Origin of the sequence: Citrobacter sp. KTE151, from assembly GCF_000398845.1 — a bacterium.
GTDB classification, from domain to species: Bacteria; Pseudomonadota; Gammaproteobacteria; order Enterobacterales; family Enterobacteriaceae; genus Citrobacter; species Citrobacter braakii.
Genome location: NZ_KB976067.1, coordinates 1 through 57,671, shown reverse-complemented (window position 1 = coordinate 57,671; position 57,671 = coordinate 1). Strand labels below are relative to the sequence as shown.

Genomic DNA, 57,671 nt, shown 5'->3' with positions numbered 1-57,671 from the left:
GTTTGCGATCGTAATTGCCACCGAAGGATTTCTGCATCGCTCGCGGTTTCAGCGCCACAATTCGCGGTACCGCAAGCTGTAGCGCAACATCACCACGCAGTACCGGACGCGCGGCTTCGGTTAGCTGTAACGCGGAGTGATGAGCAATATTCTGCGTCACCAGCCCAAGATGAATAAGCTGGCGGATAACGCTTACCCAATGTTCATGGCTTTGCTCACGACCAATGCCATAGACAGGCAGCTTGTCATGGGCCAGCTCGCGAATTCGCTGGTTATTCGCTCCGCGCAGAACCTCCACGACATAACCCATACCAAAGCGTTGATTAACACGGTAGATAGTCGACAGCGCTTTGCGCGCATCCATGAGTCCGTCGTACTGTTTTGGCGGGTCGAGACAGATGTCGCAGTTACCACACGGCTCCTGACGCCCCTCGCCAAAATAGTTCAACAGCACCAGACGACGACAGGTTTGCGCCTCGGCAAACGCCCCCATCGCATTGAGCTTATGCCGTTCGATATCCAGCAGTTGCCCGGCGGGTTTCTCTTCGAGGCAACGGCGCAGCCATGCCATATCAGCCGGATCGTAAAACAGCATTGCTTCCGCAGGCAGGCCGTCACGCCCGGCGCGGCCGGTTTCCTGGTAATAGGACTCAATGTTGCGCGGAATATCGAAATGCACCACGAAGCGTACGTTGGGTTTGTTGATTCCCATGCCAAACGCCACGGTCGCTACGACGATTTGCAGGTCATCACGCTGGAATTTCTCCTGCACTTCTGCACGTACAGCGTTTTCCAGCCCGGCATGATAAGCCCCGGCGCTAATGCCTCGGCTTTGCAGACGCGCGGCGGTGTCTTCTACTTTAGCGCGACTGTTACAGTAGATAATACCGGACTTACCGCGCTGCTCTTGCACGTAGCGCATCAGTTGATCGAGCGGCTTAAACTTCTCCATCAACATGTAGCGAATATTCGGGCGATCAAAGCTGCTGATCTGAATTAACGGGTCGTTGAGCCCCAGCAGACGCACAATATCCAGCCGGGTTGTCTCGTCCGCGGTCGCGGTCAGCGCGACAAACGGCAGAGTTGGGAAACGCTGACGCAACTGCCCCAGCGCGGCGTATTCCGGGCGGAAATCATGCCCCCACTGCGAAATACAGTGCGCTTCATCAACCGCCAGCAGCACCGGGTTCCAGTGCGCCAGATTTTCAAGGAAGTTATCCAGCATCAGGCGTTCGGGCGCAATGTACAGTAAGCGAATCTGCCCGCTACGACAGCCTGCCATCACCTCAAGCTGCTGCTCACGACTTTGGGTGGAGTTCAGACACGCGGCCGCCACGCCGTTGGCAAGCAGTTGATCGACCTGATCTTTCATCAGAGAAATCAGCGGAGAAACAACAACGGTGAGGCCGTTAAGCAATAATGCGGGAATTTGATAGCACAGGGATTTTCCGCCACCGGTCGGCATAACGACCAGGCAGTCGCGACCAGCGATCACGGTATCAATGATTTCTTCCTGACCAGGGCGAAACTGTTGGTAGCCAAAGGTTTCCTGCAAAACCTGTTTAGCGCCCATTTCCAGATTCAACACTTCCGCCTGCGCCACATTAACCCCATTAGCCTGAAATAAAAACAGGCGCTATTTTCAGCGCCTGAGAGAGAAACTGCAATGATTAAAATACTCTCAATACCTGTCAGAAGATATCGTTAAGCATTACACCCACGCCAACACGGGTCTGATTGAAGTTGTAGTCAATCAGTGATTCGCCGTAGCCGCTGTAGACCTGGGTATAAAGACGCACATGCTTGGTAATGGGATAACTGGCCCCCAGCTCTGCGCCGCCGTAGCCGGTACTCCAGTTGTACTGGCCTTTCACACTGATCACCGCGTCACCCAGGTGATAACCCATTTTCAACTGATAGTAGCCCATATATTTGGTGATATCAGGGTTATCGTCAGTGCTGCCGATAACGTACCACGGCTTAACTTCCACCAGCCAGTTACCGTTTTCAGCCATCAGCCGGGTGTAAAGGCGGTTCCAGCTACGTGAGGTGGGGTCGGATCGACCATTGGAGTCATGGTTATAGCCCATTTCAACATCGCGGAGCGTCCAACCGGCAAAGCGATAGTCGGTGGCGAAACCGAGGAACAATTGCGGTTCATAGTTGGTTTCGCGAAACGGCGCAGACTCTTCACTGTTCGAAAGCTGCCACCAGGACTTCTGGGTATAGGAACCGCCGAGTACCGAGTTCGGGCCTAATATTCCGCGCCAGAGCGGAAACGCCAGGCTTAGCTGAAACTTAACCTCATCTTTGCGCGCATTTTCTGACCAGCTATAGCTGCTGATCGCCTCTTTGTTCATGTCGCTGGTATTGGTGTAGATGAGATAGTTGGTCTCATAAGGATAAAGCGTGAAAGGGTTGTCATGCTCCTGCAGCATGTTGGCGATGATACTGCCGCGAACCGCCGGTGCATCATGAATCTCTTTCACTGTCGCTTCCTGCGCATACGCGGTCAACGGCAGCATGACTGCTGGTAGTAACCATCCCAGAATCGCCCGCATCGGTAATGTTCTCCTGAACCAAAATATTGATGAATTGTATAATTATCTGGCAAGTATTCTACATACTTAGCGAGTTCCTCGTTAGTTATCCCGTCCTAAAGTAGAAAACAACAAATAATAAGCATAATATCAACATTTCATTAACCATTGAGATGTAGGGATCGTATGTCTGCCGTACTTACTGCTGAGGAAGCGCTGAAGTTAGTGGGTGAAATGTTTGTCTATCACATGCCGTTTAACCGGGCGCTGGGTCTGGAGCTTGAACGCTATGAGAAAGAATTTGCGCAATTAGCCTTTAATAATCAACCGATGATGGTCGGCAACTGGGCGCAAAGCATTCTGCATGGCGGCGTGATCGCGTCGGCGCTGGACGTTGCCGCCGGGCTGGTGTGCGTTGGCAGTACGCTGACCCGCCATGAGACGATCAGCGAGGACGAACTGCGTCAGCGAATGTCACGTATGGGAACAATCGATTTGCGCGTTGATTACCTGCGCCCGGGGAGAGGAAATCGCTTTACCGCTACCAGCAGCCTGCTGCGGGCGGGGAATAAAGTCGCCGTTGCGCGCGTGGAACTGCATAACGAAGAACAGCTTTATATTGCCAGCGCAACCGCCACTTATATGGTGGGGTAAGTGCCCAAAAAAAGGTAAACTGCTGTTACATTTCTGAAATGAGTTTTCCCGATGGATGCTAAACAAACGCGGCAGGGCGTGTTACTCGCTCTTGCTGCTTATTTTATTTGGGGTATCGCTCCTGCCTACTTCAAGCTGATTTACTATGTCCCGGCGGATGAGATCCTGACGCACCGCGTCATCTGGTCATTTTTCTTTATGGTGGTACTGATGAGCATCAGCCGCCAGTGGTCGGGCATCAAAACGCTGCTACAAACGCCAAAGAAGATCTTCCTGCTGGCGCTCTCTGCAGTGCTCATCGGTGGAAACTGGCTACTGTTCATTTGGGCGGTCAATAATCATCATATGCTGGAAGCCAGCCTGGGCTATTTTATTAACCCGCTGGTGAATATTGTGCTGGGAATGCTTTTCCTCGGCGAGCGCTTTCGTCGCATGCAGTGGCTGGCGGTACTGTTAGCCGCCTGCGGCGTACTGGTACAGCTGTGGACCTTCGGATCGCTGCCAATCATCGCGTTGGGCCTGGCGTTCAGCTTTGCTTTCTATGGTCTGGTACGCAAGAAGATTGCCGTCGAAGCACAAACCGGCATGCTGATCGAAACCCTGTGGCTTTTACCTGTTGCGGCTATCTATCTGTTTGGCATCGCGGACAGCCCAACCAGCCATATGGGTCAAAACCCCATGTCACTCAATCTGCTGCTGATTGCTGCAGGTGTCGTGACCACCATTCCGCTGCTGTGCTTTACCGGCGCGGCGACCCGCCTGCGTCTGTCCACGCTGGGTTTCTTCCAGTATATCGGACCCACGCTAATGTTCCTGCTGGCCGTCACTTTCTACGGTGAAGTTCCGGGAGCGGATAAAATGGTCACGTTTGCGTTTATCTGGGTGGCGCTGGCAGTTTTCGTGATGGATGCGATTTATACGCAACGACGGGTACGTCGGAGCTGAAGAAGTGCCGGATAAGGCGTAACCGCCATCCGGCACAGCCATTACAGCCAGTTCTTGCGCTTAAAGTACAGATACGGTGCCAGACCCGCGAGCATCATAAAGACAATCGCCCCTGGGTAACCGAAGCTCCAGTGCAGTTCCGGCATGAACTCAAAGTTCATCCCGTAGCTGGAAGCCACCAGCGTCGGCGGCAGGAACACCACAGAGACCACCGAGAAGATCTTGATGATGCGGTTCTGCTCGATATTGATAAAGCCCATCGCCGCCTGCATCAGGAAGTTAACTTTCTGGAACAGTGATTCGTTGTGCGGCAGCAGGGATTCGATATCGCGCAGAATCTCGCGCGCCTGTTCCAGCTGACTCCCCGGCAAACGCGCTTTACGCACCAGGAAGTTCAGTGCGCGCTGGGTATCCATCAGACACAGGCGGACCTTCCAGCCAATATCTTCCAGTTCCGCCAGCGTCGAAAGCGCTTCGTCATATTCATCGCCCTGACGCCCTTCCATGATCACACGGCTGAGTTTTTCCAGGTCGCTGTAGATGTTTTCGATCTCATCCGCCAACTGTTCAATTTTAGTTTCAAACAGGTCGAGCAGCAGCTCGTAGGCATTGCCATCCACCATCGCCTGATTACGCGCACGCATGCGGTACAGGCGAAATGCCGGCAGCTCGCGCTCGCGTAGAGTAAACAGGCGACCTTCGCGAATGGTAAATGCGACGGTTGAGTTACCCGCGTGATCGTCGGCATCTTCATAGAAGAAGAAGGAGTGAATGTGCAGACCGTCTTCGTCTTCAAAAAATCGCGCAGATGCTTCGATGTCTTCCAGTTCAGGGCGCGTAGCCAGATTCTGGCCCAAGTCCTTTTGCACACGGTTTCGTTCTTCGTCATCCGGCTCGACTAAATCGACCCAAACCGAACTGGCCAGGTGCTCGATTTCGTCTGCCTCAAGGCGAGTTAAACGATTGTTTTCCAGTTGAAATGCGCTCAGCATGACCGGGACTCCCAATGCAAAAAATTATCGGACAGTTCGGAGGGCACACAGAAACAAATTGGGTTTCAGACCATTAAACAGCCTGACTCAGCGCGACGGGAAAAAACAGAAGGTCGCTGACAACCGCGAAGGCTATCAGCAAAAAGGGATAGCCTTAGGAGTTGATCCTGGATGACAGGATAATGAGCCAGTATCTACTGGGTGTGTCCAAGGCGAATGTCCTCTTAGCGTAATCGTGCGCGCATGTTACGCCAGCAAAATTTTGACGTCAACACGCAACAGATGGCGAAAAAGTAATAATTTCCCCTTATACAAAAAGGTTAGCAGAGGGGAATTATTTATCTATGATTTCAGAATATTAACCGACAGATAGCAGGATGGCGGCTTCGCCTTGTCCGGCCTGGAAATCAAAATGTTACCCGGTCTGTAGGCCGGATAAGACGCGCCAGCGTCGCCATCCGGCAAAGCCAAACCGATCAAACCGTTTCCAGTCTGGCGTAGGCTGCCACCAGCCATTTGATCCCTTGCCCCTGGAACGCGACCTGCAAACGACTGTGCTCACCGCTTCCTTCCAGATTGACGATGGTGCCCTCACCAAACTTAGCGTGGCGCACGCGCTGGCCGAGCTTGTAGCCGGTATCATTTTCCGCCATTGGCGTGCCCATCCGCTGATGGCTCACCGGGCGGCTAACCGTGGCGCGCAGGCGAACCTCTTCAACGCACGCTTCCGGCAGTTCGCCGATAAAGCGCGACGGACGGTGGTAAACCTCTTTGCCGTACAGACGACGCGTTTCGGCGTAGGTCAGCGTCAGCTTTTGCATCGCGCGAGTCACGCCTACGTAAGCCAGGCGGCGCTCTTCTTCGAGGCGCCCACCTTCGTCCAGCGACATCTGGCTGGGGAACATGCCTTCTTCCATACCCACGATAAATACCTGGGGGAACTCCAGACCTTTCGCCGAGTGCAGCGTCATCAGTTGTACCGCATCCTGCCAGGTATCCGCCTGCCCTTCGCCTGCTTCCAGCGCGGCGTGAGACAGGAACGCCTGTAGCGGCATTAAGTCTTCGTCTTCTTCGTTGTAGCTGAACTGGCGCGTTGCCGTCACCAGTTCGTCTAAGTTTTCGATACGCGTCTGACCCTTCTCGCCTTTTTCCTGCTCGTACATCATGCGCAGGCCGGAGTCTTTAATCACCCGGTCAGTCTGCACGTGCAGCGGCATATCGGCGGTCTCCTGCGCCAGCGCATCGATCAGCTCCATAAAACGCTGTAAGGCGCTGGCGGCGCGACCCGCGAGGGCTTTTTCCTGCAACAGCTCACGACAGGCCTGCCACAACGTAAGCTGGCGGTCACGGGAGGTCTGACGCACGACATCTAATGTACGATCGCCAATCCCGCGGGTTGGCGTATTCACCACCCGTTCAAATGCGGCGTCGTCATTGCGGTTAGCGATCAGGCGCAGGTAGGAGAGCGCATCTTTGATTTCCTGGCGTTCGAAGAAGCGCATCCCACCATAGATACGGTACGGCATGCTGGCTTGTAACAACGCCTCTTCCAGCACGCGCGACTGGGCGTTGCTGCGATAAAGAATGGCGCACTGTTCCAGCGCACCGCCGTTGTCCTGCCAGGTTTTGATACGATTGACCACAAAACGCGCTTCATCGAGTTCGTTGAACGCGCAGTACAGTGAGATTGGTTCGCCGTCGATGCCATCGGTCCACAGCTTTTTACCCAAACGCCCGTTGTTGTTTTCAATCAGGGCGTTGGCCGCACTGAGGATGTTGTTGGTCGAGCGGTAGTTCTGCTCCAGGCGAATGGTTTCTGCGCCCGGGAAATCCGTGAGGAAGCGCTGGATGTTTTCCACCTGCGCCCCGCGCCAGCCGTAGATCGACTGGTCATCATCGCCAACGATCATCACTTTGCCGGTATCGCCCGCCAGCAGGCGGATCCAGGCGTACTGAATGTTGTTGGTATCCTGGAATTCGTCCACCAGGATATTGGTAAAGCGTTCGCGGTAGTGCTGCAGGATATGCGGCTTGTTGAGCCACAGTTCATGGGCGCGCAGCAACAGCTCGGCGAAATCCACCAGCCCCGCGCGATCACACGCTTCCTGATAGGCCTGATACACTTTCTGCCAGGTTTGCTCAACTGGGTTGCCATAGCTCTGCAGATGGTGCGGGCGCAGCCCTTCGTCTTTCTGACTATTGATAAACCACATCGCCTGACGCGGCGGCCACTGCTTCTCATCAAGATTCATCGCCTTGATCAAACGCTTGAGCAAACGCAATTGGTCTTCGCTGTCGAGGATCTGGAAATCCTGCGGCAGGTTCGCATCCATATGGTGCGCGCGCAGCAGACGGTGCGCCAGGCCGTGGAATGTACCCACCCACATACCGCCCTGGCTGGTTCCCATGATCTGGCCAATACGGTGGCGCATTTCCGCCGCCGCTTTGTTGGTAAAGGTCACCGCCATAATGGAGTATGGCGAGTTGTTCTCTACCGTCAGTAACCAGGCGATACGGTGCACCAGCACGCGAGTTTTACCACTCCCCGCGCCGGCCAAAACCAGCATGTTGCTGCGTGGCGCGGCCACCGCTTCACGCTGTTTATCATTAAGGCTGTCGAGCAGGTAAGAAACGTCCATTGGCACCGCCGCGTAAAAGTAGGTAAGGCGGATAAGCGTAGCGCCATCCGCCAAAAAGCTGGGTATATATACAGAGTTCTGCTGGTGATTATATCAGCGAGGTCAGAGATGCCAACTGTGAAATTTCGATATGCGGCAGCAAACGGCTGTCTGCGGTTTGCATCAGGTCGGCATTTTCCGGTTTGATCCAGCAGGCCTGCATACCGCATCGGATGGCCCCCGCCACGTCTGTCGTCAGGTCATCGCCCACATGCAGAATCTCAGCCACAGGCATTTTCAGTTTATCTGCCGCCAGCGCGTACATGTCGCTGAACGGTTTTGATCGCCCGTCGGGACCGGCGCGCAGCACAAACTCAAAGTAATCGCCCAGGCCGAACAGTTCTGGCTGTGCGTTACCGTTGGTGATCGCCACCAGCGGCCATTTGCGGGCCAGCGCCTTCAGCGTGTCATGCGTCGCCTGCGGGACGTCAATGCGGCTACGCCATTTGGCGAAATTCATCATCGCCGCATTCGCCCCCATTCTGGCTTCTGCTTCTGACAATCCCGCCTCCAGCATAGCGCGCTCTACGGCGCGGTGACGCCATTGGGTAACGTCGTGGTAGATTTCCGGCTCGGCGTCGCGAACGGCCTGACGTAAGCGCTGTAGGTCGCTATTTTGCAGCGAATTCAGCGCCGGATGGTAATTCTGTACAAACGCGAGCGCTTCCTGCTCGGTGCGTGTGATAACGGGACGGTTATCGTAAAGGGTGTCATCAAGGTCAAAGGTGAGCGCAGAAATGCGCCCCAAAGGCCGGTAAAAACGCATTATTTCCCCCGTTTGGCGCGTGGATGCGCCGCATCGTACACTGAAGCCAGGTGTTGAAAATCAAGATGGGTATAGATTTGGGTAGTGGAGAGATTAGCATGCCCCAATAACTCCTGTACCCCGCGCAGATCGCCGCTCGACTCCAGCATATGCGTCGCAAAAGAGTGGCGCAATTTGTGGGGATGTACGTGGCTGTTCAGCCCCTGTTTGATCCCCCATTCCGCAAAGCGTTTTTGTACATTACGCGCAGAAATGCGTTTGCCCAGTTTTGACAGGAATAACGCATCGTCATCGCAGCCAAATAGCCCCCGCAGGTCCAGCCAGTGCTCAATCCACGCCACTGCATTGCGGCCAATTGGCAGGCGACGTTCTTTACTGCCCTTCCCCATCACCCATACTTCGCCGGTGTCGAGATCGAGATGTTTAATATCCAGCCCAACCAGTTCAGACAAACGCAGCCCTGCGCCGTACATCACTTCTAACATTGCCCGGTCGCGCACGGCGAGGGGATCGTTGAGGTCGATATCCAGCAGACGATTAACGTCGTCGACATCGATATTTTTAGGTAGATGACGCGGTGCTTTCGGCGCGGAAACACTTTTTGCGGGATTGGCTTTCAGCTCGCCCTGATTAACCAGCCAGTCAAAGAAACTGCGCAATGCGGAGAGACGCAGCGCCAGGCTCGCCGGCCCTAGCCCTTTACGACGGCTGCGCACGGCAAAACTGCGTACCATCGAAACGTCACATTGTTGCCAGCTTTGCAGACCGGTCTCTCCGGCTAACGCAATGATGGCATCAAGCTGACGCTGATAATTCAGCAATGTGATCGGGCTAAGCTGCCGCTCAACGCCCAGATAGCGTAAAAAGCGTGCCACATCCTGAGAAAGGGGTGAGTCGGTCATACGCGTTCAATCCAGCGCTCCAGCAGCTCCGGCAACATCAGCGAGATTTCCTGCAGTAATTGCGTACCTTGCCCCTGCTGGTAATGATTAACGTCGCGACTGCTGAACAGCATCACGCCCAGGGATCCATCTTGCCCCAACATCGACATCGCCACCGAGCCTATCGCTTTCGCTTCGGGCATCATGACCAGAAGTTCCGGGCCATTGAGCGGTCCAAGATAGTGATGTGACTGGCCCAGACGCTGAATACGCAGCGGTTCAAAAGCCTGACGGCTTAATGCCAGATGAGTGAATTTTGATGGCGCACCAAGTCGCCAGCGATCCGGGAACAGACGAACCGTCGCCCCAGCCAGCCCTAACTCACGCGCCCAGCGATGAAATCGCATCAGCATGTCGTCAAGACTGCTGGCCGATACCAGCCGTGCTTGCAGATTTAACAGACGATAGAACAGGCTTTCATTGGCGTTGGCTTGTTCCATCAACAACGCCATATTCTCTTCCAGCACGTTAATATGATTACGTGCCCGCGCCATATGCCATTCCACTAAAGAGACCGTGCCCCGCACCGGGTGTGGAACACGCATCGCTTCAACTGCCTGGGCATTACGGATAAAAAACTCAGGATTACGTTGCAGGTAATCGACGACCGCCCGGTCGTCCAGCTCCATGAGCGTTTCCTGTAGTTCTTCCCCTGGTTGCTTCATAAGTGAATAAATCCGTCGTAGACATGTGCCGCCGGGCCAGTCATATACAGCGGATGACCCGGACCTTTCCAGGCGATATCAAGTCGACCGCCCGGTAATTCCACCCTCACTTCTTCTGCCAGCAGGCCCTGCTGGATACCAACCGCAACAGCGGCGCACGCACCGCTGCCGCAGGCCTGCGTTTCACCCGCGCCGCGCTCATAGACGCGCAGCCGGATATGCTCGCGCTTTACCACTTGCATAAATCCGATATTGGCGCGTTCAGGAAAGCGTTCGTGACTTTCCAGAACCGGCCCCAACGTTTCTACCGTGGCCGTATCAACATCATCAACCTGAATTACGCAGTGCGGGTTCCCCATTGAAACCACGCCGCACAATACTGTCTGTTCAGCCACGCGCATAATATAGGTCTTCTCTGCTTTGTTGGCGCGAAACGGAACCTGCGCGGGTTCAAAATTGGGTTCACCCATATTCACCCGTACCAGCTCGTCGTCGGTTACGGTTAATACCATACGACCATTAGCGGTACTGACGCGAATATCACGCTTATTGGTCAGCCCTTTCAGGCGAACAAAGCGGGCAAAACAGCGGGCGCCATTGCCACACTGTGACACTTCACTACCGTCGGCATTAAAAATACGATAGTGGAAATCCAGCTCCGGATCATACGGAGGTTCAACCACCAACAGTTGATCAAATCCAACGCCGAGATGCCTGTCGGACAAGCGGCGGATCAGCTCTGGTGAGAAAAAGACATTCTGCGTTACCGCGTCGACGACCATAAAATCGTTGCCAAGGCCATGCATTTTAGAGAATTGCATCATTCACTCCGTTCACGCGGGTACAGAAATATACATCTATTCCTGCCGTCAGTAATTCACCTGAGAAGGCCCGTCACTAATCCCACGATCGTTTTTCTCTGGCGTGGTGGATTGCGATTGCGGCTGAACGCTCTTGGTCGGAGGCGGCGCGGTTTTATCTGCTGGCGGGAAATAGAGCGGGCCTTTTAGCCCACAGCCCGTCAGGCTGAACAGAGTAAAAATGACAGCGAGTGGCTTTAACACGTTTTTCATTATCGATTGCCTGTAAAGTTCATGCTTTCTGTTTTCTATCATCGCAGGAGAAGGCGTAAAAGCAAGAGTTAGCCTGTAATCTGCAACGCGTTTTGTTTCAGGTTATACTGCCGTCATCACGAAAAACAGGATAAGAAAATGAACGACAGTGAATTTCATCGCCTTGCTGACACCCTGTGGATGACCATTGAAGAGCGTCTGGATGACTGGGACGGCGACAGCGATATCGATTGTGAGATCAACGGCGGCGTGCTGACCATCAGCTTCGAAAACGGCAGCAAAATTATTATTAACCGTCAGGAGCCGCTGCATCAGGTGTGGCTGGCGACCAAACAGGGCGGCTACCACTTTGACCTGAAAGGCGACGAGTGGATCTGCGATCGTAGCGGCGAAACGTTCTGGGATCTGCTAGAAAAGGCGGCGACACAGCAGGCGGGTGAAAAGGTGAGCTTCCGTTAAGTTTTATTGCCGGATACGCTTCGCTTATCCGGCATCATGCTCACGAGAAATACTGCTGCAACAGCGGTGTGTCGTTTTCCTGACTGACAGGCGGCACGGCGCTAATCGGCTGGGTACGGAACGGGATCACCTGCGCGCGCCCGTCGGTTTTCACAATCTGATAGAACTGCGGCAGGTTAAAGTTGATGAAGCTGGAGCCGTAGGTAAAGCGATCGTGCGAAGACGAGTAGAAACGGCTGACATCGCGTACCAGCTCCTCTTTGCTACCTTCGCAGTGGTGATACACCTCAGCCCGATTACTCTCATCCAGAATGTAGATATTAAAGCCCTGCTCATCACCCGTTTCTTCGAAAAAGAACTGAATGATCCCTTCGCTGGCAAAACCGTCAACCACTGACGGAAGTTTCACATGATTGGTCTCAACCTGAACGGAAAGCCCGTGCAGTTTGTTATGTGAAATCGCGCCATAAAATTCAATCGCGTTTTCCAGCTTCTGTACCGAGACGTTCAGGCGCTCGAAGAACAGACCCCACGTCTGACCAGAAACGCGCAGCGCTTTGAAGCGTCCGGTTTCCTGACGGGTGCTGGAGAGGCGCAACTCGATGCACTCAGACACCAGTTGCTGCACGCGGGTGCGAATTAAACCGCGCAGATGCTGGCTATAGCAGAAGACCTCGACGCTATCCGGCGGCGCGGCATCCTGGTGCATTTTGCCGAGAATCGTTTTTAACGCTTCAATCATCGCCTGCTCACCATTGAAGTGCAGCGTACGCACTTCATTCCACGAGTTGCGGTACAACAGGTCGACGCTACCCACCAGGCAATTTTGTTCTTCACCAAAGCTGAAGACGTCCAGCTTACGGAAATCAAAATGTACCACCTGATTGCGAAATGCTGCCGTCGGGTCATATTCAAGGTTAACGATAATCGCCAGGTGGCGAATCTCGCACGGGCTATAGAGCGCTTTCGGCGTTGGCGCTGGCAGTCGCAGCGGGAAGTGATGCGACACGTCGGCGACCATTTCTTGCAGCTTCGGCAAATCAACAATGCCGTTGCCCTTAATAAATAAATGCGTACGCGAGGTCAGCAGGCCGTTGAACCAGGCCCACGCCACCAGTTTATTGAGGTAGCGGTTATATTCCAGCGGCTGATGGCTGATGATCGAGTCCATGTTAGGCGCGCGGTTATAGAGATACCAACCCGAACGGTTGGCACGGCCCGGCGGCACATGGATAAAGGTCAGATTCGGTTCCGAGAGATCCGGAGATATCTGCGGGTTCACCAGCGTTACTTTACCTGGTAATGCTTCAAACGCGGCATACAGCTTACGGGTCAGCACGCCGATATCCTGCGGGCTGGCGCTCACGCTGAGGTTATTTCGGCGGGCAAAACGGATCAGGTTACGATAGCTCTGCATCATCGCATCGAGCAGTTCGTTATGCGCTTCGCGTACCTGGTCAATCTTCCAGTTAGCGCGGTTATCCAGCATGGTCAGACGGGCGTCATCCCAGCCCCACTCTTTCACTAACTGACTTAATACTTCACGACGCCAGCCCACGCAGGCGCGCTCGCGGCTCAGTTTCTCACACACTTTTAAGTAGAAACATCGACGCACTAAATCCAAACGAGTCGGGTCTTCGATCGCCGTGAGGTACTCGGTAACGCGCTCCAGCATCATGCAGTAAGGGTCGAGACCAAAAGAGACGATCTCGCCATCGTGCAGGCGCTGTTTAATATCTTTCGCCAACAGGCGTGGATTAGGGTATTCCCAGGAATAAGCTTCCAGCAGCAGCGTTTTCAATACCGCTTTGTACGGGGAGTCGATACTCTTGTACAGCTGCCAGAGGCTGGCGCCAAAGTACTCTTCGGCGGAAAGCGAACTGAGTCCGCCGAGATCCAGCCATTCGTTTGGCGTTAACACCCCCTGTGCGTAAAGCGTCATGACGTAATCGTCGTAATGCTCTTCTTCGTCGCCCGGCACCATATTCCACAGAATACGTTTACCCGCGAGACGCACAGCGGTGCGATAGAATTCATCAAGCAGCAGGATATGCTGCGTCGAGCCACAGTCTTCACCACCCAAACTGCCGCTTTCATTGTGGCGGAAACGGTTTTCATCAATCAGGAAGAAGCTGACTTCCACGCCCAGCGAGGCGGCCCAGCTTTCCAGCAGGCTACATTTACGCTGCAGCAGTTGGCGCTCTTCGCTATCCAGCCAGGATTGATGGCAGACCCAAATATCAAGGTCAGAGGAACAGCTTTGCCCTACCGAAGAGGTGCTGCCCATTGAGTAAACGCCGGTGATAGGCAGTTCGCCCTTGGGAGGATCCTGCGGTGACATACCGCGGTACAGTTCCAGTTCGTTCAGGTAGTGGCGTTGGGTTTCATCAGGCGTGTAAAGGCATATGCCTTTGGGAACGTTACCATCAAGGTAACCCGGCATCAGCGGATGGTGGTAGTGCAATAATGTCGGCAGCAGACTGTATACCTGCTGGAAGGCAGGTCCCATGGCAGCAAGCGCGCGATCCACACGCAGTTGATTTATGGCATCCAGTCTCTGTTTCAGAGTCTCAATATAGAGGTACAAGACGTATCGCCTGATGTTGCTATCCGTCATGTTGTCGATTGCTGCGGCACAAGCGCTCACAATAATCGTCATCAATTCGGATAAACCGTATGTCAAAAATAACCGTTACCTGTTTTTTCGCCCATATTTTTTTATGCTGTACAGCCGAAAAAATGGTCTAAAACGTGATCAATTTAACACCTTGCTCATTGACCGTAAAGAAAGATGCGCTACATACAAGTGTAGCACCGTTCGTTACGTGTAAATTCCTTCATACGGTCGGGAGGTTTCTCGTCATTATTCACTGCCAGTGATGATGCAGCGCCTTTTCCTCTCACTCACGTTTGAGCGTAACGCTGACATCCCTTTGATAAGGATGTTAGGATGGTCAATGATTGATAATGACGGTAACAAGCATGTTAGACAATGTTTTGAGAATTGCCACACGCCAAAGCCCCCTTGCGCTCTGGCAGGCACATTATGTCAAAGACGCCTTAATGGCAAACCACCCCGATCTGATCGTGGAACTGGTTCCGATGGTAACCCGTGGCGATGTGATCCTTGATACCCCGCTGGCGAAAGTCGGGGGGAAAGGGTTGTTTGTTAAAGAGCTGGAAGTCGCGCTGCTGGAAAAACGCGCCGATATCGCCGTGCATTCCATGAAGGATGTGCCGGTTGAGTTCCCTGACGGTCTTGGACTGGTCACCATTTGCGAGCGAGAGGATCCGCGTGATGCTTTCGTCTCAAATAAGTACAACACGCTGGATGAACTCCCGGCAGGCAGTATCGTCGGGACATCCAGTTTGCGTCGCCAGTGCCAGTTGGCAAAGCGTCGCCCGGATCTCGTCATCCGTTCACTGCGCGGTAACGTAGGTACGCGTCTGAGCAAACTGGATAACGGCGATTATGACGCCATTATTCTGGCGGTCGCCGGATTAAAACGTTTAGGTCTTGAGTCGCGAGTCCGCACCGCTCTGCCGCCGGAAGTCTCTCTACCCGCTGTCGGGCAAGGCGCAGTTGGCATAGAATGTCGACTGGATGATATGCGCACTCAGGCGCTGTTAGCGCCGCTCAACCATGAAGAAACGGCGCTGCGCGTCAAAGCCGAACGCGCCATGAATACCCGCCTGGAAGGGGGATGTCAGGTCCCTATCGGCAGTTATGCAGAACTCATTAACGGTGAGATTTGGCTGCGGGCGCTGGTCGGCGCGCCTGACGGTTCGCAGATGGTATGCGGAGAACGTCGCGGCGCCGCGCAGGAAGCTGAACAGATGGGCATCTCTCTGGCTGAAGAGCTGCTGGAGAACGGTGCGCGCACCATTCTGGCTGAAGTTTACAACGGAGAAGCCCCCGCATGAGTATTCTGGTCACCCGCCCGTCTCCCGCAGGGGAAGAGTTAGTGAGCCGTCTGCGCACACTGGGGCAGGTGGCCTGGAGCTTTCCGCTCATCGAGTTTTCGCCCGGTCGGGAACTGGCAACGCTTGCTTCCCGACTGTCGGCGCTGACGGAAAACGATCTGGTCTTCGCCCTCTCGCAGCACGCCGTCACCTTTGCAGATGCCGAGCTTCAGCAACAAGGGAAAAGCTGGCCCTCCCTTCCGCGTTATTTTGCCATTGGTCGCACAACGGCGCTGGCGCTGCATACCGTTAGCGGTTTCAATATTCACTACCCTCTGGATCGGGAAATTAGCGAAGTCTTGCTACAATTACCTGAATTACAAAATATTGCGGGAAAACGCGCGCTGATATTACGCGGCAATGGTGGCCGTGAGCTGATAGGTGAAACCCTGACAGCACGCGGAGCTGATGTCGATTTTTGTGAATGTTATCAACGCAGTGCAAAATATTACGATGGTGCAGAAGAAGCGATGCGCTGGCAATCTCGTGGTGTGACCACGGTGGTTGTCACCAGCGGAGAGATGCTACAACAGCTCTGGTCGCTCATTCCGCAGTGGTATCGTGAGCACTGGTTACTACGCTGTCGGCTGCTGGTCGTCAGTGAGCGTCTGGCGCACCTCGCCCGGGAACTGGGCTGGCAAGATATTAAGGTCGCTGATAACGCCGACAACGATGCGCTACTACGCGCATTACAATAACTCTCATAATGGGATGCCATAATGACGGAACAAGAAAAATCCTCCGCCGTGGTTGAAGAGACCAGGGAGGCCGTGGAAACCACGTCACAGCCAGTCAATACTAAAAAAAAGAGTAAGAACAGCACGGCGCTGATTCTGAGCGCAGTGGCGATTGCTATTGCGCTGGCTGCAGGCGTTGGGCTGTACGGTTGGGGGAAACAGCAGGCAACAACGCAGACAGCAACCAGCGATGCGCTGGCGAACCAGCTTACGGCGTTGCAAAAAGCGCAAGAAAGCCAAAAAGCTGAGCTGGAAGGCATTATTAAGCAGCAGGCAACGCAGTTGGATGAAGCCGCTCGCCAGCAGGCCGCGCTGGTCAAACAGCTTGACGAAGTCCAGCAAAAAGTCGCCACTATCTCCGGCAGCGATGCCGGGACATGGCTGCTGGCGCAGGCTGATTTCCTGGTAAAATTGGCCGGTCGCAAATTATGGAGCGATCAGGACGTTACTACCGCCGCGGCGCTGCTGAAAAGCGCTGACGCCAGTCTGGCGGATATGAATGACCCAAGCCTGATTACCGCCCGTCGCGCGATTACCGACGATATCGCGAGCCTCTCTGCGGTGACTCAGGTCGACTATGACGGCATTATCCTGAAAGTGAATCAGCTCTCTAACCAGATTGATAACCTGCGTCTGGCCGACAACGATACCGACGATTCGCCGATGGATTCCGACAGCAGCGAGCTTTCCAGCTCGATCAGCGAATGGCGCGTCAATCTGCAAAAAAGCTGGCAGAACTTTATGGACAGCTTTATCACCGTTCGCCGTCGCGATGAAACCGCCGTCCCGCTGCTGGCACCGAACCAGGACGTTTACTTACGTGAAAACATCCGTTCTCGCCTGTTAGTGGCCGCCCAGGCCGTGCCGCGTCATCAGGAGGAAACATATCGCCAGGCGCTGGAAAACGTCTCCACCTGGGTGCGCGCCTACTACGACACCGACGATGCAGCCACCAAAGCTTTCCTTGAAGAGGTAGACCAACTGAGCCAACAAAGCATCAGCATGGACGTACCGGAAACGCTGCAGAGCCAGGCGCTTCTCGACAAGCTCATGCAGACCCGCGTACGTAATTTACTGGCACAGCCTGCCACAGCGCCGGTTGCAGCAGCTCCTGCGCCTTCAGCTGAAACTCCGGCAACTGCGCCGCAAGGAGAATAATGATGCTAAAAGTATTATTGCTCTTTGTGCTGTTGATCGCCGGGATCGTTGTCGGTCCAATGATTGCCGGTCATCAGGGCTACGTACTGATCCAGACGGATAATTACAATATCGAAACCAGCGTGACGGGCCTGGTGATCATTCTGATCGTCGCAATGGTCGTCCTGTTTGCGATTGAATGGCTGCTGCGCCGAATTTTCCGCACTGGCGCGCATACCCGCGGATGGTTTGTCGGTCGGAAGCGTCGTCGCGCCCGTAAGCAGACCGAGCAGGCGCTGCTCAAGCTGGCAGAAGGCGATTATCAGCAGGTTGAAAAGCTGATGTCGAAAAACGCCGATCATGCAGAACAGCCGGTAGTGAATTACCTGCTGGCGGCAGAAGCTGCTCAACAGCGCGGTGACGAAGCTCGTGCCAACCAACACCTTGAGCGTGCTGCCGAACTGGCCGGAAATGATACGATCCCGGTAGAAATCACTCGCGTTCGCCTGCAGTTGGCACGTAATGAAAATCACGCCGCACGCCACAGCGTAGATAAACTGCTGGAAGTGACGCCACGTCATCCGGAAGTGCTGCGTCTGGCTGAACAGGCCTACATTCGTACCGGTGCATGGAGTTCGTTACTGGATATCATTCCATCCATGGCAAAAGCGCACGTGGGTGATGACGAGCACCGCGCGATGCTGGAACAGCAGGCATGGGTTGGTCTGATGGATCAGGTTCGCGCCGATCAGGGCAGCGAGGGGCTACGTGCATGGTGGAAAAACCAGAACCGTAAAACCCGTCACCAGGTTGCCCTGCAGGTGGCAATGGCTGAACATCTGATTGAGTGTGACGATCACGATACGGCACAGCAGGTCATCATTGATGGTCTTAAACGCCAGTATGACGACCGCCTGGTGCTGCCGATCCCGCGTCTGAAAACCAACAACCCGGAACAGATAGAAAAAGTGTTGCGCCAGCAGATTAAAGCCGTCGGCGATCGCCCATTACTGTGGAGCACGCTGGGCCAGTCGCTAATGAAGCACGGCGAATGGCAGGAAGCCACGTTCGCCTTCCGTGCCGCTCTCAAACAGCGCCCAGATGCCTATGACTACGCCTGGCTTGCTGACGCGCTGGACAGACTGCATCAGCCGGAAGAAGCCGCCACCATGCGTCGTGATGGCCTGATGTTGACGCTGCAGAACAACAATCCCCCGCAGTAATTCCCTCTTGCCCGGTGACGCTTCGCTTACCGGGCCTACCGTTATTTCATATACACCAAATCATTCGAGATGCTTCGAGGCGACTTGAAGGATGAGGTGTATATGCATAAAAAAACGCCCGCTCTTTTGGAGCAGGCGTTAAACAGGTCTGTATGACAACATAAATGGGTGCTTCACTCAACGTTATGTCCATGGTGTTTGATGAGGCCAGAGCGACATCTATCTGTGGACGATAAGCACCGTAAACGGCTCTGCATCATTCCTGAGTTTATGAGGCCAGATGGCGAACATAAGAGATGGAATGAGCATCTACCCGTATATTATTGCACAAGGCATGCCACGATTGCACTGCAAAAACAATGGAACCGGACTTTTTAAGACATCATGAAATTCGGGGAAATAAAGGCTGAGAAGGGAAAATCAGAAAACAAAAAACCCCGCCGAAGCGGGGTTCAAAATTGGTCGGCGAGAGAGGATTCGAACCTCCGACCCACTGGTCCCAAACCAGTTGCGCTACCAAGCTGCGCTACTCGCCGTTTTACTGCTTTTTGAATTTTTAGTTCAATTCTTTAAGTCGTGGTGCGAGGGGGGGGACTCGAACCCCCACATCCTAAGGACACTAACACCTGAAGCTAGCGCGTCTACCAATTCCGCCACCTTCGCATTTCACAACTTTAAATTAATGGGGTGGCTAATGGGATTCGAACCCACGACAACTGGAATCACAATCCAGGGCTCTACCAACTGAGCTATAGCCACCACTGCAAATCTTTTACGCGGTATTAAAACCACCGCAGCTCCGGCACCTTACTAAATGGTGCGCCCGACAGGATTCGAACCTGAGACCTCTGCCTCCGGAGGGCAGCGCTCTATCCAGCTGAGCTACGGGCGCTTAGCGCCGTTGCGGGGCTGGATATTACGGAGGTCTCGGTCTGCTGTCTAGTGCTTTTTTAAAATAAATTATCGTTTGGTCATGGTTTGTGCGTTTTGTCGCTTATTCCTGCAATTTTTGGGCTGTGCCATGACGATTCAAGCCAAAAACCTTATAAATGAGCGTCACGGCCAGTAAGAAGATAATGCCAACAAACAGCGACATTCGGGTATCTTCATTAAAGTACATGCCGATTAATACGCAAATCAGGAACGCCATCGTCAAATAGTTCGCCCACGGGAACAGAATCGAGCGGAAAGGATGACTGGCGATCGCCGCTTTATGCGCCTGACGGAAACGTATCTGGCTTATCAGGATCACAAACCACGGCACCATCCCCGGCAGCACGCTGGCGCTATAGACATAAACGAACACACGCTGCGGGTTGGGAATGATGTAGTTCAGGCACGAACCAACCAGCAGGATCGCGATAGAAATAGCCACGCCGGCAACCGGCACGCCCTGGCGCGAAACTTTTCCAACAGCGGCAGGTAGCTGGCGATTCTTTGCCAGCGCGTAAAGCATACGCCCACAGCTGTACATCCCACTGTTACAGCCCGACAGCGCCGCCGTCAGGACCACAAAGTTAATAATCCCTGCCGCGGCGGTAATACCAATCTTGGCAAAGGTGAGAACAAAGGGGCTACCGTTACTGCCAATCTCATTCCACGGGAAAATAGTGACGATAACAAAAATCGCACCGACGTAGAAAATCAGAATACGCCACAGCACTTTCCCTACTGCACTCCGCAGCGTGACCTGCGGATTCTTCGCTTCACCCGCAGTAATGCCGATCAGCTCCACGCCCTGGTAAGAAGCCACGACAATACACAATGCCGTCAGGAAGCCCTTCCAACCACCAGCAAAGAAGCCGCCGTGCTCGGTCAGGTTGCCAAAGCCGATCGCCTGACCGCCATTACCAAAACCGAAGAAAATCACCCCTAATCCAATGACGATCATCACAATGATGGTGGTCACTTTAATCATGGCAAACCAGAACTCAATTTCACCATACAGGCGAACCGCGGCGAGATTTGCCAACGCAACCAGTCCGACAGCTATCAGTGCGGGTATCCATTGTGCCATTTCCGGGAACCAGAACTGGACGTACACCCCGATGGCGGTAATCTCCGATATCCCCACCGCCATCCACATAAACCAGTATGACCAGGCAGTGAGATAACCAAAGAAGGGGCTCATATATCGATGAGCGTAAACAGCAAATGAACCGGCAACCGGCTCGAGGAATAACATCTCCCCCATAGAACGCATAATGAAAAAGACGAACAGCCCGGCAACGATGTATGCCAGCAGAACCGAAGGTCCCGCCCATTTCAGGGTACTGGCGGCCCCCATAAATAGCCCGACGCCAATAGTCCCCCCAAGGGCAATTAATTCGATGTGACGAGCCTCCAGCCCACGCTGTAGCTCAGGTTTGTTCTCGGCCATAAATCCTCTTGTTGTGTTTGCATACTGTCCGGTATTACCGGTTCTCGTTATGGGTACATCTTGTTATGCCATAACAGGCCATACGGCACCGACCGCTTAACGGTTGGCGTCAAAAACACCACGGCACTGCAATGATTGTTGCGAATGGTTTCCTAAAATCGCTTAAATGGCAATTAAAGCATTCAAAAAATAAATAGATTGTGCGAGAAAGCAGCGATTATGTTGTGAATAAGTAGCGTAATTAGCAGATCACGCTACTTATCAAAGGAGGGAGGGCGTCAGAGGTTGCCGGTATAGTGCCAGCGGAGATAGCGTAATAAGCGAAGTTGACGAGTGATACGGCTTGGCTGCGACAATAAGCGATACAGCCACTCCAGCCCCAGAGTCTGCCAGATTCGCGGCGCACGCTTAACGTGACCGGTAAAGACGTCGTAGGTCCCACCGACGCCCATATACAGCGCTTCAGGGTGAATCTTCCGGCAGTCACGCATAAAGATCTCTTGTTTCGGCGAGCCCATCGCCACCGTCACAATCTGCGCACCGCTGTCGTGGATACGTTCAAACAACGCCTGACGCTGGTCCGGGGTAAAATAACCGTCCTGACTGCCTACAATGTTCACGCGCCACTGGGCACGCAGTTTGGCTTCCGTTTGCGCCAGAACTTCAGGCTTGCCACCAATCAGGAAGACTGGCGTTCCTTCCTGCCCGGCTCGCGCCATAAGCGCTTCCCAAAGATCAGCCCCTGCCACGCGTGAAACCTGCGCCTGCGGGAATTTTTTGCGCACTGAGCGCACCACGCTAATCCCATCCGCATATTTGAAGTCAGCGGCGTTGATCAGATCCCGCACTTCAGGGTTATCTTCTGCCGTCAGCATCTTCTCAGCGTTGATTGCCACCAGCGTTCCTGACCTGAGATGTCCCTCGGCAAACAGGTAATTTAGCGCATGCTGCATATCGCGCCAGCCAATCAATTGTAGCCCGCGCAGCGAGTAGAGTGGCGCAGTTGTGTTATCTGTCATTACGATCCTTCAATCTGTGTCCGGGGCAGCGATTTGATTCGTTTATGGATGAGTCCCGCACTATCGAATAGCCAAAACAGCAGTTTTGCCACCAGCAGACACACGCCGAAAATCACGAGGAAAAAGACCACTCGCGAGACAAACGAATCCAGCCCTTCACGTGCCAACACGATCATATTGAAAATAGCGCCAAAACAGAAACTGTGCAGAATCGCCGCCTTGTAGCGATTGGTTTCGCGGTTGCCTAACTCATACAGCCAGTCAAACCACTTGATGATGAGTCCAACGACAATCGCGCCTAACGGGATAAACAGCGCCCCGCCCATCACCACCAGTGAACCAATTAACGTCGGCGAAATCGCCAGACCTGAGTGGTTGTTCAACACTTCCCAGGTAAAGTAGTTCGCTGAGTTGAGGACAATACTCGGCCGCCCAGGCCACAGCCAGGAAGGGATAAAGACGTAGAAGTCACGGACAATCGGCGCCAGCCCCTGAAACTCAATATTGTGGTAATTTTGCAGCAACAGCGCCAGATTCTCCCACGGCGAGAAGGTGTCGCGCGTGAGGTACAGGAAAGTATAAAACGCCTCGTCGCCGCTAACGTTCATCCCATAGCGCTTCAGCGCCAGCCAGAACATCCCGACGATACCCAGCACGCCCGCGGCGGCCAACATCCACAGCGAAATCCAGCCGCGAATGATGCCGATAAACAAGAAGATGGCAAACGCAATGATGATATTGGCGCGCGTCCCGCCAACAATCATATAGGTCAGCAAACCAAACGCGACGGTACTCACCAGGAAGAATAACCACGCTTTGCTGTCCTGACGCAGGAAATAGACCACCAGCATTGCCGGAATGAAGAAGTAGAAGAAACGCTTCAGAGCGACGCCAGAGACTTCGCTGGAAAAAATTTGGCTGTAGGATTGCAGTCTGAATAGCAGGAATCCGTTGTGCATAAAGAAGACGCCCACGCTCACCAATGCAATCGCCATCAGGATAACCCAGGTCAAATGGGCTTCAACGCGATTGATGGTAAATAGCGGCCTGCGTGGCTTATCCTCGACTCGCTTGCGAAGGCGGGTTTTATACGTCACGTAGTAGACGGCATAGAAACAGGCGGCTGACAGCAAGGCCTGCAGCAGGATCTCCGGCGGAGCAACTGCCACATCAAAACGGAACACCAGTATGCTGGTCAACGGGAACCCGAAGAAGAACGTCAGCAAAAAAAGCAGTGAGAAGAAAACATTGAAGTTAAAACGCACGCGGCGGAATTCAAACCAGGTCAGCGTGGCGATAAACAAGGTGGAGAGCAGCCATACCACCAGCAGACCACTAAATTGCATCAGGCTCATACGGTTTCTCCTGAAGCAATGCGCAGCGCGTTGTGCCACGGCTGCAGATAATTCGGGCTAAAGAAGGTGATTGTATTTTTATCTACCGATGCCAACTGGCGCTGCGCTTCGCGTACGACGCCTTCATTGAGCTCATCAGTGGTAAATAACACCGGGAGATTCTGTTCCACCATATCCTGCCAGAAGGGATTTTCACGGTTGAGCACACACGGGATACCGGCCTGAATCAGCAAACACAGGGTACCGATCCCCTGCTGACGGGCAAAAATAAAGTAACCCAAATCACACTGACGTAATAATGTCAGATAGGCATCAAATTCCAGCTTTTCACTTAAAATTTGCAGATTCTCAGCGCTAAACATTGCCAGGCCGGCCTGACGAACCTCGTCGATATAAGCCGCATTATTGGCGGGGTACCCCATCGGCACAATCACATTCACCGTGTCGCCGAACTGCAGATGGACGGCGCGTAGCGCGGCAATATGCTCATTGCTGCGATCGCCAGAGTTGCCAACCAGCACCGTCATCTTGCCGCTACGCTGACACGCGTTGCTCATATTATTGAGCGAGGGATCCATCCGCGTTGGGAAATAGAGCAACTCGCCACGCACGCGCGGATGCTGTTCGGCGAAATAGCTCAAATCACCCCGCGTGGCAAATACGCAGCCCACGCGGTTCTGCGCCATACGGCGAATGGGGTAAAACAGTCGAAATTTCAGTCCACTGGAGACTTCATATAAATCCGCGCCCCAGATATGCCAGTAAAACTGCTCCGGTTTAATTCCCCCGCTCAGCAGCGCTAACCACAGGCTGGTGTTGAACTGACCGTGGAAGAAAAAACGCTGTTGGCGATCCGCTTTTGCTTTCGCGATAACCGCTTCAGCCAGCGCCTTTTTCCCGCCATAGAAGCTTAGCGATAACGCCGGGCAGTTCTCACTGAATCCGGCATCCTGACCTGCAACCATAAACGTGCGCGCGTGCTCGCTCGTCGCGGCCAGCGAGTCGTTGAAAAACCGCAGCACGGTTTGGTTATGGTGAGGGATATCCGATCCCAGAACGTGAATCAGTACAGTCATACCCGCCTACGCCAGAGTAAAAACACGCCACAACAAAGAGAGAAATAGACAATGTACGTTGCCATGTAAGCCTGCGCCGCGCCCAGCGCACCATGTGCAGGGATCAGCCAATGTGCAAACGCCGTCAATAACATGAACTGGCTAATTTCTGCCAAGATATAAAACCGCAGCGACGCTTTCGCGATCACCAGATAACCGAAAACATAGGCGCCGACTTTCAGCACATCACCGACCAGTTGCCAGGCGAACAGGTCGCGCATGGCGGTGAATTTAGCGGAGAAAAGCAGCCAGATAGCAAAATCACGCAGTAGCCAGACGGTAAAGCTTGCGGCAGCAACCGCCGGCAGCACGAATTTCAACGACTTGATCACTTCGCGTGTAATGTCGCGCTTTTCAGTCAAACGCGACAACGTCGGCAGCAAGTAAACGCTGAATGAGGCGGTGATAAATTGCAGATAAGCATCGGAGATACTGCTCACCCCCTGCCAGATCCCCACATCATCCCAGCTGTACTGCGCCGCCAACAGGTTTCGCATCATCACATATGCCACTGGCAGCGTTACGGAGGTAATCAGCGCCATCAGCGTAAACTTGCTTAACTGCCCTGCCAGACCGTTATCCCACGAGGGTTTCAGGTAATGCAGGGGGATCGCCCCACGCTTAATCAGCATTACCGCGGCAGGGATAACGACCAGCGCAGGTACCAGCGCCAGGCCCAGCAAGGCGCCTTCATACCCTCCCAGGCGATAACAGCCATAATAAGCCGCTACGCCCACCAGGCTCCCCACAATCAACGACAGCGCGTTACCCGCCGCATCGCGGAAGCCCTTCATCAGCGCCAGCAGCAGGTTCGCCCAGGCAATGCCCATCTGCACCAGCGCAACCAGTCGAACCAGCCCCTGATAATGAGTATGACCAAATAATCCCTGACTGATAGGTGCGGCCGCCAGCAAAAAAATCACCGCCATCAGCGTAGAGAATCCCAGCACCATCGCGGAAGATGTACCGACCACCTTACGGAGCCGGGCCGGATCGTCATGATGCTGCGCAACGTATTTCGTGACGCCATTGAAAATGCCGGCCCCCGCCAACACGCCAAGCACAGTGACCATCTGGCGGAAGTTACCCGCCTGCCCCACGCCTGCCGGTCCAAACGACACCGCCAGCAACTTCACAACCAGCAAACCTGCACCAATTTTTACCAGCGTACTGGCCGCCGTCCATAAGGACGCTTTTGCAAGCGACATATCAGGCGAAGTAGTTGAGTAAGGTCGTAATGACTGTTCGCTGGTTCACCGGCGACAGATTGTAGAACAGCGGTAAACGCAGCAGGCGTTCGCTCTCTTTGGTGGTGTAACGATCAACACCGGCAAACACGCCGAATTTATCGCCAGCCGGGCAATCATGCAGCGGGATATAGTGGAACACCGCCATAATTTCAGCTTCTTTCAGGAAGTTAATCAACGCCGTGCGATCGTCGATATCACGCAGTTTGATGTAAAACATATGGGCATTCTGTACGCAACCCTCCGGTATCGAAGGCAGCTCAATACGTCCGGCACGCGCCAGCGGTTCCAGGGCATCGTAATACTTTTGCCACAGCGCCAGACGCTGCTGGTTAATACGATCAGCCGCTTCCAACTGCGCCCACAGATAAGCCGCCTGCAGATCGGACATCAAATAGCTGGAACCGATATCACGCCAGGTATACTTATCTACCTGGCCGCGGAAAAACTGACTACGGTTAGTCCCTTTTTCACGGATGATTTCTGCACGCTCGACTAATTTTTTATCATTAATCAGCGTCGCTCCACCTTCCCCGCCTGCGGTATAGTTTTTGGTCTCATGGAAGCTAAAGCAGCCGATGTGACCTATCGTACCCAGCGCACGCCCCTTGTAGGTCGACATGACGCCCTGGGCGGCATCTTCCACCACATACAGGTTATGTTTAGTGGCCAGCCCCATGATGGTATCCATTTCGCAGGCCACGCCCGCGTAATGTACCGGCACAATAGCGCGGGTTTTATCGGTGATCGCCGCTTCAATCAGCGTTTCGTCAATGTTCATGGTATCCGGGCGGATATCAACAAAGACGATTTTCGCGCCGCGCAACACGAAGGCATTGGCCGTAGAGACAAACGTGTAGCTCGGCATAATGACTTCATCGCCAGGCTGGATGTCCAGCAACAATGCCGCCATCTCAAGCGATGCGGTGCAGGAAGGCGTCAGCAGCACTTTCTCGCTGCCAAAATGCTGCTCCAGCCACTGCTGACAGCGACGGGTAAAGCCACCGTCACCACACAGTTTGCCGCTATTCATCGCAGACTGCATGTAATCGAGTTCAGTTCCCACCACCGGCGGTGCATTAAATGGAATCATCGTGTCACCTGTATAACCAATACGCGGTGCTTTCCACATTCGCACCACTGTGTATATAACGTTTAAGCGCGGCGGTGTTACCCATTTGGGTCGCCACGCGCAATGTTGTTTTACCGCGGGCCTGTGCCCAACAAAGCGCGGCCTGCATCAGTTCTGCACCCGCACCACGCCCGGCCAGCAGGCCAATTCTCGCCTCGGTCGCATTCAGTTCACGCAGCGAGACATAGCCACGAATCTCACCAGTCGGTTTACGAAAAATGAGGCATTGATGATCAAACGTCCCCAGCACCGCGTTTTCAATCCACTGTGCGTAGAAACGCGCGCTGGCATCTTCGGCATACCATGGGACGCGAAAACGGCTTTGCGCAAATGCCTGTCCTGCCAGATGGCGTAATACCGGGATATCCGTAGTTTGCGCAACCTGCGCACCGGGGTCGCCGCTGGCACACGTTACCGGCAGTACAAAATCGACTTCACCTTCTACCAGTGAGAAACCCAAATGCTGCAGAGCATCTAATTCATGGCTATTTGCGGCAAGTATTTTTGCTTGTACACGCGACCAGGGCAGCAACGCATCCGCGGTTAGAACCGGCGCGCGTTGGTCAAAACGGACAATGGCGCTATTCACGCCAAAGAACGTATTTTCCCAGCTAAGCGGCTCAATACTGGCGCGGACGAGCACGGAGCAGCTCCAGCAGGTATTGACCATAACCCGTTTTGGCCAGTGAACTGGCGGCACGCTTCACGCCTTCGTCATCCAGCCAACCGTTACGCCAGGCGATTTCTTCCAGACAGGCTATTTTAAAGCCCTGGCGTTTCTCCACCGTCTGCACAAAAGTGCTCGCTTCGATCAAACTGTCATGCGTACCGGTATCCAGCCAGGCAAAGCCACGCCCAAGCAATTCAACCGTCAGATGTCCGTCATCAAGATACATCTGGTTGATAGACGTAATCTCCAGCTCCCCACGCTCAGAAGGTTTCACGCGTTTCGCGTATTCCACCACTTTGCTGTCATAAAAATAGAGCCCTGTCACCGCCCAATTAGATTTCGGCGCTTTCGGCTTCTCTTCCAGAGAGACTGCGCGAAAATTGTCATCAAACTCAACAACACCAAAACGTTCAGGGTCCATGACCTGATAGCCAAACACAGTCGCGCCTTGCGTTCTGGCGGCCACATGACGCAGTTTTGGACTGAATCCTTGACCAAAGAAGATGTTGTCCCCTAACACCAGGCACGATGGTTCACCGTTAAGAAACGTTTCACCGATAATAAAAGCCTGCGCTAATCCATCCGGGCTCGGTTGCTCAGCATAGTGCAGTTCAATGCCGAACTCAGATCCATCGCCCAGCAAACGCTGGAAATAGCCTTTATCTTCCGGAGTGGTGATAATCAGGATTTCGCGAATTCCCGCCAGCATCAGTACCGATAGCGGGTAGTAAATCATCGGCTTATCGTAAATGGGCAATAGTTGCTTCGATACGCCCCGCGTAATGGGATACAGGCGAGTACCTGAGCCACCCGCCAGAATGATACCTTTCATGCGTTGTCTCCTCCGCAAAACCAGGCGGTTAGCCCTTCAGACCTAAACGTTCGCCCTGGTAACTGCCGTCCTGCACGGGTTTCCACCATGCCTGATTATCCAGATACCACTGCACGGTTTTGCGCATTCCACTTTCAAACGTTTCCTGCGGCATCCACCCGAGTTCACGCGCAATTTTTGAAGCGTCAATGGCGTAACGCAAATCATGGCCTGGGCGATCGTCCACAAAAGCGATCAAATCGCGGTACTGCGCGATGCCCTGCGGTTTATGCGGAGCCAGCTCTTCCAACAGGCTGCAAACCGTTTCGACAACATCCAGGTTTTTACGCTCGTTATGGCCACCAATATTATAGGTTTCCCCAACCGTGCCCGTCGTCGCCACGCAATAGAGCGCCCTGGCGTGATCTTCTACATACAACCAGTCACGGATCTGTTGACCATTGCCGTATACCGGCAACGGTTTGCCCGCCAGTGCGTTGAGGATCATCAGCGGAATCAGTTTTTCCGGGAAATGGTACGGACCATAGTTATTGGAACAGTTGGTAATCAGCGTTGGCAGGCCGTAGGTACGCAGCCAGGCGCGAACCAGATGATCGCTGCTGGCTTTCGACGCGGAATAAGGGCTGCTCGGCGCATACGGCGTGGTTTCGGTGAAGAAATCATCTGTGGAATGGAGATCGCCATACACCTCGTCAGTCGAGATATGGTGGAAACGAAACGCCAATTTTTCCTCGCTGGCTAATGTACTCCAGTAAGCGCGCGCCGCTTCCAACAACGTGTAGGTTCCCACAATGTTGGTTTCGATAAAGGCGGCGGGACCATCAATTGAACGATCGACATGGCTTTCTGCAGCCAGATGCATCACGCAGTCCGGCTGATATTGTTGAAACACCTTGTCGAGCGATGCCCGATCGCAAATATCCACTTTCTCAAAGGCAAAACGGGAATTCTGCGCAACCGGCTCCAGTGACATCAGGTTTCCGGCGTAGGTCAGCTTATCGACCACAACCACCGCATCCTCGGTATCATGAATGATATGTCGCACAACCGCCGAGCCGATAAATCCCGCTCCACCGGTAACCAGAATTCGTTTCATTAGCGCCAGACCCCTTTGGTATCAACGATGTACTGCTGTTGAACCGCATCGCCTTTGATGGCTTTAAATTCATTATGGTCAACCAACATGACCAACACATCAGCACGTGCCAGAGCATCGTCCAGCGTCGCCAGTTGGCAAAGACCATCCAGTTTTTTCGGCAGTTGATGGATGTTCGGTTCCACCACCAGCATTTCGCCTTTGTGCCATTGCGCAATATTCTGCGCAATTCCCATCGCCGGGCTTTCACGCAAATCGTCAATATTGGGTTTGAATGCCAGACCAAAACAGGCAATTTTCACTTCGCTAGCCCGTTTGTTGGTATCCGCCAGACAGTCGGCTACGGCAGCCTTTACCCGATCGACCACCCAATGCGGTTTACCATCGTTTACCTCACGTGCAGTACGGATCAATTTCGCCTGCTGCGGGTTCTGCGCCACGATAAACCACGGATCGACCGCGATACAGTGTCCACCTACGCCAGGGCCGGGCTGCAAAATATTCACGCGTGGATGGCGGTTTGCCAGGCGAATCAGTTCCCAGACGTTGATCCCCTGATCGGCGCAAATCAGCGACAGTTCATTGGCGAAGGCGATATTGACATCGCGAAAGCTATTTTCCGTCAGCTTACACATTTCTGCGGTGCGGGCGTTGGTTACCACACATTCGCCTTCGAGAAAGATGTTGTACAGCTCGCTGGCGCGCGCGGAACAGACGGAGGTCATTCCTCCAATCACCCGATCATTTTTAATCAGTTCGACCATTACCTGACCCGGCAGTACGCGCTCTGGGCAATAAGCAATGTTAACGTCCGCCTGTTCACCGACCTGCTGCGGGAAAGTCAGGTCAGCCCGCATTTCTGCAAGCCATGCGGCCATCTGTTCAGTTGCCCCGACAGGTGAGGTGGATTCCAGAATCACCAATGCGCCTTTTTTCAAAACTGGCGCAATAGATTTCGCCGCGGCTTCTACGTAGACCATATCGGGTTCATGATCTCCCTTGAACGGGGTAGGCACCGCAATCAGATACGCATCAGCATCTATGGGTGTCGCGCTCGCACGTAAAAACCCATTTTCGACCGCCGTTTTCACCACCGCCCCCAGATCGGGCTCAACGATGTGAATTTCACCGCGATTAATGGTATCCACCGCATGTTGATTTATATCTACGCCAATTACGTGTTTTTGACGGGAAGCAAAGGCAGCCGCCGTTGGCAGTCCGATATAACCCAGCCCAATGACAGAAATGGTCGTAAAACTCATAGCGATATCCGATTATTTTTTAATGCATCTAAAATGCGGTCACATGCCAGCCCGTCTCCATACGGATTATGGGCGCGGCTCATGATCTGATATTCATTGTCGTCATGCAGCAAACGCGTGACTTCTTCAACAATCCGCTGTGGGTCTGTACCTACCAGACGTACAGTCCCTGCGGTAATAGCTTCCGGGCGCTCCGTTGTTTCACGCATCACCAGCACAGGTTTCCCCAGAGACGGCGCTTCTTCCTGAATCCCGCCGGAATCAGTAAGGATCAGCCAGGCGTGATTCATCAGCCATACGAATGGCAGGTAGTCCTGCGGTTCAATCAACACCACGTTTTCAACGTGACCCAGGATGCGATTGACCGGCTCACTGACGTTAGGGTTCAGGTGTACCGGATAGACAATCTGCACATTTTGGTTAGACGCGGCTATTTCCGCCAGGGCATGACAGATTTGCTCAAAACCGCGACCGAAGCTTTCCCGACGATGACCGGTCACCAGGATCATCTTTTTATCAGCATCCAGGAAAGGATAACGTTCGGCCAGATCCGCACGCAGCGTCTCATTTCCCAGTACGCGATCCCGAACCCAGATCAACGCGTCAATAACCGTATTACCCGTGACGAAAATACGATCATCAGGGATAGCTTCTCGTAACAGATTTTGGCGCGAGTTTTCTGTTGGGGCAAAATGATACATTGCCAGACGCCCGGTCAGCGTACGATTAGCCTCTTCCGGCCATGGTGAATAGAGATCGCCTGTACGTAAACCAGCCTCTACATGCCCCACCGGGATGCGCTGATAGAACGCGGCCAGACTGGTAGCAATCGTGGTTGTGGTATCACCATGAACCAACACCACATCGGGTTTGAATTCAGCCAAAATAGGCTTTAACCCTTCCAGGATGCGGCAGGTTATTTCTGTTAGTCCCTGACCTGGCTGCATAATATTGAGATCGTAGTCAGGTACAATGGAAAAAAGATTCAAAACCTGATCGAGCATCTCCCGATGCTGCGCCGTAACGCAAACTTTCGCCTCAAAATCAGGATCTTTTCCCAGCGCATGAACCAGAGGAGCCATCTTAATGGCCTCCGGTCGCGTACCAAATACAGTCAGTACTTTCACATCGATTCTCTTCGGATTGGCAGCGAGGGCCCAGCCCCTCACTGCAACGGCATTGCTAAATCGTACGGCGACGGGTTAACGCGACACCAGCACCGATCAGAGCCCCAACGATACCCCACATAATCATCAGGAAGGCGCGACGAGGGCTGTCACGTTTTACCGGCTCTTCCGGCGTTCTCAAATAACGATAGGTCTGAAAACGCGGATCTAAAGTTGGTCCAACGTTCAGGGTGTTCAGCATGGCCCTGTTCTGGAAATAGTCCAGATCGAAATCCGGACCAATTGACTGCAGATTCTCGAGCCGCGCCTGCAACATAGGACGTCCGAGTAAGAACAATTCTGAATCCGGCAATTCATCAGCTGGAACATCTGTGGAAGTACGCGAAATATTATGCTGCTCAGCAATTTTAAGCGCTTGTTCAATGCTGTGGACGCGGCGAGAGAAAATGGATTTTGCCACTTCTTCCTGACGTTTGACCTGCGCTTTCATCTGCACAGTGCGTGCAGCCCATGCGCCTTTTAACTCATCATTCAGATGACGTGCCGCGCGTTGGCTGGCAAACGCGACGTACTGGCGCAGCAAATTGTTGGCATCAGGAGCCGTCTCGGCAATCAGCTTCACGCTGTCATTGGTATTACGCAGCGCATCGCCAGGTAAAAACTGAATGTTATTGATCAGTTCATCCAGCATCGCCGCATCGGCTTTGCTATTTCCGACCATACGCTGCTTATAGTAATCAGTCTGCTGCCAGAATTCTCGGCGTGTATCCCAGGAGGCAAGCTGCATAATGAATTCTTTATAGGCCTCATCCATTACTGACGGTTGGTCCGTGGACGCAAGACTGGCCTTAATATCCAGGTTGCGTAAAAACTGTTGTTGAGAGTAAAAGCCACCCAACATATTGACCGTTGGCCTGTCCGTAATCGCCGTGGCGCTCCACTCCTGACGCGCAAAAAACGTATAGGCGAGGGCCGCTATCGCGAAGGCGAGAGCCATACCGACGATCCACACCTTCCCTGACCACAAGGTACGAAACAACCCACGGATATCCAGTTCATTTTCAGCGCTCACGGCGTCTTCCCCCGGTAATGGTTGTCTCATCGCATCCTCAATTTACTTGGTTAAGTTTGGTTTGCCTTCACGAATTCTTCGCAATCTGCGCTTCACTCGCTTGATAAATCTCGCTACCTTCCAGGCACGCTTGATACAGTAACCGTAGAGGCCAAAGGCCAGTAAAAAAAGCAACAACATGGCCCATTCAGGGACTAAGCGAAAATATTCAGCCAACACGCCGATAGACGCCAGTACCGCCGCAGCCAGCGTAATCAGAACAAATGCTTGTCGGGAAGTAAACCCTGCCCGCATCACCAAATGATGTATGTGTTGACGATCCGCGGAGAAAGGGCTCATGCCTTTTCGCAAACGTCGGTACATGATTGCCACCATATCCATCAATGGAATGGCAATAATCCACAGTGCAGTTACCGGGCTAATGGGGTGAGTTTTGCCCTGCGTAGTCTCCAGCAGGATCCAAATAATGGTGAAGCCAATCAGTGTACTGCCCGCGTCACCCATAAAAACTTTATAGCGACGTCCAAGGATGCCCAGATTTAGCAGGATATAAGGCAGAATGGCGGCGATCATGGCAAAACACCAGATAGCCAGACTCGTCTGACCATCAAACCACAAAATGAATCCCATCGCCGCAAATGAAACGCTGGACAACCCACCTAGCAGACCATCAATCCCATCCACCATATTGAAGGCGTTTATTGCCGCCCAGACGGCAAACAGCGTGAGTAAATAGCCGAACGGACCGAGCACCATCTCCCAGGGGCCAAAAATATACCCAAGGCTAAGAAGATAGAGTTTGCCAACCGACATCATAATAATGCCGATCGCGGCCTGGATAATCGCACGGATTTTTACACTGATATCAAAGCGATCGTCTAACGCGCCGACCAAAACTAATACACCAGCACAGGCCAGAAAGAGAGAAGCATGCGGGATGTAGTAGTCAGCAATGGCAAACGTAAAGCATACACCTGCGTAAGCCGAAATCCCTCCAACCAACGGAATCAATCCCTGATGCCGTTTACGGAAGTTGGGTTTATCCACTAAACCAATCTTTTTTGCGACCTTGCGGGCAAAGAAAAGAAACAGTGTTGTGAATAAGAAAATACTGATGAGATCAGTGCTTACTGTCAGTAAATTCACAATGCATGCTCTCAGAGAATATTAATAGCAGAAGTATAACCACGAAGACCTATATTCAGAAGGGAAACCCGACTTCATACCCAATGGTTTTGTATAATTATCAACCACAAGAAACAGATTACGAATCTTTTTCTACTTGTTGGTACTTCATACCGTATTATCGTTATTGTGTCGTTAAGATTACAGCCACAAAAGCAAAACGCCACGTAAAAACGTGGCGTTTTCGGATGAGACCTGAATTACGAACGCTTCATCATATCGAAGAAGTCGTCGTTAGTCTTGGTCATCGCCAGCTTGTTAATGAGGAATTCCATAGCATCAATTTCACCCATCGGATGGATGATTTTGCGCAGGATCCACATTTTCTGCAGCTCTTCCTGGGTGGTGAGCAGCTCTTCTTTACGGGTACCGGAACGGTTGTAGTCGATAGCCGGGAAGACGCGTTTTTCAGCAATCTTACGAGAGAGATGCAGTTCCATGTTGCCGGTACCTTTAAACTCTTCGTAGATAACTTCATCCATTTTAGAGCCAGTATCGATCAGCGCAGTCGCGATGATGGTCAGGCTACCGCCCTCTTCCACGTTACGCGCCGCACCGAAAAAACGCTTCGGACGATGCAAGGCGTTGGCATCAACACCACCGGTCAGAACTTTACCGGAAGCCGGAACCACGGTGTTGTAAGCACGCGCCAGACGGGTGATGGAATCGAGCAGAATGATAACGTCTTTCTTGTGTTCAACCAGACGTTTCGCCTTCTCGATAACCATTTCCGCAACCTGAACGTGGCGGGAGGCTGGTTCGTCAAAGGTAGACGCAACCACTTCACCTTTCACCAGACGCTGCATCTCGGTAACTTCTTCCGGACGTTCGTCAATCAGCAGCACCATCAGCACGCAGTCCGGATGGTTGTAAGCAATGCTCTGCGCGATATTCTGCAGCAGCATGGTTTTACCTGCTTTCGGCGGAGCAACAATCAGACCACGTTGGCCACGACCGATCGGTGATGCCAGATCCAGTACACGCGCCGTTAAGTCTTCAGTAGAACCGTTACCACGTTCCATACGCAGACGAGAGTTTGCGTGCAGCGGTGTTAAGTTCTCAAAGAGGATTTTGTTACGGGCGTTTTCTGGTTTGTCGTAGTTAACTTCGTTAACTTTCAACAGCGCAAAGTAGCGTTCACCTTCTTTCGGCGGGCGAATCTTACCAGAGATGGTATCACCAGTGCGGAGGTTGAAACGGCGGATTTGGCTGGGAGAAACGTAGATGTCATCAGGACCGGCGAGGTAGGAGCTGTCTGCAGAGCGGAGGAAACCAAATCCATCCTGCAATATCTCCAGCACACCGTCACCAAAGATATCTTCGCCACTCTTTGCGTGCTGCTTCAGGATGGCAAAAATAATGTCCTGCTTGCGCATACGAGCCAGGTTTTCAAGGCCCATATTTTCGCCGAGAGTGATCAGCTCAGAAACCGGCGTATTCTTTAATTCGGTAAGATTCATAATGGTGTGAGTTCTTAAACTTGGGGTAAATCTCGAACTTAATGTTGTGAATGGTATGGCAGGGTCATCCATGCCTGTTTACGGCCATCAACTCATGTCTGTTCGCTGTCTGGTCACAGGAAAGTACGCAGAACTGAAACGACAAGACGGATTGAGTGACAAGCCAGGAATCTGTCCACTTCTCGCGCGAGAAACAACGGGAAGTATTGGATATAACTAGATTCAAACTTAATAAGGTATGTTTAATACGAAGTCAACACTAACTTAGCACGACTCAAGTCGGGCGTCCAGTCATCCGAATCATTTCGAAGTATGGTCGCCCGATCATGAGACTTCCTTACGCTAAATTAGCGTCGAGGAATTCTTTCAACTGACCTTTGGATAGTGCGCCGACTTTAGTCGCCGCAACTTCGCCGTTTTTAAACAGCAGCAGGGTCGGGATGCCACGGATACCATACTTCGGCGCGGTGCCTGGGTTTTGGTCAATGTTCAGTTTAGCAACCGTCAATTTGCCCTGATATTCGTCAGCGATTTCATCCAGAATTGGAGCGATCATTTTGCACGGACCGCACCACTCTGCCCAGAAATCAACGAGGATAGCTCCGTCCGCTTTGAGTACATCCGTGTCAAAACTGTCGTCAGTCAGGTGAATAATTTTATCGCTCATATTAACTCCACAGGAATAAGCCTGGTGCGTTGGTGTACTCTTAATCAACGACGTGTTGATGTAGCATTAACCAACTAAAGGTTGACTTTATTTCACCGGATACGCTTTCGTAAAGCAATAGTAAGCTGATATTCTACCACACTATGAGCAAAACACATTTAACAGAACAGAAGTTTTCCGACTTCGCCCTGCACCCAAAGGTGATAGAAGCCCTTGAAAATAAAGGCTTTCATAACTGCACGCCCATTCAGGCCCTCGCGCTGCCGCTAACGCTGGCAGGTCGTGATGTTGCAGGACAGGCGCAAACCGGTACCGGAAAAACGATGGCGTTCCTGACGTCAACGTTTCATTATCTTCTCTCTCATCCCGCGATTGCCGATCGCAAGGTGAACCAACCGCGTGCGTTAATTATGGCGCCAACGCGTGAGTTAGCCGTGCAGATCCACGCTGACGCCGAGCCGCTGGCACAGACCACCGGTTTGAAATTAGGCCTGGCTTATGGCGGCGACGGTTATGACAAACAGCTGAAAGTGCTGGAAAGCGGCGTCGATATTCTTATCGGCACGACCGGTCGTCTCATCGACTATGCAAAACAGAACCACATTAACCTGGGCGCGATTCAGGTCGTGGTGCTGGATGAAGCCGATCGTATGTACGATCTGGGTTTTATCAAAGATATCCGTTGGCTGTTCCGTCGTATGCCGCCAACCACCCAACGTCTGAACATGCTGTTTTCTGCAACCCTCTCTTACCGCGTTCGCGAACTGGCGTTCGAACAGATGAATAACGCCGAGTACGTTGAAGTCGAACCGGAACAGAAGACAGGTCACCGTATTAAAGAAGAGCTCTTCTATCCTTCCAACGAAGAGAAAATGCGTTTACTGCAAACGCTGATTGAAGAAGAGTGGCCAGATCGCGCCATCGTCTTTGCTAACACCAAGCATCGTTGTGAAGATATCTGGGGTAGCCTTGCCGCTGACGGTCATCGCGTCGGTCTGTTGACCGGTGACGTGGCGCAGAAAAAACGTCTGCGTATCCTTGATGAGTTCACCCGTGGCGATCTCGACATTCTCGTTGCGACGGATGTCGCCGCGCGTGGTCTGCATATCCCAGCCGTAACGCACGTATTTAACTATGACCTGCCGGATGACTGTGAAGATTACGTTCACCGTATCGGTCGTACCGGTCGCGCCGGTGCAAGCGGTCACTCTATCAGCCTGGCGTGTGAAGAATATGCGCTGAATTTACCAGCAATCGAGACCTATATCGGTCACTCGATCCCGGTCAGCAAGTACAACCCGGATGCACTGATGACCGATCTGCCGAAGCCGTTACGCTTAACGCGTCCGCGCACAGGCAATGGCCCACGCCGTACCGGTGGTGCTCCGCGTAATCGTCGTCGTTCAGGTTAACGTTAGATATGCTCACAACCACTTCGCTGTACGCCGCAATTGATTTAGGCTCGAATAGTTTTCATATGCTGGTTGTACGCGAGGTGGCGGGAAGCATTCAGACACTCACGCGTATTAAACGCAAGGTGCGTCTGGCCGCTGGCCTCAACAGCGACAACGTTCTTTCCGCTGAAGCTATGGAGCGCGGCTGGCAATGCCTGCGCCTGTTTGCTGAACGCCTGCAGGATATCCCTCAGCCGCAAATCCGCGTGGTCGCCACGGCAACATTACGCATCGCGGTAAACGCCGATGAGTTTATCGCCAAAGCGCAAGAGATCCTCGGCTGTCCTGTCCAGGTCATCAGCGGTGAAGAAGAAGCGCGGCTGATTTATCAAGGTGTTGCCCACACCACCGGCGGCGCCGATCAGCGTCTGGTCGTTGATATTGGCGGAGCCAGCACTGAAATGGTTACCGGCTCCGGCGCGCAAACCACCTCTCTGTTCAGCCTGTCAATGGGCTGCGTCACCTGGCTCGAAAGGTATTTCACCAATCGTAATCTGGCACAGGAAAACTTTGACGAAGCAGAGAAAGCGGCTCGCGAAGTTCTGCGCCCGGTCGCCGACAAACTGCGTTTTCATGGCTGGAAAGTTTGCGTTGGTGCCTCTGGCACCGTCCAGGCGTTACAGGAAATCATGATGGCGCAAGGCATGGATGAGCGCATTACGTTGGTCAAGCTTCAGCAGCTTAAACAGCGCGCCATTCATTGTGGTCGTCTGGAAGAGCTGGAAATAGAAGGGTTAACGCTGGAACGCGCACTGGTTTTTCCCAGCGGACTGGCCATTCTGATCGCCATTTTCACCGAGCTGAATATTCAATGCATGACTCTGGCCGGCGGCGCACTACGCGAAGGTCTGGTCTACGGCATGCTGCACTTGCCGGTTGATCAGGACATTCGCAGCCGTACGCTGCGTAATATTCAGCGTCGATTTATGGTCGACACCGATCAGGCGAATCGCGTCACGCAATTGGCTGTACATTTACTCGAACAGGTGAAAGATGAGTGGCATCTTGAAGCCATTAGTCGTGAACTGCTGCAAAGTGCCTGTCAGTTGCATGAAATAGGACTGAGCGTAGAGTATAAGCAGGCGCCGCTGCATGCCGCCTGGCTGGTACGTAATCTCGATCTCCCGGGCTTTACTCCCGCGCAGAAAAAACTGTTAGCCACGCTGTTGCTCAACCAAACTAATCCGGTCGATCTCTCTTCACTCCACCAGCAAAACGCTGTGCCACCACGCATCGCTGAGCACCTTTGCCGTTTGCTACGCCTGGCGATCATTTTCGCCGCTCGCCGTCGCGACGATTTAGTGCCACATATCACCCTGCAAGCTCAGGATGAGAATCTGACGTTAACGCTACCGGAAGGCTGGCTGGAACATCATCCATTAGGTACAGAGTTAATCGATCAGGAAATACAGTGGCAAAGTTATGTCCACTGGCCGCTGGAAGTGCATTAGATGCTGGCTGCCGGATAGCGCTTACGCTTATCCGGCCTACAAAAGACCTATTTCTCTTTGGCTTTCGCCATCATTGCCCGAATGTTAGCAATGCTGGCCTGCCCTTTTTGCATCCGCTCCTCGGCACTCACCACTTTACGCTCCTGTTCCCAGATAACGTCATCTTGTGGTAGTTCCAACAGGAAACGGCTCGGTTCAGGTCGTACCAGTTCACCGTACTGACGGCGCTCTTTACACAGCGTGAAGATAAGTTCTTTCTGCGCACGCGTAATCCCGACGTAAGCCAGACGACGCTCTTCGTCGATGTTATCTTCATCAATGCTGCTCTGGTGCGGCAAAAATCCTTCTTCCATTCCCACCATAAATACGTACGGGAACTCCAGTCCTTTTGAAGCATGCAGCGTCATCAACTGCACCTGATCCAACTCTTCTTCGCTCTCTCCGCGCTCCATCATGTCGCGCAGGGTAAAGCGGGTAACGACCTGAGTCAGGGTCATTGGCTCTTCCAGCTCACTACCTTCCAGCATCTCCGTCATCCAGCTGAACAGCGTGTTGACGTTTTTCATACGCATTTCGGCCGCTTTCGGGCTCGGCGAGGTTTCATACAGCCAGGATTCGTAATCAATGCCGTGGATCAGATCGCGTACGGCGGCAACCGGCTCGCGCTCCGCCAGACGTTGAATGTCACCCAGCCAGTGCGTAAAGCGGGTCAGAGAATCATATCCACGCCCGGTTAGCGTCTGGCTAAGTCCCATATCAAAGCTAGCGGTAAACAGGCTTTTATTACGCGTCATCGCCCATTCCCCCAACTTTTGCAGCGTGGCCGGACCGATTTCACGCTTAGGCGTATTTACGATGCGCAAAAATGCACTGTCATCATCCGGGTTGCTGAGCACGCGCAGATAGGCCAGCAAATCTTTAATCTCTGGACGCGAGAAGAACGACGTCCCGCCGGAAATTTTGTATGGGATGCGGTTCTGCATCAGAAACTTTTCGAACACTCGCGACTGATGATTACCGCGATACAGGATGGCGTAGTCTTTATACTGCGTCTTGTTCACAAAGTGATGGGCAATCAGTTCCCCGGTCACGCGTTCCGCTTCGTGCTCTTCATTATTCGCACTCAACACCTTCAGCTCAGCGCCGTAGCCCAGCTCAGAAAAGAGCCGTTTTTCAAAGACGTGCGGGTTGTTAGCAATAAGGATGTTCGCCGCCTTCAGGATACGCCCTGATGAGCGATAGTTTTGCTCCAGCTTCACCACCTGCAGCGCCGGAAAATCTTTGCTTAACAGTACCAGGTTCTGCGGACGTGCACCGCGCCAGGAGTAGATCGACTGATCGTCATCACCCACGACGGTAAAGCGCGCGCGTTTCCCCACCAGCAACTTCACCAACTCGTACTGGCTGGTGTTGGTATCCTGATATTCATCCACCAGCAGGTAGCGGATTCGGTTTTGCCAACGCTCACGTACTTCTTCATTGCGCTGCAACAGCAGCGTGGGGAGCAGGATCAGATCGTCAAAATCAAGGACGTTACACGCCTTCATATGCGCGTCATACAGACCATAGCAGTGGGCAAAAATACGATCGCGTTCACCCTTTGCAGTAGCTGCCGCCTGCGCTGGGGTCATCAGATCGTTTTTCCAGTTAGAGATCGTTGAAATCAATTGTTGAAGGATAAGCTTATCGTCTTCAATTAGCCCTTCGGTCAATTCCTTAAGCAGGGCCACCTGGTCAGTATCATCAAACAACGAGAAGTTCGACTTCATCCCTAGCGCGGCGTATTCACGCTTAATGACATCCAGTCCCAGAGTGTGGAAAGTAGAGATCATCAACCCGCGCGCTTCTTTACGACCCAACGTTTGCGCCACACGTTCTTTCATCTCGCGCGCAGCCTTATTGGTAAAGGTTACTGCCGCAATATGCCGTGCCTGATAGCCACATTCACGGATCAGATGTGCGATTTTGTTAGTGATAACACGCGTCTTACCGGAACCCGCTCCCGCCAGCACCAGGCAAGGTCCGGTGACGAATTCGACGGCTTGTTGTTGTCCGGGGTTCAAACGCATAGAGGATTGCTCAATCTGTAAACACGGGGATGTGGATTGTAGCAGAAAGTGACGCCAGGGGGATCGGTCATAGCCCATCGTCGAAGACCATGGATTACATGCTACTATTGCGCCCTGATTTATCACTCAACTCAGAGCGCAAACCATGGCAAAAACAGCATCAGCAGTGCATATCCTTGTTAAAGAAGAGAAACTGGCTCTCGATCTTCTGGAACAAATCAAAAATGGCGCCGATTTTGGTAAACTGGCGAAGAAACACTCTATCTGCCCGTCGGGCAAACGCGGCGGCGATTTAGGCGAATTCCGTCAGGGCCAGATGGTTCCGGCGTTTGATAAAGTGGTGTTCTCCTGCCCGGTGCTGGAGCCAACCGGCCCACTGCACACTCAGTTCGGTTACCACATCATTAAAGTGCTGTACCGTAACTAATAAAAAGCCCGGTGTGTTCAACCACCGGGCTTTTTTTTGCCGAAAGGCGGCCTCTTAGCCAGCTACAGCAATACGTTTCATATCCGTCATATAGCCACGCAGTTTCTGGCCAACTTTCTCGATAGCATGGCCGCGAATAGCATCGTTTACGTCGCGCAGCTGCGCGTTGTCTACCGCACCTTCGGCAATCGCTTTGCCCAGATCTCCGGTTTGCAGGGTGATCATGAACTCTTTCAGCAGCGGTACGCACGCGTAAGAGAACAGGTAGTTACCGTATTCTGCGGTATCGGAAATGACTACGTTCATTTCGTACAGACGCTTACGGGCGATGGTGTTTGCGATTAGCGGCAGTTCGTGCAGTGATTCGTAGTAAGCAGACTCTTCGATGATGCCGGAATCCACCATGGTTTCAAACGCCAGCTCAACGCCAGCCTTCACCATCGCGATCATCAGCACGCCTTTATCGAAGTACTCCTGCTCGCCAATTTTACCTTCAAACTGCGGCGCGGTTTCGAACGCGGTTTTGCCGGTCTCTTCACGCCAGGTCAGCAGTTTCTTATCGTCGTTGGCCCAGTCAGCCATCATGCCTGAAGAGAATTCGCCGGAGATGATGTCATCCATGTGTTTCTGGAACAGCGGCGCCATGATCTCTTTCAGCTGTTCGGACAGCGCATAAGCACGCAGTTTCGCTGGGTTAGACAGACGATCCATCATCAGGGTGATACCGCCCTGCTTCAGCGCTTCGGTGATGGTTTCCCAGCCAAACTGAATCAGTTTTTCGGCGTAAGCCGGGTCAGTACCCTCTTCCACCAGCTTGTCGAAGCACAGCAGAGAGCCAGCCTGCAGCATACCGCACAGGATTGTCTGCTCGCCCATCAGGTCAGATTTCACTTCCGCAACGAAGGACGATTCCAGCACGCCTGCACGGTGACCGCCAGTGGCCGCAGCCCATGCTTTGGCAATCGCCATGCCTTCGCCTTTCGGATCGTTTTCCGGGTGAACGGCGATCAGGGTTGGAACACCAAAACCACGTTTGTACTCTTCACGCACTTCGGTACCCGGACACTTCGGCGCAACCATCACCACAGTGATATCTTTACGGATCTGCTCGCCCACTTCGACGATGTTGAAACCGTGGGAGTAGCCCAGCGCCGCGCCATCTTTCATCAGCGGCTGTACGGAACGTACAACGTCGGAGTGCTGTTTGTCCGGGGTCAGGTTAACCACCAGATCCGCCTGCGGGATCAGCTCTTCGTAGGTACCTACTTTGAAGCCATTTTCGGTCGCTTTGCGCCAGGAAGCGCGCTTCTCAGCAATCGCTTCTTTACGCAGGGCGTAGGAGATATCCAGACCGGAGTCGCGCATGTTCAGGCCTTGGTTCAGCCCCTGAGCGCCGCACCCGACGATGACCACTTTTTTACCCTGAAGGTAGCTTGCGCCATCGGCGAATTCGTCGCGCCCCATAAAGCGACATTTGCCCAGCTGCGCCAGCTGCTGGCGCAGGTTCAGTGTATTAAAGTAGTTAGCCATGGTGATACCTCGTGATGTTGTACTGTCTTATTGTTCGGTTCGCGTTTCAGCGAGAATGAACCCACATTACAACAGGAAATTTATTGCGGAAATTGATATATTCACAACATCACATTGCAATATCTGCAACGTAGAAAATCGGAGGCTCGTCCGTGGATTTACGCGATCTGAAAATGTTCCTGCATCTGGCGGAAAGCCGCCACTTTGGCCGCAGTGCGCGGGCGATGCACGTCAGCCCCTCCACACTCTCACGCCAGATCCAACGGCTGGAAGAAGATCTCGGCCAGGCGCTGTTTGTGCGCGATAACCGTACGGTCACGCTGACCGAAGCAGGCGAAGAGCTGCGAGTGTTTGCCCAGCAGACGCTGTTGCAGTATCAACAATTGCGCCACACCCTCGATCAGCAGGGACCGTCGTTGTCGGGCGAGCTGCATATCTTCTGCTCGGTTACCGCCGCCTACAGCCACCTGCCGCCAATTCTCGACCGCTTTCGCGCCGAGCACCCCTCGGTTGAAATTAAGCTCACCACCGGCGATGCCGCTGACGCAATGGACAAAGTGGTCACCGGAGAGGCCGATCTGGCAATAGCAGGTAAGCCGGAGACGCTGCCCGGCGCAGTAGCATTCTCGATGCTGGAGAATTTAACGGTAGTGTTGATCGCACCAGCATTGCCTTGCCCGGTACGGAACCAAGTTTCGGTCGATAAGCCGGACTGGTCGACGGTGCCGTTTATCATGGCCGACCAGGGGCCGGTACGCCGCCGCATCGAGTTGTGGTTCCGCCGTCACAAAATCAGCAACCCATCGATTTACGCCACCGTGGGGGGGCACGAAGCGATGGTCTCGATGGTGGCGCTGGGTTGCGGCGTGGCGCTGCTGCCGGAAGTGGTGCTGGAAAACAGCCCGGAGCCGGTACGTAATCGCGTGATGATTTTAGAACGCAGCGACGAAAAAACGCCGTTCGAGCTGGGCGTCTGCGCGCCGAAAAAACGGCTGCATGAGCCGCTCATAGACGCGTTCTGGAAGATTGTTCTGGAGCGTAAATCCGCCGAGTAGCGCCAGCATCAGGCCTAAAATCAGTGGTAGATTCAGTATTGGCGCTCCTTTTCTGTATAATGTCCCGTGCCATAATAGATGTGGGGGGCTTGTTAACCATCACGTTTAGCAAGCCAGAACAGACGGTGTCATTGCGCACTTGACAGCGAAAATACAAACTTAATTAGCCATCATTATGATAATCAAACCAAAAATTCGTGGATTCATCTGTACAACGACCCATCCGACTGGCTGCAAAGTCAATGTGGAAAAACAGATCGATTATGTGAAGAAAAACGGGAAAATCGCTAACGGCCCTTCCCGCGTGCTGGTCATCGGTGCTTCCACCGGTTACGGCCTTGCTTCCAGAATTTCCGCCGCGTTTGGCAGCGGAGCCGCCACTATCGGCGTATTTTTCGAAAAACCAGGCACGGAAACCAAGCCAGGTTCCGCGGGCTGGTATAACTCTGCAGCCTTCGATGAGGCCGCAAAACGTGAAGGTCTGTATTCCAAAAGCATCAACGGCGACGCGTTCTCCGACGAGTGTCGCGACGAAGTTATCAAACTGATCAAAGAAGACCTGGGTCAGATTGACCTGGTGGTTTACTCACTGGCATCTCCGGTACGTAAAATGCCGAAAACCGGTGAAATCGTCCGTTCTGCGCTGAAGCCAATCGGTGAGGTTTATACCTCTAAAGCGATCGATACCAACAAAGATCAGATCATAACCGCCAGCATTGAGCCGGCAACCGAAGAAGAAGTTCAGAACACCGTCACCGTTATGGGCGGCGAAGACTGGGAACTGTGGATGGGCGCGCTGAGCGAAGCAGGCGTGCTGGCTGACGGCGTGAAAACCGTTGCCTACTCCTACATCGGTACTGACCTGACCTGGCCAATCTACTGGCACGGCGCGCTGGGCAAAGCAAAAGAAGATCTCGACCGCGCGGCAGGCGCGCTGCGTAATCAACTGGCTCCGCTGAACGGTTCCGCTAACGTTGCTGTACTGAAATCCGTTATCACGCAGGCCTCTTCTGCTATTCCGGTGATGCCGCTGTACATCTCCATGGTCTTCAAGCTGATGAAAGAACAGGGCATTCATGAAGGCTGCATCGAGCAGATCAACCGTCTGATGACCACCAGCCTGTACGGCGATAAAGTGGCGCTTGATGACAACCAGCGTATCCGTATGGATGACTGGGAACTGCGTGAAGACATTCAGCAGGCATGCCGCGATCTGTGGCCGCTGATCACTACCGAAAACCTGGCGCAAAAAACGGACTATGCAGGATATAAGCAGGAATTCCTGAATCTGTTCGGTTTTGGTCTCGACGAAGTGGATTACGATGCGGATGTAAACACCGAAGTCGAATTCGAAGTCATCACGCTGTAATCTGCTGATACAGTTGCAAAAAGGGTTCATGTTTTTACATGAACCCTTTTTTAATGGCTGCCGCTAACCCGCCAGGAAGAACCTGAACGCCGGGTTATGCGTTTCATCATGACAGTCATAACCCAGTTCGTTCAGTCGCGTTTCGAAATCAGGCTCGTGCTCGCCCAACTCAAACGCCGCCAGTACGCGACCATAATCGGTTCCGTGGCTACGATAGTGGAACAACGAAATATTCCAGTGCGTCCCCAGGGTATGCAGGAATTTGAGCAACGCCCCCGGAGATTCCGGGAATTCGAAGCTGTACAGCCGCTCCTGCAAGGGTTTCGACGGGCGCCCACCGACCATGTAGCGCACGTGCAGCTTCGCCATTTCGTCGTCGGACAAATCCACTACGCTGTAGCCGCCCTCATTAAGCAACTGGAGGATTTCCTTACGCTCTTCCAGCCCACGGCTCAGACGGACGCCAACAAAAATACAGGCGTCTTTCGCATCAGCAAATCGGTAGTTAAACTCGGTAACCGAGCGTCCTCCCAACAGCTGGCAAAACTTCAGGAAGCTGCCCTTTTCTTCCGGAATAGTTACTGCCAGCAACGCTTCGCGCTGTTCGCCCAGCTCGCAACGTTCGGAAACATAGCGCAGGCCATGGAAGTTAACGTTAGCGCCGGAAAGGATATGCGCCAGACGTTCGCCACGAATGTTGTGCTGGGCAATGTACTTTTTCATCCCCGCCAGCGCCAGCGCACCGGATGGTTCCGCCACCGCGCGCACATCCTCGAACAAATCTTTCATTGCCGCGCAGATAGCGTCGCTATCGACAGTGATGATGTCGTCGAGATACTCCTGGCACAAACGGAAGGTTTCGTCGCCGATACGTTTCACCGCCACGCCTTCAGCAAAGAGGCCAACACGCGGAAGATCGACCGGTTGACCGGCATCCAGCGCCGCTTTCAGGCAGGCAGAGTCTTCAGCTTCAACGGCAATCACTTTGATCTGCGGCATCAGCTGTTTGATCAGCACCGCCACGCCTGCCGCTAATCCGCCACCACCCACCGGCACGAATACACGATCAAGGTGGGCATCCTGCTGCAATAACTCCAGTGCCAGCGTGCCCTGCCCGGCAATCACCATCGGATGGTCGAACGGAGGAACCCAAGTAAAACCCTGCTGCTGCGACAGCTCAATCGCTTTGGCTTTGGCTTCATCAAAATTCGCGCCGTGTAACAGTACTTCACCACCGAAACCGCGAACGGCATCGACTTTGATATCGGCGGTAGACGTAGGCATGACAATCAGCGCCTTCACGCCTAATCGCGCAGAAGAGAAAGCTACCCCCTGAGCATGATTACCTGCCGATGCGGTGATTACGCCATGCGCTTTTTGCTCTTCGGTCAGACCGGCCATCATGGCATAGGCACCGCGCAGCTTGAAGCTGTGAACGGGTTGACGGTCTTCGCGCTTCACCAGAATCACGTTATCGAGGCGCGAAGAGAGTTTTTCCATTTTTTGTAGCGGTGTGACCTGCGCCGCTTCGTATACCGGCGCACGCAGCACTGCTCTGAGATACTCGGCGCCTTCTGGAGCGCCGGAGAGGGGTTGAGAATCCGCCATGGTCATTATCCCCCTAGTTTCGACTTATCGCGCACCGCACCTTTGTCGGCGCTGGTTGCCAGGCTGGCGTAAGCGCGCAGCGCAAAGGAGACCTGACGCTGACGAACTTTTGGCGTCCAGGCTTTGTCACCACGAGCTTCTTGCGCTTCACGGCGCGCAGCGATTTCCGCATCGCTCAGTTGCAGTTGAATGCCACGATTCGGGATATCGATAGCAATCATGTCGCCATCTTCGATAATTGCGATATTACCGCCGCTGGCCGCTTCAGGAGAAACGTGACCAATGGAAAGCCCTGAAGTACCGCCGGAGAAACGACCGTCAGTAATCAGCGCGCAGGCCTTACCGAGACCCATCGATTTCAGGAAGGTGGTTGGGTAGAGCATTTCCTGCATGCCTGGCCCGCCCTTCGGCCCTTCGTAGCGAATCACCACCACGTCGCCGGCAACCACTTTACCGCCGAGGATAGCTTCAACCGCATCGTCCTGGCTTTCATACACTTTTGCCGGGCCGGTGAATTTCAGGATGCTGTCATCCACACCAGCGGTTTTTACGATACAGCCGTTTTCCGCGAAGTTACCGTACAGGACTGCCAGGCCGCCGTCTTTGCTGTAAGCATGTTCCAACGAGCGAATGCAACCTTCTGCGCGGTCATCATCCAGGGTGTCCCAACGACAATCCTGCGAGAACGCCTGGGTGGTACGGATGCCAGCCGGACCTGCGCGGAACATTTTTTTCACCGCGTCGTCTTTGGTCAGCATGACGTCATAACTATCGAGCGTTTGCGGCAGAGTCAGCCCCAGCACGTTTTTCACGTCACGGTTCAGTAGACCGGCGCGATCCAGCTCGCCTAAAATGCCCAGTACGCCGCCCGCGCGGTGCACGTCTTCCATATGGTATTTCTGCGTACTCGGCGCAACTTTACACAGTTGCGGGACTTTGCGGGACAACTTATCAATATCACTCATGGTGAAGTCGATTTCCGCTTCCTGCGCGGCCGCCAGCAGGTGCAGAACGGTGTTGGTGGAGCCGCCCATCGCGATATCCAGCGTCATGGCGTTCTCAAACGCCGCCTTGCTGGCAATGTTGCGCGGCAGGGCTGAAGCGTCATCCTGCTCGTAGTAGCGTTTGGTCAGCTCAACGATGCGTTTACCTGCGTTGAGGAACAGCTCTTTACGGTCGGCATGAGTCGCCAACAGCGAACCGTTACCCGGCTGCGACAGACCCAGCGCTTCGGTCAGACAGTTCATCGAGTTGGCGGTGAACATCCCGGAGCACGAGCCGCAGGTCGGACAGGCCGAACGTTCAACCTGCTCGCTCTGCGAGTCGGAGACTTTCGGGTCTGCCCCCTGAATCATCGCATCAACCAGATCAAGCTTGATGATTTGGTCAGAGAGCTTGGTTTTCCCGGCTTCCATTGGGCCGCCGGAAACAAAGATCACCGGAATATTCAGCCGCAGAGAGGCCATTAACATCCCGGGGGTGATTTTATCGCAGTTAGAGATGCAGACCATCGCATCGGCGCAGTGGGCGTTAACCATATATTCCACTGAATCGGCGATCAGCTCACGCGACGGCAGTGAATAAAGCATGCCGCCATGACCCATGGCGATACCATCATCCACGGCGATGGTGTTGAACTCTTTCGCCACGCCGCCTGAGGCTTCGATTTGTTCGGCAACCAGCTTACCGAGATCGCGCAGGTGGACGTGGCCCGGCACAAACTGGGTAAAGGAGTTCACCACAGCGATAATCGGTTTACCGAAGTCATCATCGGTCATCCCGGTGGCGCGCCACAGTGCGCGGGCACCCGCCATATTGCGGCCGTGGGTGGTGGTAGCAGAACGATACTTAGGCATGCTTGATTAACTCCCGTCTGTCTTTCCCCTGCATATTTCACGCCGCAGCTGAGGGCTGCCTCGCTCCCCCCAGTCACCTACTAAAGTAAGCTCCTGGGGACTCGCTGCGTTGCCGTCTTCCTGCAACGTGAACTATTTTGGGGAAATATTAATTTTGTTATTGGTTTACTGAATCCAACCAGCCGTATTTATCTTCCGTTTCACCGGTGAAGAGGCCAAAGAAGGCCTGCTGGATGCGTTTGGTGACCGGACCGCAGCGGCCTTCGCCCACCTGAATACCATCGACGCTGCGTACTGGGGTGATTTCGGCCGCGGTACCGGACATGAACACTTCGTCGGCCAGGTACAGCGATTCACGAGACAGCACCTGCTCACGCACTTCGATATCGAGATCTTTCGCCAGCTTAATGATCGCGTCACGGGTGATACCCGGCAGCGCGGAAGAGGTAAACGGCGGGGTAAACAGAATGCCGTCTTTTACTTCAAACAGGTTTTCGCCCGCGCCTTCGGAGATGTAGCCATTCACATCCAGCGCAATGCCTTCCTGGTAGCCATGACGACGCGCTTCACTACCCACCAGCAGCGAAGACAGGTAGTTACCACCTGCTTTAGCAGCGGTAGGAATCGTGTTCGGCGCAACGCGGTTCCAGGAAGAAACCATCGCGTCGATCCCCTGCTCCAGCGCTTCAGCACCGAGGTAAGCCCCCCATGGGAACGCGGCGATTATCACATCAGTGGTGTATCCCGCAGGCGGGTTAACGCCCATCCCTACGTCACCAACAAACACCAGCGGACGGATATAGGCGCTGGTCAGGTTGTTTTTACGAATCACCTCACGGCAAGCTTCCATCAGCTCATCAACGCTCTGAGAAACGGGAAAACGATAGATCTTGGCTGAATCACGCAGACGCTGCATATGTTCGCGATGACGGAACACTACCGGCCCTTTGTGAGAATCGTAGCAACGGATCCCTTCAAATACAGAAGTACCGTAGTGCAGTGCGTGGGACATCACGTGGACCTTCGCGTCTTCCCAACGAATCATCTCGCCATTAGACCAAATGTAATCAGCTTTTTTCGTCGTCATTTTTCTTCCTTTTGCGCTCAGGCGCGGATTTGTTGTGATGTGGTTGTGCTCTGGCAGATAGCAACATGTGCAACATCTACCAGTTTACTTAACTGACTAAACAGTAAGTCGACCGACCGGGGGCTGGCAACGGTCAATTCGATATTTATATTCTGCGCATCGCTGGCGGCTTCCATATTCATGGAGCACACCTGAAAACCACGATGACGTACCACGCGTAAAACACGTTCTAACGTTTCCGGGTTGAAACGAGCCTCAACGGCGACCTGATGTTGCATCATGATAATTTCTCCAGCATTTCTGAGTTACTGGCGCCGGGTGGCACCAGAGGCCAGACATTCTCAAGTTCGTCGATTGAGACATGAAGCAAGTATGGCCCCTCGCTGTTCAGCATGGTGTCGAGTGCCGCTTCAACCTGGTCTTTACGGGTGATGTGTTGACCAGGAATGCCGAAGGCTCTGGCCAACATGAGGAAATCGGGGTTATCGGTAAGGGTGGTTTCGCTATAACGTTCCTGGAAAAACAGCTGCTGCCATTGTCGCACCATGCCTAACCGCTGGTTGTCGAGTAAAACTATCTTCAGCGGCAACTGCTTGCGTTTTACGGTGCCCAATTCCTGTACATTCATCATGAAGGAACCGTCACCGGAGATACAGATTACAGTATCATTCGGGCGAGCAACCTGCGCGCCAACCGCTGCTGGCAGGCCAAAGCCCATCGTCCCCAGACCGCTCGACGTGATGAAATTTTCAGGGCGAGTGTAGGTCATATGCTGTGCCGACCACATCTGATGCTGGCCAACATCCGTTGTCACTACGCTATCCGCAGGTTTGCGATCGGATAACTGCTTTAACAACAGTGGCGCATAGATAGCTTCCCCCGGATGGTCGTAGCGCCAGGTATGTTCTGCGCGCAGTTCAGCGCTGTGCTGACGCCATTCGTCAATCTTCATCAATTGCTGTAATGCTGGCAGCAGAGAATTTAAATCCCCCTGCAGCGCCACGTGTGCCTGGCGCAGTTTATTCATTTCCGCTGGATCGATATCCATGTGGATTACGCTGGCGTTCGGTGCGAAGGTATTCAGCTTGCCAGTCACCCGGTCATCAAAACGTGCGCCAACCGCAATCAGTAAATCGCACTCTTGCACCGCGAAATTCGCGGCTTTAGTACCGTGCATTCCCAACATGCCCAAATAGTACGGGTAGTCAGCATTTACTGCGCCCAGACCTTTCAGCGTGCAGGCGACCGGCATTTGGGTTATCGCGATAAATTCACGCAGGGCCGGGACCGCCTGCGCCATACCTACGCCACCACCTACGTACAGGATGGGCTTTTGCGCCTGCGCCAGCATTTTACGAGCCTGCTCAACGTCAGCGTGCGGAAACGTCTCTACGTTTTCGACGGTCGTAAAATATGGCTCCAGCGAACCGCTGGCTAATTGAATGTCTTTCGGGATATCAACCAGAACCGGACCCGGACGACCGGAATTCGCCACGGCGAAAGCCTCAGCCATGATACGCGGCAGCTCTTCGAGTGACTGTACCAGGAAGCTGTGTTTGGTGCAGGACAGAGACATCCCCAGCACGTCCACTTCCTGGAACGCATCCGTTCCGATGAAAGGTGATGCCACCTGACCGGTGATCGCCACCACTGGAACAGAATCTAACAGCGCATCGGCAAGGCCCGTGATCAGGTTGGTTGCGCCAGGGCCGGAGGTAGCGATACAAACGCCGGTTTTACCGGTCGCACGGGCATAGCCAATCGCCGCCATTGCCGCACCCTGCTCGTGTCGGCACAACAGGTGCTCTACGCCGCCGTCATACAACGCATCGTAAACCGGCATAATTGCGCCACCAGGATAACCAAAGACGGTTTGAACCCCTTGTGCACGCAACGCATGTACCACCCACTGTGCCCCATTCATAGTTACATCCCCGCCGTAAATCTTGAGAAACAGAATTTTATGCTACCGTTCACTTTCTGCTCCTCGTGTATGTTTTTAAGGTCAAAAAAAACCCCCGGACCTTTCGGTGCGGGGGTCTTAGTTTGTTAAGGCTTGTTTTCTAAGCCTTTCCTCGTCCAAGTGCAGCCCCGCACGGTGGGATAATAATCACCACCACGCTAATCACGACCAGGCTAATCACTCGTAGAAGGGCTGTCATTTTTGTATTTTCTTGCATCTTGTTCGAAGGAATACCTAAAGAGTTACCATAGAATTTGCAAATGACACAAGATATTTTTTTATTCGTTTTTCTGACGTCGTTAACGGTTTAGATAAATACCGTTGTTTTTTATACAAAAAAATCAAAAATGAAAATATTTCACGCTTCAGACGATCCTCGCTAACCCGATCCCCAATACAAACACCATTCAAAAGCATTTGCGGGCGTCATTCCAGGCTTAATGCAAGCAGTTATACGTTGCGCAAAAATACGGGAATCAGCATCTAAAAACCGTAATTATATGAAATCTTGCCGCGATGTATTACGACATAATACTTTTATCAGGAGGAATTATGTCACTATCGATTGTTCACACACGCGCCGCGCTAGGCGTGAATGCGCCAGCCATTACCATCGAGGTACATATCAGCAACGGCCTGCCTGGTTTAACCATGGTGGGGCTGCCCGAAACGACGGTGAAAGAGGCTCGCGATCGGGTACGCAGTGCGATTATTAATAGCGGTTATGAATTCCCGGCAAAGAAAATAACTATAAACCTCGCTCCGGCCGATCTCCCGAAAGAAGGGGGGCGATATGATTTACCTATCGCTGTTGCGCTTCTGGCCGCTTCTGAGCAGCTTACACCCAACAATCTCGACACCTACGAGCTGGTAGGTGAATTAGCGCTTACAGGCGCGCTACGCGGCGTTCCCGGCGCGATATCAAGCGCAACCGAGGCCATTCGTGCAGGCAGGCGAATTATTGTTGCAAAAGAGAATGCCGCTGAAGTTGGACTGATACACGGCGAAGGGTGCCTGATCGCCGATCACCTGCAGACCGTATGCGCATTTCTCGAAGGTAAGCATGATTTAGACAGGCCATCATCCGCAGATTTTACGCCTAACGCATTAGCTGATGATCTGAGTGATGTTATCGGCCAGGAACAGGGTAAACGCGGGCTGGAGCTTACCGCAGCAGGCGGCCACAACCTCTTGCTCATCGGCCCGGCGGGTACGGGAAAGACTATGCTAGCCAGTCGACTCAGAGGGCTACTCCCTCCACTTAGCAACGATGAAGCGCTGGAAAGTGCCGCGATACTCAGTCTGATCCATTCCGACACGATACAAAAACAGTGGAAGCAGCGCCCTTTTCGCTCGCCACATCACAGTGCTTCATTAACCGCCATGGTCGGTGGAGGCTCTATTCCTGCGCCAGGAGAGATCTCTTTAGCGCACAACGGCATACTGTTTCTGGATGAACTACCCGAGTTTGAGCGGCGCACGCTGGATGCACTGCGCGAACCCATCGAGTCCGGGCAGATCCATCTATCCCGCACCAGAGCAAAAATAACCTATCCCGCACGCTTTCAACTCATAGCTGCGATGAATCCAAGCCCGACGGGCCATTATCAGGGGAACCATAACCGCTGTACCCCAGAACAGACGCTGCGCTACCTAAATCGATTGTCAGGTCCATTTCTTGACCGCTTCGACCTCTCCCTCGAAATTCCCTTACCGCCGCCCGGTATACTCAGCCAGAACGCGATGAAAGGGGAAAATAGCGCAACGGTGAAGCAACGTGTTATGGCAGCGCGAGAGCGTCAGTATCAGCGGCAAAATAAGTTAAACGCACATCTGGACAGTCAGGATATTCATAAATACTGCCTACTGCGTAGCGACGATGCACAGTGGCTTGAAGAAACGCTCGCGCATCTCGGATTGTCTATCCGCGCCTGGCTGCGCCTGATTAAGGTCGCTCGAACGATTGCGGATATCGAACAATGTGATCACATCTCTCGCCAGCATTTACAGGAGGCCGTTGGGTACCGAGCGATAGACAGGTTACTCATTCATCTGCAGAAACTACTGACATAAAAAAAGGGCTTTCGCCCTTTTTTTATTAATCATCAGATTCGGTGTAGTCTTCTGCGCCTTCCACCTGAGGTTTCCCACCCGATAAGGTGTGGAAGCGTTTTGGACGCTTAATACGCGTCATGTATTTAGACCACACACGTTCAGCTTCGGTAACCGGCTCACGTTCACCACGGCATACCGCAACAAACAGTTTTTCTTCTTCAGTTACCGGCTCACGCTTGCCCAGATCCAGCTCGTTGAAAGCATAACCGTGACGCTCAAGCAGTTGTGCTTCTTTAATGGTGAAATCACCATGACGGGAGAATCCGCGGGGATAATATTTATTATCGAAATATCGATTAGTCGTCGTAAAGCTTTCCGCCATCCTGCACGCTCCTAATTCTTTGGCCGAGCTATTTATGGCGCGGAGTATTAGTTACGCTTGACAGAGCGTCAAACAAAAGATTTAAATCATAACGACAAATAATTTTATGGAGCGAGTTGTGGATACGGAATTGTTAAAAACTTTCCTGGAAGTTAGCCGGACACGCCACTTTGGCAGGGCTGCTGAAGCGCTCTACCTGACCCAATCAGCGGTTAGTTTCCGGATCAGACAACTGGAAAATCAATTGGGTGTAAACCTGTTTACCCGACACAGAAACAATATCCGTTTAACCGCTGCAGGTGAAAAATTATTGCCTTACGCCGAAACGTTGATGAATACGTGGCAGGCAGCACGTAAAGAAGTCGCGAATACCTCGCGGCATAACGAGTTTTCTATCGGTGCCAGCGCATCTCTCTGGGAGTGCATGCTTAATGACTGGTTGAGGCGTTTGTATCAATCTCAGGAGCCACAATCCAGCCTGCAGTTTGAAGCGAGGATCGCTCAGCGCCAGTCGTTAGTAAAACAGCTTCATGAACGACAGCTTGATCTACTGATTACTACCGAAACACCCAAAATGGACGAATTTAGCAGCCAACTGTTGGGATATTTCACGCTGGCGCTCTATTGCAGCTCTCCGTCGCAAACCAAAGATGAGCTGAATTATTTACGCCTGGAATGGGGACCCGATTTTCAACAACACGAAGCGGGACTAATAGCGGGAGATGAAGTGCCGGTACTCACCACCAGTTCGGCAGAATTGGCCAGGCAGCAACTTTCAGTGATTAAGGGCTTTAGCTGGCTTCCCGTCAACTGGGCCAAAACCAAAAGCGATCTCCATACGGTTACCGACAGTACAACGCTTTCACGTCCTTTATATGCAGTTTGGCTGCAAAACAGCGATAAAAATGGACTAATTTGCGATCTGCTGAGAACGAATATTCTGGAAAATTAAAGAAAATATGGGCAAGGATGCCGGGAGTAAAATAGCAGGAAGGCATAAATCAAATTGCAGGTAAAAAAAAATCCTTAGCAAAAATGCTAAGGATTGTTTCTGGCAGGGGCGGAGAGACTCGAACTCGCGACACCCGGTTTTGGAGACCGGTGCTCTACCAACTGAGCTACGCCCCTAAATTTTCTTATCATTAAGCCTGCTTGGTAGCAGGCTTAATTTTCTAATAAGTGGCGGAACGGACGGGACTCGAACCCGCGACCCCCTGCGTGACAGGCAGGTATTCTAACCAACTGAACTACCGCTCCACCGAATTTCTTTGTCACTACCCGGATTATTCATCCCGGTTTACTGCAATTTGATGCCTGGCAGTTCCCTACTCTCGCATGGGGAGACCCCACACTACCATCGGCGCTACGGCGTTTCACTTCTGAGTTCGGCATGGGGTCAGGTGGGACCACCGCGCTACAGCCGCCAGGCAAATTCTGTCTATCAACACACTTTTCGCATGTCGATGTAATCTGTAATCAAGCTGAATTTCGATGTCTCTTTCGCCAAAACACCTTCGGCGTTGTAAGGTTAAGCCTCACGGTTCATTAGTATCGGTTAGCTCAACGTATCGCTACGCTTACACACCCGACCTATCAACGTCGTCGTCTTCAACGTTCCTTCAGGACCCTTAAGGGGTCAGGGAGAACTCATCTCGGGGCAAGTTTCGTGCTTAGATGCTTTCAGCACTTATCTCTTCCGCATTTAGCTACCGGGCAATGCCATTGGCATGACAACCCGAACACCAGTGATGCGTCCACTCCGGTCCTCTCGTACTAGGAGCAGCCCCCCTCAATTCTCCAGCGCCCACGGCAGATAGGGACCGAACTGTCTCACGACGTTCTAAACCCAGCTCGCGTACCACTTTAAATGGCGAACAGCCATACCCTTGGGACCTACTTCAGCCCCAGGATGTGATGAGCCGACATCGAGGTGCCAAACACCGCCGTCGATATGAACTCTTGGGCGGTATCAGCCTGTTATCCCCGGAGTACCTTTTATCCGTTGAGCGATGGCCCTTCCATTCAGAACCACCGGATCACTAAGACCTGCTTTCGCACCTGCTCGAGCCGTCACTCTCGCAGTCAAGCTAGCTTATGCCTTTGCACTAACCTCCTGATGTCCGACCAGGATTAGCTAACCTTCGTGCTCCTCCGTTACTCTTTAGGAGGAGACCGCCCCAGTCAAACTACCCACCAGACACTGTCCGCAACCCGGATTACGGGTCTACGTTAGAACACCAGCCATTAAAGGGTGGTATTTCAAGGTTGGCTCCATGCAGACTGGCGTCCACACTTCAAAGCCTCCCACCTATCCTACACATCAAGGACCAGTGTTCAGTGTCAAGCTATAGTAAAGGTTCACGGGGTCTTTCCGTCTTGCCGCGGGTACACTGCATCTTCACAGCGAGTTCAATTTCACTGAGTCTCGGGTGGAGACAGCCTGGCCATCATTACGCCATTCGTGCAGGTCGGAACTTACCCGACAAGGAATTTCGCTACCTTAGGACCGTTATAGTTACGGCCGCCGTTTACCGGGGCTTCGATCAAGAGCTTCTCCTTACGGATAACCCCATCAATTAACCTTCCGGCACCGGGCAGGCGTCACACCGTATACGTCCACTTTCGTGTTTGCACAGTGCTGTGTTTTTAATAAACAGTTGCAGCCAGCTGGTATCTTCGACTGATTTCAGCTCCATGAGTAAATCACTTCACCTACATATCAGCGTGCCTTCTCCCGAAGTTACGGCACCATTTTGCCTAGTTCCTTCACCCGAGTTCTCTCAAGCGCCTTGGTATTCTCTACCTGACCACCTGTGTCGGTTTGGGGTACGATTTCGTGTTACCTGATGCTTAGAGGCTTTTCCTGGAAGCAGGGCATTTGTTACTTCAGCACCGTAGTGCCTCGTCATCACACCTCAGCGTTAACAAGACTCCGGATTTACCTGGAATCTCCGCCTACATGCTTAAACCGGG

50 protein-coding genes, 6 tRNA genes and 2 rRNA genes (1 of these 58 running past the window's edge) are annotated in these 57,671 nt (G+C 53.1%); 14 read left to right on the top strand and 44 right to left on the bottom strand.

Annotation, left to right across the window (positions count from 1 at the left end; all coding sequences use genetic code 11):
• Together recQ and pldA are read right to left on the bottom strand one after the other, a co-directional pair.
• Positions 1-1,603 carry the 5' portion of an ATP-dependent DNA helicase RecQ gene (recQ, locus tag WC7_RS01790; RefSeq protein ID WP_019078429.1) on the bottom strand. The gene continues 227 nt to the left of window position 1, outside the view, so the window shows 1,603 of its 1,830 coding nt (coding positions 1-1,603); its start codon is at positions 1,601-1,603; the stop codon falls past the left edge of the window.
• Between the two features lie 88 nt (positions 1,604-1,691).
• On the bottom strand, positions 1,692-2,561 hold the full coding sequence (pldA, locus tag WC7_RS01795) for a phospholipase A (RefSeq protein ID WP_016155132.1): 870 nt from the start codon (positions 2,559-2,561) through the stop codon (positions 1,692-1,694).
• Between the two features lie 165 nt (positions 2,562-2,726).
• On the opposite strand from pldA, the gene yigI reads away from it, so the two are divergent.
• Together yigI and rarD are read left to right on the top strand one after the other, a co-directional pair.
• Positions 2,727-3,194, top strand: a complete 468-nt coding sequence (gene yigI, locus WC7_RS01800; protein ID WP_003017917.1) for an acyl-CoA thioesterase YigI — start codon at positions 2,727-2,729, stop codon at positions 3,192-3,194.
• A gap of 51 nt (positions 3,195-3,245) precedes the next feature.
• Positions 3,246-4,139, top strand: coding sequence for an EamA family transporter RarD (gene rarD / locus WC7_RS01805; RefSeq protein ID WP_016155131.1), 894 nt, complete (start codon positions 3,246-3,248; stop codon positions 4,137-4,139).
• 41 nt (positions 4,140-4,180) lie between these two features.
• Here the strand turns inward: rarD and corA are convergent, their stop codons facing one another.
• The 8 genes from corA to WC7_RS01840 form a co-directional block, all read right to left on the bottom strand.
• Positions 4,181-5,131, bottom strand: a complete 951-nt coding sequence (corA, locus tag WC7_RS01810) for a magnesium/cobalt transporter CorA (RefSeq protein WP_003017920.1) — start codon at positions 5,129-5,131, stop codon at positions 4,181-4,183.
• Between the two features lie 154 nt (positions 5,132-5,285).
• Positions 5,286-5,342 carry a YsgD/CorL family protein gene (ysgD, locus tag WC7_RS27220; RefSeq protein ID WP_212723238.1) on the bottom strand — a complete coding sequence of 19 codons (57 nt, stop codon included), beginning with the start codon at positions 5,340-5,342 and terminating at the stop codon, positions 5,286-5,288.
• Between the two features lie 265 nt (positions 5,343-5,607).
• Positions 5,608-7,770: a DNA helicase II gene (gene uvrD / locus WC7_RS01815; protein ID WP_016155130.1), complete on the bottom strand. Its 2,163-nt coding sequence runs from the start codon at positions 7,768-7,770 to the stop codon at positions 5,608-5,610.
• Between the two features lie 88 nt (positions 7,771-7,858).
• Positions 7,859-8,575, bottom strand: a complete 717-nt coding sequence (gene yigB, locus WC7_RS01820) for a 5-amino-6-(5-phospho-D-ribitylamino)uracil phosphatase YigB (protein WP_016155129.1) — start codon at positions 8,573-8,575, stop codon at positions 7,859-7,861.
• Complete coding sequence (xerC, locus tag WC7_RS01825) at positions 8,575-9,477, bottom strand: tyrosine recombinase XerC (RefSeq protein ID WP_016155128.1); 903 nt, start codon at positions 9,475-9,477, stop codon at positions 8,575-8,577. Before xerC ends, yigB begins: the two co-directional genes overlap by 1 nt.
• Positions 9,474-10,181, bottom strand: coding sequence for a DUF484 domain-containing protein (locus WC7_RS01830; protein WP_032947269.1), 708 nt, complete (start codon positions 10,179-10,181; stop codon positions 9,474-9,476). The genes xerC and WC7_RS01830 overlap by 4 nt, the downstream gene beginning before the upstream one ends.
• On the bottom strand, positions 10,178-11,002 hold the full coding sequence (dapF, locus tag WC7_RS01835; protein ID WP_016155126.1) for a diaminopimelate epimerase: 825 nt from the start codon (positions 11,000-11,002) through the stop codon (positions 10,178-10,180). The genes WC7_RS01830 and dapF overlap by 4 nt, the downstream gene beginning before the upstream one ends.
• A 48-nt stretch (positions 11,003-11,050) precedes the next feature.
• A complete protein-coding gene (locus tag WC7_RS01840) occupies positions 11,051-11,254 on the bottom strand; it encodes an LPS translocon maturation chaperone LptM (protein WP_003017937.1) in 204 nt (67 codons plus the stop codon).
• A gap of 138 nt (positions 11,255-11,392) precedes the next feature.
• On the opposite strand from WC7_RS01840, the gene cyaY reads away from it, so the two are divergent.
• Positions 11,393-11,713, top strand: coding sequence for an iron donor protein CyaY (gene cyaY / locus WC7_RS01845; RefSeq protein ID WP_016155125.1), 321 nt, complete (start codon positions 11,393-11,395; stop codon positions 11,711-11,713).
• A 40-nt stretch (positions 11,714-11,753) separates the two neighbouring features.
• Here the strand turns inward: cyaY and cyaA are convergent, their stop codons facing one another.
• Entirely contained in the window at positions 11,754-14,300 is a 2,547-nt protein-coding gene (gene cyaA, locus WC7_RS01850; RefSeq protein WP_019078435.1) for a class I adenylate cyclase, read from the bottom strand.
• A gap of 395 nt (positions 14,301-14,695) precedes the next feature.
• On the opposite strand from cyaA, the gene hemC reads away from it, so the two are divergent.
• From hemC to hemY, 4 genes are read left to right on the top strand one after another with little or no spacing between them, the layout of a single operon-like run.
• Positions 14,696-15,637 carry a hydroxymethylbilane synthase gene (gene hemC, locus WC7_RS01855; RefSeq protein ID WP_016155123.1) on the top strand — a complete coding sequence of 314 codons (942 nt, stop codon included), beginning with the start codon at positions 14,696-14,698 and terminating at the stop codon, positions 15,635-15,637.
• Positions 15,634-16,374 carry a uroporphyrinogen-III synthase gene (gene hemD / locus WC7_RS01860; RefSeq protein WP_016155122.1) on the top strand — a complete coding sequence of 247 codons (741 nt, stop codon included), beginning with the start codon at positions 15,634-15,636 and terminating at the stop codon, positions 16,372-16,374. Before hemC ends, hemD begins: the two co-directional genes overlap by 4 nt.
• Positions 16,375-16,395: 21 nt before the next feature.
• Positions 16,396-17,571: a uroporphyrinogen-III C-methyltransferase gene (gene hemX / locus WC7_RS01865; protein ID WP_016155121.1), complete on the top strand. Its 1,176-nt coding sequence runs from the start codon at positions 16,396-16,398 to the stop codon at positions 17,569-17,571.
• 2 nt (positions 17,572-17,573) lie between these two features.
• Positions 17,574-18,773: a protoheme IX biogenesis protein HemY gene (gene hemY, locus WC7_RS01870; RefSeq protein WP_016155120.1), complete on the top strand. Its 1,200-nt coding sequence runs from the start codon at positions 17,574-17,576 to the stop codon at positions 18,771-18,773.
• Positions 18,774-19,232: 459 nt separating this feature from the next.
• Here the strand turns inward: hemY and WC7_RS01875 are convergent.
• The 20 genes from WC7_RS01875 to trxA all read right to left on the bottom strand — a co-directional run bounded on the left by WC7_RS01875 (position 19,233) and on the right by trxA (position 36,392).
• A tRNA-Pro gene (locus tag WC7_RS01875) sits at positions 19,233-19,309 on the bottom strand.
• A gap of 41 nt (positions 19,310-19,350) precedes the next feature.
• Positions 19,351-19,436 (bottom strand) — tRNA-Leu (locus tag WC7_RS01880).
• Between the two features lie 20 nt (positions 19,437-19,456).
• Positions 19,457-19,532: transfer RNA gene (locus WC7_RS01885), tRNA-His, on the bottom strand.
• A gap of 56 nt (positions 19,533-19,588) precedes the next feature.
• Positions 19,589-19,665: transfer RNA gene (locus WC7_RS01890), tRNA-Arg, on the bottom strand.
• A gap of 102 nt (positions 19,666-19,767) precedes the next feature.
• Positions 19,768-21,153, bottom strand: coding sequence for a bifunctional threonine/serine APC transporter ThrP (locus tag WC7_RS01895; RefSeq protein ID WP_016155119.1), 1,386 nt, complete (start codon positions 21,151-21,153; stop codon positions 19,768-19,770).
• A 278-nt stretch (positions 21,154-21,431) separates the two neighbouring features.
• A complete protein-coding gene (gene wecG / locus WC7_RS01900) occupies positions 21,432-22,172 on the bottom strand; it encodes a lipopolysaccharide N-acetylmannosaminouronosyltransferase (protein WP_016155118.1) in 741 nt (246 codons plus the stop codon).
• Entirely contained in the window at positions 22,172-23,527 is a 1,356-nt protein-coding gene (gene wzyE, locus WC7_RS01905) for an ECA oligosaccharide polymerase (protein ID WP_016155117.1), read from the bottom strand. The genes wecG and wzyE overlap by 1 nt, the downstream gene beginning before the upstream one ends.
• Positions 23,524-24,603 carry a TDP-N-acetylfucosamine:lipid II N-acetylfucosaminyltransferase gene (locus WC7_RS01910; RefSeq protein ID WP_016155116.1) on the bottom strand — a complete coding sequence of 360 codons (1,080 nt, stop codon included), beginning with the start codon at positions 24,601-24,603 and terminating at the stop codon, positions 23,524-23,526. The genes wzyE and WC7_RS01910 overlap by 4 nt, the downstream gene beginning before the upstream one ends.
• Positions 24,600-25,850, bottom strand: coding sequence for a lipid III flippase WzxE (gene wzxE, locus WC7_RS01915; protein WP_016155115.1), 1,251 nt, complete (start codon positions 25,848-25,850; stop codon positions 24,600-24,602). The genes WC7_RS01910 and wzxE overlap by 4 nt, the downstream gene beginning before the upstream one ends.
• A 1-nt stretch (position 25,851) precedes the next feature.
• Entirely contained in the window at positions 25,852-26,982 is a 1,131-nt protein-coding gene (gene rffA, locus WC7_RS01920; RefSeq protein ID WP_016155114.1) for a dTDP-4-amino-4,6-dideoxygalactose transaminase, read from the bottom strand.
• A gap of 4 nt (positions 26,983-26,986) precedes the next feature.
• Complete coding sequence (gene rffC / locus WC7_RS01925; protein WP_016155113.1) at positions 26,987-27,664, bottom strand: dTDP-4-amino-4,6-dideoxy-D-galactose acyltransferase; 678 nt, start codon at positions 27,662-27,664, stop codon at positions 26,987-26,989.
• Entirely contained in the window at positions 27,642-28,523 is an 882-nt protein-coding gene (gene rfbA, locus WC7_RS01930; protein ID WP_016155112.1) for a glucose-1-phosphate thymidylyltransferase RfbA, read from the bottom strand. Before rfbA ends, rffC begins: the two co-directional genes overlap by 23 nt.
• A 28-nt stretch (positions 28,524-28,551) precedes the next feature.
• Positions 28,552-29,619, bottom strand: coding sequence for a dTDP-glucose 4,6-dehydratase (gene rffG, locus WC7_RS01935; protein ID WP_016155111.1), 1,068 nt, complete (start codon positions 29,617-29,619; stop codon positions 28,552-28,554).
• Positions 29,619-30,881 carry a UDP-N-acetyl-D-mannosamine dehydrogenase gene (gene wecC, locus WC7_RS01940; protein WP_016155110.1) on the bottom strand — a complete coding sequence of 421 codons (1,263 nt, stop codon included), beginning with the start codon at positions 30,879-30,881 and terminating at the stop codon, positions 29,619-29,621. The genes rffG and wecC overlap by 1 nt, the downstream gene beginning before the upstream one ends.
• A complete protein-coding gene (wecB, locus tag WC7_RS01945; RefSeq protein WP_032947267.1) occupies positions 30,878-32,008 on the bottom strand; it encodes a non-hydrolyzing UDP-N-acetylglucosamine 2-epimerase in 1,131 nt (376 codons plus the stop codon). The genes wecC and wecB overlap by 4 nt, the downstream gene beginning before the upstream one ends.
• 55 nt (positions 32,009-32,063) lie before the next feature.
• Positions 32,064-33,110 (bottom strand): ECA polysaccharide chain length modulation protein, encoded by a 1,047-nt coding sequence (gene wzzE / locus WC7_RS01950; RefSeq protein WP_016155108.1) that lies wholly within the window; start codon positions 33,108-33,110, stop codon positions 32,064-32,066.
• Positions 33,111-33,122: 12 nt separating this feature from the next.
• Complete coding sequence (gene wecA, locus WC7_RS01955) at positions 33,123-34,226, bottom strand: UDP-N-acetylglucosamine--undecaprenyl-phosphate N-acetylglucosaminephosphotransferase (protein ID WP_016155107.1); 1,104 nt, start codon at positions 34,224-34,226, stop codon at positions 33,123-33,125.
• Positions 34,227-34,465: 239 nt separating this feature from the next.
• Positions 34,466-35,725: a transcription termination factor Rho gene (gene rho, locus WC7_RS01960; protein WP_002437993.1), complete on the bottom strand. Its 1,260-nt coding sequence runs from the start codon at positions 35,723-35,725 to the stop codon at positions 34,466-34,468.
• Between the two features lie 87 nt (positions 35,726-35,812).
• On the bottom strand, positions 35,813-35,932 hold the full coding sequence (locus tag WC7_RS26170; protein ID WP_049259789.1) for a rho operon leader peptide: 120 nt from the start codon (positions 35,930-35,932) through the stop codon (positions 35,813-35,815).
• Positions 35,933-36,062: 130 nt separating this feature from the next.
• Positions 36,063-36,392 (bottom strand): thioredoxin TrxA, encoded by a 330-nt coding sequence (gene trxA / locus WC7_RS01965; RefSeq protein ID WP_001280776.1) that lies wholly within the window; start codon positions 36,390-36,392, stop codon positions 36,063-36,065.
• Positions 36,393-36,535: 143 nt separating this feature from the next.
• Between trxA and rhlB the strand changes: the two genes are divergently transcribed.
• Both rhlB and gppA read left to right on the top strand, forming a co-directional pair.
• The gene (rhlB, locus tag WC7_RS01970; RefSeq protein WP_003829013.1) at positions 36,536-37,804 is read left to right on the top strand and encodes an ATP-dependent RNA helicase RhlB; all 1,269 of its coding nucleotides are present in this window, start codon (positions 36,536-36,538) and stop codon (positions 37,802-37,804) included.
• Between the two features lie 8 nt (positions 37,805-37,812).
• The gene (gene gppA / locus WC7_RS01975; protein WP_016155106.1) at positions 37,813-39,297 is read left to right on the top strand and encodes a guanosine-5'-triphosphate,3'-diphosphate diphosphatase; all 1,485 of its coding nucleotides are present in this window, start codon (positions 37,813-37,815) and stop codon (positions 39,295-39,297) included.
• A 47-nt stretch (positions 39,298-39,344) separates the two neighbouring features.
• Here gppA and rep read toward each other — a convergent pair whose 3' ends face one another.
• Positions 39,345-41,366, bottom strand: coding sequence for a DNA helicase Rep (gene rep / locus WC7_RS01980; protein WP_016155105.1), 2,022 nt, complete (start codon positions 41,364-41,366; stop codon positions 39,345-39,347).
• A 145-nt stretch (positions 41,367-41,511) separates the two neighbouring features.
• Here rep and ppiC point away from each other — a divergent pair, with 145 nt between their 5' ends.
• Positions 41,512-41,793: a peptidylprolyl isomerase PpiC gene (gene ppiC / locus WC7_RS01985; protein WP_016155104.1), complete on the top strand. Its 282-nt coding sequence runs from the start codon at positions 41,512-41,514 to the stop codon at positions 41,791-41,793.
• A 54-nt stretch (positions 41,794-41,847) separates the two neighbouring features.
• Here the strand turns inward: ppiC and ilvC are convergent, their stop codons facing one another.
• Positions 41,848-43,323: a ketol-acid reductoisomerase gene (gene ilvC / locus WC7_RS01990; RefSeq protein WP_016155103.1), complete on the bottom strand. Its 1,476-nt coding sequence runs from the start codon at positions 43,321-43,323 to the stop codon at positions 41,848-41,850.
• 152 nt (positions 43,324-43,475) lie between these two features.
• On the opposite strand from ilvC, the gene ilvY reads away from it, so the two are divergent.
• Together ilvY and fabV are read left to right on the top strand one after the other, a co-directional pair.
• Positions 43,476-44,378: an HTH-type transcriptional activator IlvY gene (gene ilvY / locus WC7_RS01995; RefSeq protein ID WP_016155102.1), complete on the top strand. Its 903-nt coding sequence runs from the start codon at positions 43,476-43,478 to the stop codon at positions 44,376-44,378.
• A gap of 175 nt (positions 44,379-44,553) precedes the next feature.
• Positions 44,554-45,747 carry an enoyl-ACP reductase FabV gene (fabV, locus tag WC7_RS02000; RefSeq protein ID WP_016155101.1) on the top strand — a complete coding sequence of 398 codons (1,194 nt, stop codon included), beginning with the start codon at positions 44,554-44,556 and terminating at the stop codon, positions 45,745-45,747.
• A 63-nt stretch (positions 45,748-45,810) separates the two neighbouring features.
• Here fabV and ilvA read toward each other — a convergent pair whose 3' ends face one another.
• The 6 genes from ilvA to ilvL form a co-directional block, all read right to left on the bottom strand.
• Positions 45,811-47,355 (bottom strand): threonine ammonia-lyase, biosynthetic, encoded by a 1,545-nt coding sequence (gene ilvA / locus WC7_RS02005; RefSeq protein ID WP_016155100.1) that lies wholly within the window; start codon positions 47,353-47,355, stop codon positions 45,811-45,813.
• A gap of 5 nt (positions 47,356-47,360) precedes the next feature.
• Entirely contained in the window at positions 47,361-49,211 is a 1,851-nt protein-coding gene (gene ilvD, locus WC7_RS02010) for a dihydroxy-acid dehydratase (RefSeq protein ID WP_016155099.1), read from the bottom strand.
• Between the two features lie 157 nt (positions 49,212-49,368).
• Complete coding sequence (locus tag WC7_RS02015) at positions 49,369-50,298, bottom strand: branched-chain amino acid transaminase (protein ID WP_003829030.1); 930 nt, start codon at positions 50,296-50,298, stop codon at positions 49,369-49,371.
• 17 nt (positions 50,299-50,315) lie between these two features.
• A complete protein-coding gene (ilvM, locus tag WC7_RS02020) occupies positions 50,316-50,579 on the bottom strand; it encodes an acetolactate synthase 2 small subunit (protein WP_003018017.1) in 264 nt (87 codons plus the stop codon).
• Positions 50,576-52,222, bottom strand: coding sequence for an acetolactate synthase 2 catalytic subunit (ilvG, locus tag WC7_RS02025; protein ID WP_016155098.1), 1,647 nt, complete (start codon positions 52,220-52,222; stop codon positions 50,576-50,578). The genes ilvM and ilvG overlap by 4 nt, the downstream gene beginning before the upstream one ends.
• A gap of 139 nt (positions 52,223-52,361) precedes the next feature.
• Positions 52,362-52,460, bottom strand: coding sequence for an ilv operon leader peptide (gene ilvL / locus WC7_RS26165; protein ID WP_001311244.1), 99 nt, complete (start codon positions 52,458-52,460; stop codon positions 52,362-52,364).
• Between the two features lie 353 nt (positions 52,461-52,813).
• Here ilvL and WC7_RS02030 point away from each other — a divergent pair, with 353 nt between their 5' ends.
• The gene (locus WC7_RS02030; RefSeq protein WP_016155097.1) at positions 52,814-54,334 is read left to right on the top strand and encodes a YifB family Mg chelatase-like AAA ATPase; all 1,521 of its coding nucleotides are present in this window, start codon (positions 52,814-52,816) and stop codon (positions 54,332-54,334) included.
• 25 nt (positions 54,335-54,359) lie between these two features.
• On the opposite strand, the gene maoP is transcribed toward WC7_RS02030, so the two are convergent.
• Positions 54,360-54,698: a macrodomain Ori organization protein MaoP gene (maoP, locus tag WC7_RS02035; RefSeq protein WP_003018025.1), complete on the bottom strand. Its 339-nt coding sequence runs from the start codon at positions 54,696-54,698 to the stop codon at positions 54,360-54,362.
• A 106-nt stretch (positions 54,699-54,804) separates the two neighbouring features.
• On the opposite strand from maoP, the gene hdfR reads away from it, so the two are divergent.
• Positions 54,805-55,650: an HTH-type transcriptional regulator HdfR gene (hdfR, locus tag WC7_RS02040; protein ID WP_085951100.1), complete on the top strand. Its 846-nt coding sequence runs from the start codon at positions 54,805-54,807 to the stop codon at positions 55,648-55,650.
• Positions 55,651-55,750: 100 nt separating this feature from the next.
• On the opposite strand, the gene WC7_RS02045 is transcribed toward hdfR, so the two are convergent.
• The 4 genes from WC7_RS02045 to WC7_RS02060 all read right to left on the bottom strand — a co-directional run.
• Positions 55,751-55,826: transfer RNA gene (locus tag WC7_RS02045), tRNA-Trp, on the bottom strand.
• 52 nt (positions 55,827-55,878) lie between these two features.
• Positions 55,879-55,955, bottom strand: a tRNA-Asp gene (locus tag WC7_RS02050).
• A gap of 55 nt (positions 55,956-56,010) precedes the next feature.
• Positions 56,011-56,126, bottom strand: a 5S ribosomal RNA gene (gene rrf / locus WC7_RS02055).
• 96 nt (positions 56,127-56,222) lie between these two features.
• Positions 56,223-57,671, bottom strand: a 23S ribosomal RNA gene (locus WC7_RS02060); the annotation flags it as partial.

What these genes read in the sequence shown, in the direction of transcription:
- ilvG (WP_016155098.1), bottom strand. Translation starts at nt 52,222, where the DNA reads ATGAATGGGGCACAGTGGGTGGTACATGCGTTGCGTGCACAAGGGGTT.
- hdfR (WP_085951100.1), top strand. Translation starts at nt 54,805, where the DNA reads ATGGAGCGAGTTGTGGATACGGAATTGTTAAAAACTTTCCTGGAAGTT.
- rho (WP_002437993.1), bottom strand. Translation starts at nt 35,725, where the DNA reads ATGAATCTTACCGAATTAAAGAATACGCCGGTTTCTGAGCTGATCACT.
- pldA (WP_016155132.1), bottom strand. Translation starts at nt 2,561, where the DNA reads ATGCGGGCGATTCTGGGATGGTTACTACCAGCAGTCATGCTGCCGTTG.
- WC7_RS01895 (WP_016155119.1), bottom strand. Translation starts at nt 21,153, where the DNA reads ATGGCCGAGAACAAACCTGAGCTACAGCGTGGGCTGGAGGCTCGTCAC.
- WC7_RS01840 (WP_003017937.1), bottom strand. Translation starts at nt 11,254, where the DNA reads ATGAAAAACGTGTTAAAGCCACTCGCTGTCATTTTTACTCTGTTCAGC.
- hemY (WP_016155120.1), top strand. Translation starts at nt 17,574, where the DNA reads ATGCTAAAAGTATTATTGCTCTTTGTGCTGTTGATCGCCGGGATCGTT.
- ilvA (WP_016155100.1), bottom strand. Translation starts at nt 47,355, where the DNA reads ATGGCGGATTCTCAACCCCTCTCCGGCGCTCCAGAAGGCGCCGAGTAT.
- trxA (WP_001280776.1), bottom strand. Translation starts at nt 36,392, where the DNA reads ATGAGCGATAAAATTATTCACCTGACTGACGACAGTTTTGACACGGAT.
- rffG (WP_016155111.1), bottom strand. Translation starts at nt 29,619, where the DNA reads ATGAAACGAATTCTGGTTACCGGTGGAGCGGGATTTATCGGCTCGGCG.
- rfbA (WP_016155112.1), bottom strand. Translation starts at nt 28,523, where the DNA reads ATGAAAGGTATCATTCTGGCGGGTGGCTCAGGTACTCGCCTGTATCCC.
- hemX (WP_016155121.1), top strand. Translation starts at nt 16,396, where the DNA reads ATGACGGAACAAGAAAAATCCTCCGCCGTGGTTGAAGAGACCAGGGAG.
- rhlB (WP_003829013.1), top strand. Translation starts at nt 36,536, where the DNA reads ATGAGCAAAACACATTTAACAGAACAGAAGTTTTCCGACTTCGCCCTG.
- wecG (WP_016155118.1), bottom strand. Translation starts at nt 22,172, where the DNA reads ATGACAGATAACACAACTGCGCCACTCTACTCGCTGCGCGGGCTACAA.
- fabV (WP_016155101.1), top strand. Translation starts at nt 44,554, where the DNA reads ATGATAATCAAACCAAAAATTCGTGGATTCATCTGTACAACGACCCAT.
- ilvL (WP_001311244.1), bottom strand. Translation starts at nt 52,460, where the DNA reads ATGACAGCCCTTCTACGAGTGATTAGCCTGGTCGTGATTAGCGTGGTG.
- rep (WP_016155105.1), bottom strand. Translation starts at nt 41,366, where the DNA reads ATGCGTTTGAACCCCGGACAACAACAAGCCGTCGAATTCGTCACCGGA.
- rarD (WP_016155131.1), top strand. Translation starts at nt 3,246, where the DNA reads ATGGATGCTAAACAAACGCGGCAGGGCGTGTTACTCGCTCTTGCTGCT.
- wzyE (WP_016155117.1), bottom strand. Translation starts at nt 23,527, where the DNA reads ATGAGCCTGATGCAATTTAGTGGTCTGCTGGTGGTATGGCTGCTCTCC.
- yigB (WP_016155129.1), bottom strand. Translation starts at nt 8,575, where the DNA reads ATGCGTTTTTACCGGCCTTTGGGGCGCATTTCTGCGCTCACCTTTGAC.
- ilvC (WP_016155103.1), bottom strand. Translation starts at nt 43,323, where the DNA reads ATGGCTAACTACTTTAATACACTGAACCTGCGCCAGCAGCTGGCGCAG.
- WC7_RS01910 (WP_016155116.1), bottom strand. Translation starts at nt 24,603, where the DNA reads ATGACTGTACTGATTCACGTTCTGGGATCGGATATCCCTCACCATAAC.
- hemD (WP_016155122.1), top strand. Translation starts at nt 15,634, where the DNA reads ATGAGTATTCTGGTCACCCGCCCGTCTCCCGCAGGGGAAGAGTTAGTG.
- wecC (WP_016155110.1), bottom strand. Translation starts at nt 30,881, where the DNA reads ATGAGTTTTACGACCATTTCTGTCATTGGGCTGGGTTATATCGGACTG.
- hemC (WP_016155123.1), top strand. Translation starts at nt 14,696, where the DNA reads ATGTTAGACAATGTTTTGAGAATTGCCACACGCCAAAGCCCCCTTGCG.
- WC7_RS02030 (WP_016155097.1), top strand. Translation starts at nt 52,814, where the DNA reads ATGTCACTATCGATTGTTCACACACGCGCCGCGCTAGGCGTGAATGCG.
- dapF (WP_016155126.1), bottom strand. Translation starts at nt 11,002, where the DNA reads ATGCAATTCTCTAAAATGCATGGCCTTGGCAACGATTTTATGGTCGTC.
- rffA (WP_016155114.1), bottom strand. Translation starts at nt 26,982, where the DNA reads ATGATTCCATTTAATGCACCGCCGGTGGTGGGAACTGAACTCGATTAC.
- WC7_RS01830 (WP_032947269.1), bottom strand. Translation starts at nt 10,181, where the DNA reads ATGAAGCAACCAGGGGAAGAACTACAGGAAACGCTCATGGAGCTGGAC.
- gppA (WP_016155106.1), top strand. Translation starts at nt 37,813, where the DNA reads ATGCTCACAACCACTTCGCTGTACGCCGCAATTGATTTAGGCTCGAAT.
- wzzE (WP_016155108.1), bottom strand. Translation starts at nt 33,110, where the DNA reads ATGAGACAACCATTACCGGGGGAAGACGCCGTGAGCGCTGAAAATGAA.
- uvrD (WP_016155130.1), bottom strand. Translation starts at nt 7,770, where the DNA reads ATGGACGTTTCTTACCTGCTCGACAGCCTTAATGATAAACAGCGTGAA.
- ppiC (WP_016155104.1), top strand. Translation starts at nt 41,512, where the DNA reads ATGGCAAAAACAGCATCAGCAGTGCATATCCTTGTTAAAGAAGAGAAA.
- cyaY (WP_016155125.1), top strand. Translation starts at nt 11,393, where the DNA reads ATGAACGACAGTGAATTTCATCGCCTTGCTGACACCCTGTGGATGACC.
- yigI (WP_003017917.1), top strand. Translation starts at nt 2,727, where the DNA reads ATGTCTGCCGTACTTACTGCTGAGGAAGCGCTGAAGTTAGTGGGTGAA.
- corA (WP_003017920.1), bottom strand. Translation starts at nt 5,131, where the DNA reads ATGCTGAGCGCATTTCAACTGGAAAACAATCGTTTAACTCGCCTTGAG.
- xerC (WP_016155128.1), bottom strand. Translation starts at nt 9,477, where the DNA reads ATGACCGACTCACCCCTTTCTCAGGATGTGGCACGCTTTTTACGCTAT.
- WC7_RS02015 (WP_003829030.1), bottom strand. Translation starts at nt 50,298, where the DNA reads ATGACGACGAAAAAAGCTGATTACATTTGGTCTAATGGCGAGATGATT.
- ilvM (WP_003018017.1), bottom strand. Translation starts at nt 50,579, where the DNA reads ATGATGCAACATCAGGTCGCCGTTGAGGCTCGTTTCAACCCGGAAACG.
- ilvD (WP_016155099.1), bottom strand. Translation starts at nt 49,211, where the DNA reads ATGCCTAAGTATCGTTCTGCTACCACCACCCACGGCCGCAATATGGCG.
- wzxE (WP_016155115.1), bottom strand. Translation starts at nt 25,850, where the DNA reads ATGTCGCTTGCAAAAGCGTCCTTATGGACGGCGGCCAGTACGCTGGTA.
- maoP (WP_003018025.1), bottom strand. Translation starts at nt 54,698, where the DNA reads ATGGCGGAAAGCTTTACGACGACTAATCGATATTTCGATAATAAATAT.